The 57671-nt window shown below is 65.7% G+C and carries 52 protein-coding genes (2 of these 52 only partly in view); 9 read left to right on the forward strand and 43 right to left on the reverse strand.

From position 1 onward, the window contains the following. Positions 1–354 carry the 5' portion of a transcription/translation regulatory transformer protein RfaH gene (rfaH, locus tag GFD32_RS10680; protein WP_163576517.1) on the reverse strand. 177 nt of this gene lie to the left of the window's left edge, so 354 of the gene's 531 nt are visible here — the first part of the coding sequence; its start codon is at positions 352–354; its stop codon lies off the left edge, out of view. Between the two features lie 168 nt (positions 355–522). Between rfaH and GFD32_RS10685 the strand changes: the two genes are divergently transcribed. Next, positions 523–1890 (forward strand): AmpG family muropeptide MFS transporter, encoded by a 1368-nt coding sequence (locus GFD32_RS10685; RefSeq protein ID WP_163576518.1) that lies wholly within the window; start codon positions 523–525, stop codon positions 1888–1890. A 5-nt stretch (positions 1891–1895) separates the two neighbouring features. On the opposite strand, the gene GFD32_RS10690 is transcribed toward GFD32_RS10685, so the two are convergent. Then, positions 1896–3713, reverse strand: coding sequence for an SEC-C domain-containing protein (locus GFD32_RS10690; protein ID WP_163576519.1), 1818 nt, complete (start codon positions 3711–3713; stop codon positions 1896–1898). Between the two features lie 60 nt (positions 3714–3773). Further along, positions 3774–5030 (reverse strand): ABC1 kinase family protein, encoded by a 1257-nt coding sequence (locus GFD32_RS10695; protein WP_163576520.1) that lies wholly within the window; start codon positions 5028–5030, stop codon positions 3774–3776. 113 nt (positions 5031–5143) lie between these two features. Here GFD32_RS10695 and GFD32_RS10700 point away from each other — a divergent pair, with 113 nt between their 5' ends. The 3 genes from GFD32_RS10700 to GFD32_RS10710 all read left to right on the forward strand — a co-directional run bounded on the left by GFD32_RS10700 (position 5144) and on the right by GFD32_RS10710 (position 8732). After that, a complete protein-coding gene (locus tag GFD32_RS10700) occupies positions 5144–7075 on the forward strand; it encodes a DNA topoisomerase III (RefSeq protein ID WP_163576521.1) in 1932 nt (643 codons plus the stop codon). Next, positions 7072–7998, forward strand: a complete 927-nt coding sequence (locus GFD32_RS10705; protein ID WP_163576522.1) for a ketopantoate reductase family protein — start codon at positions 7072–7074, stop codon at positions 7996–7998. The genes GFD32_RS10700 and GFD32_RS10705 overlap by 4 nt, the downstream gene beginning before the upstream one ends. A 182-nt stretch (positions 7999–8180) precedes the next feature. Further along, the gene (locus GFD32_RS10710) at positions 8181–8732 is read left to right on the forward strand and encodes a hypothetical protein (protein WP_163576523.1); all 552 of its coding nucleotides are present in this window, start codon (positions 8181–8183) and stop codon (positions 8730–8732) included. A 76-nt stretch (positions 8733–8808) separates the two neighbouring features. On the opposite strand, the gene ppc is transcribed toward GFD32_RS10710, so the two are convergent. The 5 genes from ppc to cysM are packed head-to-tail and all read right to left on the reverse strand — an operon-like array spanning position 8809 to position 16944. Next, positions 8809–11457 carry a phosphoenolpyruvate carboxylase gene (gene ppc / locus GFD32_RS10715; RefSeq protein WP_163576524.1) on the reverse strand — a complete coding sequence of 883 codons (2649 nt, stop codon included), beginning with the start codon at positions 11455–11457 and terminating at the stop codon, positions 8809–8811. Beyond that, positions 11454–12350 carry a nucleoside triphosphate pyrophosphohydrolase gene (gene mazG, locus GFD32_RS10720; RefSeq protein WP_163576525.1) on the reverse strand — a complete coding sequence of 299 codons (897 nt, stop codon included), beginning with the start codon at positions 12348–12350 and terminating at the stop codon, positions 11454–11456. The genes ppc and mazG overlap by 4 nt, the downstream gene beginning before the upstream one ends. Beyond that, complete coding sequence (gene relA, locus GFD32_RS10725) at positions 12347–14623, reverse strand: GTP diphosphokinase (RefSeq protein ID WP_163576526.1); 2277 nt, start codon at positions 14621–14623, stop codon at positions 12347–12349. Before relA ends, mazG begins: the two co-directional genes overlap by 4 nt. A gap of 4 nt (positions 14624–14627) precedes the next feature. Then, complete coding sequence (locus GFD32_RS10730) at positions 14628–16046, reverse strand: TRAM domain-containing protein (RefSeq protein ID WP_163576527.1); 1419 nt, start codon at positions 16044–16046, stop codon at positions 14628–14630. A 1-nt stretch (position 16047) separates the two neighbouring features. After that, positions 16048–16944: a cysteine synthase CysM gene (gene cysM / locus GFD32_RS10735; protein ID WP_163576528.1), complete on the reverse strand. Its 897-nt coding sequence runs from the start codon at positions 16942–16944 to the stop codon at positions 16048–16050. A 123-nt stretch (positions 16945–17067) separates the two neighbouring features. Here cysM and GFD32_RS10740 point away from each other — a divergent pair, with 123 nt between their 5' ends. Then, entirely contained in the window at positions 17068–19800 is a 2733-nt protein-coding gene (locus GFD32_RS10740) for an ATP-binding protein (protein ID WP_163576529.1), read from the forward strand. On the opposite strand, the gene GFD32_RS10745 is transcribed toward GFD32_RS10740, so the two are convergent. The 11 genes from GFD32_RS10745 to rpoE all read right to left on the reverse strand — a co-directional run bounded on the left by GFD32_RS10745 (position 19740) and on the right by rpoE (position 30482). Further along, positions 19740–20117, reverse strand: coding sequence for a holo-ACP synthase (locus GFD32_RS10745; protein ID WP_163576530.1), 378 nt, complete (start codon positions 20115–20117; stop codon positions 19740–19742). The genes GFD32_RS10740 and GFD32_RS10745 overlap by 61 nt on opposite strands. A 2-nt stretch (positions 20118–20119) precedes the next feature. Beyond that, positions 20120–20902 (reverse strand): pyridoxine 5'-phosphate synthase, encoded by a 783-nt coding sequence (pdxJ, locus tag GFD32_RS10750; protein ID WP_163576531.1) that lies wholly within the window; start codon positions 20900–20902, stop codon positions 20120–20122. Positions 20903–21085: 183 nt separating this feature from the next. Then, a complete protein-coding gene (gene recO, locus GFD32_RS10755; RefSeq protein ID WP_163576532.1) occupies positions 21086–21790 on the reverse strand; it encodes a DNA repair protein RecO in 705 nt (234 codons plus the stop codon). A 40-nt stretch (positions 21791–21830) separates the two neighbouring features. Continuing rightward, a complete protein-coding gene (era, locus tag GFD32_RS10760) occupies positions 21831–22730 on the reverse strand; it encodes a GTPase Era (RefSeq protein WP_163576533.1) in 900 nt (299 codons plus the stop codon). Continuing rightward, positions 22727–23419, reverse strand: a complete 693-nt coding sequence (gene rnc / locus GFD32_RS10765; protein WP_163576534.1) for a ribonuclease III — start codon at positions 23417–23419, stop codon at positions 22727–22729. Before rnc ends, era begins: the two co-directional genes overlap by 4 nt. Positions 23420–23485: 66 nt before the next feature. Further along, complete coding sequence (gene lepB / locus GFD32_RS10770; RefSeq protein ID WP_163576535.1) at positions 23486–24289, reverse strand: signal peptidase I; 804 nt, start codon at positions 24287–24289, stop codon at positions 23486–23488. A gap of 13 nt (positions 24290–24302) precedes the next feature. Further along, positions 24303–26120: a translation elongation factor 4 gene (gene lepA / locus GFD32_RS10775; protein WP_163576536.1), complete on the reverse strand. Its 1818-nt coding sequence runs from the start codon at positions 26118–26120 to the stop codon at positions 24303–24305. Between the two features lie 200 nt (positions 26121–26320). Then, positions 26321–27745, reverse strand: a complete 1425-nt coding sequence (locus tag GFD32_RS10780; protein ID WP_163576537.1) for a DegQ family serine endoprotease — start codon at positions 27743–27745, stop codon at positions 26321–26323. A gap of 236 nt (positions 27746–27981) precedes the next feature. After that, a complete protein-coding gene (locus tag GFD32_RS10785; RefSeq protein ID WP_163576538.1) occupies positions 27982–28965 on the reverse strand; it encodes a MucB/RseB C-terminal domain-containing protein in 984 nt (327 codons plus the stop codon). Continuing rightward, complete coding sequence (locus tag GFD32_RS10790; protein ID WP_163576539.1) at positions 28965–29684, reverse strand: sigma-E factor negative regulatory protein; 720 nt, start codon at positions 29682–29684, stop codon at positions 28965–28967. Before GFD32_RS10790 ends, GFD32_RS10785 begins: the two co-directional genes overlap by 1 nt. A 192-nt stretch (positions 29685–29876) precedes the next feature. Next, entirely contained in the window at positions 29877–30482 is a 606-nt protein-coding gene (gene rpoE, locus GFD32_RS10795; protein ID WP_163576540.1) for an RNA polymerase sigma factor RpoE, read from the reverse strand. Between the two features lie 315 nt (positions 30483–30797). Between rpoE and GFD32_RS10800 the strand changes: the two genes are divergently transcribed. Further along, positions 30798–31877, forward strand: coding sequence for a 3-deoxy-7-phosphoheptulonate synthase (locus GFD32_RS10800; protein WP_163576541.1), 1080 nt, complete (start codon positions 30798–30800; stop codon positions 31875–31877). Between the two features lie 51 nt (positions 31878–31928). On the opposite strand, the gene dinG is transcribed toward GFD32_RS10800, so the two are convergent. Both dinG and rhlB read right to left on the reverse strand, forming a co-directional pair. Further along, a complete protein-coding gene (dinG, locus tag GFD32_RS10805) occupies positions 31929–34076 on the reverse strand; it encodes an ATP-dependent DNA helicase DinG (RefSeq protein WP_163576542.1) in 2148 nt (715 codons plus the stop codon). A 153-nt stretch (positions 34077–34229) separates the two neighbouring features. Then, on the reverse strand, positions 34230–35504 hold the full coding sequence (rhlB, locus tag GFD32_RS10810) for an ATP-dependent RNA helicase RhlB (protein ID WP_163576543.1): 1275 nt from the start codon (positions 35502–35504) through the stop codon (positions 34230–34232). A gap of 145 nt (positions 35505–35649) precedes the next feature. Between rhlB and GFD32_RS10815 the strand changes: the two genes are divergently transcribed. Both GFD32_RS10815 and xthA read left to right on the forward strand, forming a co-directional pair. After that, complete coding sequence (locus GFD32_RS10815; protein ID WP_163576544.1) at positions 35650–35886, forward strand: hypothetical protein; 237 nt, start codon at positions 35650–35652, stop codon at positions 35884–35886. Further along, positions 35886–36713: an exodeoxyribonuclease III gene (gene xthA, locus GFD32_RS10820; protein WP_163576545.1), complete on the forward strand. Its 828-nt coding sequence runs from the start codon at positions 35886–35888 to the stop codon at positions 36711–36713. The genes GFD32_RS10815 and xthA overlap by 1 nt, the downstream gene beginning before the upstream one ends. Positions 36714–36776: 63 nt before the next feature. Here xthA and GFD32_RS10825 read toward each other — a convergent pair whose 3' ends face one another. The 10 genes from GFD32_RS10825 to GFD32_RS10870 form a co-directional block, all read right to left on the reverse strand. Then, the gene (locus GFD32_RS10825; RefSeq protein WP_163576546.1) at positions 36777–37157 is read right to left on the reverse strand and encodes a DUF6746 family protein; all 381 of its coding nucleotides are present in this window, start codon (positions 37155–37157) and stop codon (positions 36777–36779) included. 126 nt (positions 37158–37283) lie between these two features. Beyond that, positions 37284–38423: a hypothetical protein gene (locus tag GFD32_RS10830; RefSeq protein ID WP_205599101.1), complete on the reverse strand. Its 1140-nt coding sequence runs from the start codon at positions 38421–38423 to the stop codon at positions 37284–37286. 4 nt (positions 38424–38427) lie between these two features. Further along, a complete protein-coding gene (locus GFD32_RS10835) occupies positions 38428–39177 on the reverse strand; it encodes an energy transducer TonB (protein ID WP_163576547.1) in 750 nt (249 codons plus the stop codon). Next, on the reverse strand, positions 39174–39581 hold the full coding sequence (locus tag GFD32_RS10840; protein ID WP_163576548.1) for an ExbD/TolR family protein: 408 nt from the start codon (positions 39579–39581) through the stop codon (positions 39174–39176). The genes GFD32_RS10835 and GFD32_RS10840 overlap by 4 nt, the downstream gene beginning before the upstream one ends. Continuing rightward, positions 39574–40041 (reverse strand): MotA/TolQ/ExbB proton channel family protein, encoded by a 468-nt coding sequence (locus GFD32_RS10845; protein ID WP_163576773.1) that lies wholly within the window; start codon positions 40039–40041, stop codon positions 39574–39576. The genes GFD32_RS10840 and GFD32_RS10845 overlap by 8 nt, the downstream gene beginning before the upstream one ends. Before the next feature lie 49 nt (positions 40042–40090). Further along, positions 40091–41467 (reverse strand): MotA/TolQ/ExbB proton channel family protein, encoded by a 1377-nt coding sequence (locus GFD32_RS10850; RefSeq protein ID WP_240455606.1) that lies wholly within the window; start codon positions 41465–41467, stop codon positions 40091–40093. Further along, positions 41464–42279: a DUF3450 domain-containing protein gene (locus tag GFD32_RS10855; RefSeq protein ID WP_240455607.1), complete on the reverse strand. Its 816-nt coding sequence runs from the start codon at positions 42277–42279 to the stop codon at positions 41464–41466. The genes GFD32_RS10850 and GFD32_RS10855 overlap by 4 nt, the downstream gene beginning before the upstream one ends. A 236-nt stretch (positions 42280–42515) precedes the next feature. Next, on the reverse strand, positions 42516–43127 hold the full coding sequence (locus GFD32_RS10860; protein ID WP_163576549.1) for a superoxide dismutase: 612 nt from the start codon (positions 43125–43127) through the stop codon (positions 42516–42518). 209 nt (positions 43128–43336) lie between these two features. Continuing rightward, entirely contained in the window at positions 43337–44263 is a 927-nt protein-coding gene (locus GFD32_RS10865) for an electron transfer flavoprotein subunit alpha/FixB family protein (protein WP_163576550.1), read from the reverse strand. After that, the gene (locus tag GFD32_RS10870; RefSeq protein ID WP_163576551.1) at positions 44260–45012 is read right to left on the reverse strand and encodes an electron transfer flavoprotein subunit beta/FixA family protein; all 753 of its coding nucleotides are present in this window, start codon (positions 45010–45012) and stop codon (positions 44260–44262) included. The genes GFD32_RS10865 and GFD32_RS10870 overlap by 4 nt, the downstream gene beginning before the upstream one ends. A 442-nt stretch (positions 45013–45454) precedes the next feature. Between GFD32_RS10870 and GFD32_RS10875 the strand changes: the two genes are divergently transcribed. Beyond that, a complete protein-coding gene (locus tag GFD32_RS10875; RefSeq protein ID WP_163576776.1) occupies positions 45455–47119 on the forward strand; it encodes an electron transfer flavoprotein-ubiquinone oxidoreductase in 1665 nt (554 codons plus the stop codon). Between the two features lie 111 nt (positions 47120–47230). Here GFD32_RS10875 and GFD32_RS10880 read toward each other — a convergent pair whose 3' ends face one another. From GFD32_RS10880 to fabG, 12 genes are all read right to left on the reverse strand, one after another. Further along, the gene (locus tag GFD32_RS10880; protein WP_163576552.1) at positions 47231–48055 is read right to left on the reverse strand and encodes a sulfurtransferase; all 825 of its coding nucleotides are present in this window, start codon (positions 48053–48055) and stop codon (positions 47231–47233) included. 31 nt (positions 48056–48086) lie between these two features. Next, on the reverse strand, positions 48087–50285 hold the full coding sequence (locus GFD32_RS10885; RefSeq protein ID WP_163576553.1) for an ATP-dependent helicase: 2199 nt from the start codon (positions 50283–50285) through the stop codon (positions 48087–48089). Further along, a complete protein-coding gene (locus GFD32_RS10890) occupies positions 50282–50833 on the reverse strand; it encodes a DUF1285 domain-containing protein (RefSeq protein WP_163576554.1) in 552 nt (183 codons plus the stop codon). Before GFD32_RS10890 ends, GFD32_RS10885 begins: the two co-directional genes overlap by 4 nt. A 27-nt stretch (positions 50834–50860) precedes the next feature. Next, positions 50861–51706: a TatD family hydrolase gene (locus GFD32_RS10895; RefSeq protein WP_163576555.1), complete on the reverse strand. Its 846-nt coding sequence runs from the start codon at positions 51704–51706 to the stop codon at positions 50861–50863. Between the two features lie 55 nt (positions 51707–51761). Beyond that, positions 51762–52097: a PilZ domain-containing protein gene (locus GFD32_RS10900; RefSeq protein ID WP_163576556.1), complete on the reverse strand. Its 336-nt coding sequence runs from the start codon at positions 52095–52097 to the stop codon at positions 51762–51764. A gap of 23 nt (positions 52098–52120) precedes the next feature. Further along, complete coding sequence (locus GFD32_RS10905) at positions 52121–53134, reverse strand: DNA polymerase III subunit delta' (RefSeq protein ID WP_240455608.1); 1014 nt, start codon at positions 53132–53134, stop codon at positions 52121–52123. Continuing rightward, a complete protein-coding gene (gene tmk, locus GFD32_RS10910; RefSeq protein ID WP_163576557.1) occupies positions 53119–53778 on the reverse strand; it encodes a dTMP kinase in 660 nt (219 codons plus the stop codon). Before tmk ends, GFD32_RS10905 begins: the two co-directional genes overlap by 16 nt. A 41-nt stretch (positions 53779–53819) precedes the next feature. Beyond that, on the reverse strand, positions 53820–54824 hold the full coding sequence (mltG, locus tag GFD32_RS10915) for an endolytic transglycosylase MltG (protein WP_163576558.1): 1005 nt from the start codon (positions 54822–54824) through the stop codon (positions 53820–53822). A gap of 17 nt (positions 54825–54841) precedes the next feature. Beyond that, entirely contained in the window at positions 54842–55642 is an 801-nt protein-coding gene (gene pabC, locus GFD32_RS10920) for an aminodeoxychorismate lyase (protein WP_163576559.1), read from the reverse strand. Continuing rightward, positions 55642–56877, reverse strand: a complete 1236-nt coding sequence (gene fabF / locus GFD32_RS10925; RefSeq protein ID WP_163576560.1) for a beta-ketoacyl-ACP synthase II — start codon at positions 56875–56877, stop codon at positions 55642–55644. Before fabF ends, pabC begins: the two co-directional genes overlap by 1 nt. A 205-nt stretch (positions 56878–57082) precedes the next feature. After that, entirely contained in the window at positions 57083–57316 is a 234-nt protein-coding gene (gene acpP / locus GFD32_RS10930) for an acyl carrier protein (RefSeq protein WP_016854353.1), read from the reverse strand. A gap of 124 nt (positions 57317–57440) precedes the next feature. Then, positions 57441–57671: the 3' end of a 3-oxoacyl-ACP reductase FabG gene (gene fabG, locus GFD32_RS10935; protein ID WP_163576561.1), read on the reverse strand. Its footprint extends 513 nt past the window's final position; 231 of the gene's 744 nt are visible here — the last part of the coding sequence; its start codon lies off the right edge, out of view; the stop codon is at positions 57441–57443.

The raw sequence follows: 57671 nt of genomic DNA on the forward strand, positions 1-57671 counted from the left end.
CGAAGCGTCCTGGGCCGCGCTGGCATGATCGCGCAATATCTCGACCAGCGCCTCGTCCACCGGCAGCGGCTGGTTGCCGAAGCTGACGATCTTGAGCACCCCACGCGTGGAACGAATCGGCCGCCAGTTGCTGGCCACCCGATCGAGCCGAATGAAGAGATAGTAGGGAAACAGCGGCTCGCATACCCACTGGAGCTTGCCGCGTCGCTTCTTCTGAACTTCGAGCACCGGATGAAAGATCTCGAAGCCCTGATTGACCAGATGCTCGCTGGCACGGAAGGACTCTCCGCCCTTGCACTGAACCGCATACCAGTGCGGCACGGCCGCGGCGTGTGAGTGGTCCGGGTCGCTCATGGCTCTCCTTTCGGCTGGTATCGCTCGCGGTGCTCTGCAACAATCCGTCGCTGCAGTTCTCTGCCGCGCGCGATGGATGTCGGTTCCAGGCGCGGCGACAGTCTACCATCGATGATAGGCAGCGGGTGGCTGCTGTCGCCACCGAGCTGCCGGGAGCCTTGCCCCGACATGACCTCTCCCATCGCCCAGCGCAGCTGGCGAGCCGCTCTGGCCATCTACCTGCGTGCCCCTGTCATTACCATGCTGTTCCTGGGCTTTTCGGCAGGTCTGCCCTTCCTACTGGTGTTTTCGACCCTTTCCGCCTGGCTACGCAGCGATGGGGTGGAAGTGGCCGCCATCGGTTTCTTCTCGTGGATTGGCATTCTCTACTCGATCAAGTTCTTCTGGGCCCCCGTGGTGGACCGCCTGGCATTGCCGTTGCTCACTCGCGCCCTGGGCCAACGACGCGGCTGGATGCTGCTGGCCCAGGTGATGATCGCCGCCGGTCTGGTGGGACTGGCGAGCATCGATCCCACTGGCCACCTACCGCTGGTCGCTCTGTGCGCTCTGCTGGTGGCTTTCGGCTCGGCGACCCAGGACATCGCCATCGACGCCTTTCGCATCGAGTCGGCGCCGGATGATGTCCAGGCGGCGATGGCCTCGACCTATATCATCGGCTACCGGGGCGGGCTGCTGGCCGCCGGCGCGGGGGCGCTCTACGTGGCCTCGTGGCTCTCCTGGGAAGCGGCCTACCTGACCATGGCCGCCCTGGTTGGAGTGGGCATGATCACGGCACTGGTCCGCCCCGAGCCTTCGCGGCTGTCGCTGACCACTCAGTTGATCCATGAGCCGCGCGTGCGCGCCTTCGTGCGGAAAAGCCGCGGCCGGCCCAAGCCAATGCGCCGACTGGGAGCCTGGCTGATCGGCGCGGTGGTGTGCCCCTTCACCGACTTCTTCACCCGTCACCGCCAGAAGGCACTGTGGCTGCTGCTGTTCATCGCGGTATTTCGCATCAGCGACCTGGCCATGGCCTCCATGGCCAACCCGCTCTACATCGATCTGGGTTTTTCACTGGCTACCATTGCCAACGTCACCAACGTGTTCGGCATCGCCATGAGCATCGGCGGCGGCATCCTCGGCGGGCTGCTGGTGGCACGCTACGGCATCGGGCCCATCCTGGTGCTGGGCGCCATCGCGGCCACGCTCACCAACTTGCTGTTCACCGCTCTGGCGCTGGCCGGCGAGAGTCTGCCCTTCCTGGTGGCGACGATCATCGGGGACAACTTGGCTAACGGCCTGGCCAGCGCCGTGTTCATCGCTTTCCTGTCGAGCCTCACCTCGCGGGCCTACACCGCCACTCAATACGCGCTCTTCTCGTCGTTGATGACCCTGCCGGGCAAATTCCTGAGCGGCTTCGGCGGCCTGGTGGTGGCGGCAGAGGGGTATGCGCTGTTCTTCCTGGTCGCCTCCGCCCTGGGAATCCCCGCCATCTTGCTGGCAATCTGGGTCAGCCGTGACCCCGCGCTGGTACCGCGCCCCACGCCGCAAACGGCCTGAACCGCTCAGCGATCGAGGTGATCGCGCAGCCAGGCCAGCGCCTCCGGCGTGGTGCGCCACTGGTCGCGCATCAGGGTGCGGTACTGCCAAGCCTCGGCACGACTGCCGGGCTCGGCAGCCCCATCCGGGCCGGCGGCCACCGGTCGGGGCTTGTCGGCACACAGCATTCCCAAGGCATGGGCGTTGTGGCGTTCCACCTCGGCCAGCGCTTCGGCCGCCTCGTCGCGGCGCCCGAGGCGAAACAGCGCCAACACGCGCCCCATGAGCAGGCCGAGTACCGGGGCCGAATCGCGATAGCGCTCGGTCATGGCCAGCGCCTCCCGATCACGCCCTTCGCGCAACAACTGGTCGAGCACCAGCTCCTGCAACCCCAGGCTATCCTGGTCATCCAACGCCAACAGCTGTTCGGCCAGCTGGCGGGAACGCTCGCGGGCACCGCGCTCCATCCCCACCACCAGCGCCAGGCCGGTGCGCAGCAGCACGGCATTGTCGGTACGCTCCCACAGGAAGGGACCATCGCCGGCCTCACGGGCCTGAGCCAGCCAGTGCTCCAGACGATCGGCCAGCGGTTCGAACAGGCTCGGAGACATCCACGGCAGGCTGCCGAAACGGCTGGTCAGCGCCAGCGCCAGGGACTGCACCACACGCGGGGCGTCCAGCCACTCGGGGTGGGCACACAGCTCGAGCAGCCAGTCGCCGGCCTGGGGCCAGGGGTCGGCTTCGAAGCCCATGGCGCTCTCCTCATCCACGGCCACCATGAAATGCGCCTGCCAGGCAGCGAATAGGGTGTCCTCTCGAGCGCTGGTGTGGTACTCGAGTTCGCCCTCGCCATTGACGCGCACATCGAGCCCCGGTGCTGGCGGCAACTCGCCGAGCACTCCCTGCAATGCCGCTAGCGGCTCGGCAAGATCTTCCTCGGCATTGAGCAACTGATCGGCGAGCGTTGCACCGGGGTTGTCGGCCAGATCGGAAAGAAACTGCATCTGATCCGGATCGAGGTCGCCCTGACGTGCCAGGCGACGGAACCAGAAGCGCGCCCGTTCGCTGGCCTCTTTTTCATGTCCTTCGTGAAGCAGCAGCATCGCTTCGATGTAGGCCAGGGTCGGCGAATCGGGCAGCGCCTGCTGAGCACGCACGAAGGCGGCGCGAGCGCTGTCCAGGTCATCATCGTCCAGATGCATCAGACACAGCCGCTCCAACGCCACCCCGCGCAGAAACAGTGGCCCGCGATCGAGCACCTCATCGAGCAGCGCCTCGCGCTTGCGGGTGAATCCTCGCTCCTGATAGAGGTCGATGAGCAGCTCGAAGGCCGGCTCGGCCTGCTCGGGCAGTCGCGACCAATCGGCACGCTGAAAGAGGGCTTCGAGAATCTGCTGGGCGCGGCCACGCTGGCCGGTTTCGGCAGCGATCAGCCCGGCTTCGAGTAACGCCTGGGCCGGCGCACGCCCGCTAGCCAGCCCCGCCTTGAGCGTGGGGCCGGTCCAATCGCGCAGGGAAAGCATCCACATCAGTTGCTCGGGCACCTCACCGGGCAGGGTCACCGCGCCACAGCAGTTCTTGGTCTTGCGCCCGGAATCGCACCAGCAGGGCTCATTGGCTTCCGGGCGGGCCAGCGGCTCACAGGCGAATCCCAAGCGTTCGAGAGGCGTCTGGGACCACAGTTCCGGCGCCAGTGCCTGAGCCAGGGGCAGATCACCGCCCAACTGGGCAGCCCCCTGGCGGCGCGCCCAGGCCATCAGCGTCGGGTAGTGCTCATTCTCGCGAATCGCCGTCAGGGCACCCGTGGCAAAGCCCAGCAGCTGTTCCACCCATACCGCCAGCATCGCACTCTCCGCCATCCAAAAACGCCACAGTCTAACAGCCCGGCGCGATGCTGGGCAGGTTCAAGCATTCTGCTGGCGCCGTGCCCAGCCCAACAAGGGGCGACTGCGCGCGTGCATGTCGAGGCGGGCACCGAGACGCACCAGATTCCAGTAGTGGCCGTTGAGGGTACGCGACAGCAGCAGCGTGTCGGCTGGCGGTTGCAGGCGGTCCATGGCAGCCCATACCTTGGGGCTCAGTTCACGCAGGCGACGATGCACTCGCACGTCGCCGAAATCCTGCTCACCGGGAGCAAACAGCGGTGCCACGGCATCGGCGGCCTCACGGTAGAGTGCCAGCGGTGCCCCTTGACCCTGCCGCCCTCCCAGGCGGAGCAGAGCACTGTCCATGGCCATGGGGTCGCCATCCAGGGTGGTTTCGAGCAGGTGTAGCATGGCGACCAGACGAGCCTCGGGGACGGCAATCACCGCTCCCAGGTCGTAGATCACCAGGCGTCCCCGATCGTCGGCGGCGAAATTGCCGGCATGCGGGTCGGCGTGCAATTCGCCGTGGGTGAAGAGCTCCTCGGTGAGCCAGTCGGCGAGCGTCGCGGCCAATCGCTGACGCAAGGCATCGTCGGCCGTTTCCAGTTCGCGCAGTGGCGTCCCCGCCACGTAGCGCATGGCGAGTACCCGCTCCGTGCAGTACTCGAGTAGCGGCTCGGGAATCACCAGATTCTCGAAGTGAGCGTAGCGCTGGCGATAACGCGCCAGGGCCTGCGCTTCGGCACGGTAGTCGAGCTCGCCACGCAGGCTCGTCGCCAACTCCTCGAAGAGCGCATCGAGGCGTGCCTGGGGTACCTTGAACCAGCGCCCCAGACGCATCAGCCGACGCACCTGAACCAGGTCGCTCTCGAGCACCTCGGCCAGGCCCGGGTACTGCACCTTGAGCACCAGCGTTTCGCCGTCACGGGTCACCGCGCGGTGCACCTGACCCATGGAAGCGCTGGCGAAGGGGCGCTCCTCGATCTCGCGGAAACGCGCATCGAGATCGCCGTAGGCCTCGACCAGGGTACGTCGGATCCCCGACCAGGGCATCGGTTCGGCCTGTCGCTGCAGGCGCGACAACTCATCGGCCAGGTCCGCTGGCAGCAAGTCGTCCCACTGCGCCATGATCTGGGCGAGTTTCATGGCCGGCCCCTTGAGCTCGGAGAGCCCCTCGAACAGCGCCTCCCCGAGAGTGCGCCAGTCGGCCTCTCCGCCCAGTCGCGTCCGCACCAGGGCACCGCCGGTACGGGCACCGAGACCTAACAGCCGTCGGGTCCTGCCACGCTCACGCATTGCACTCCTCGTCATTAATGATACAAGAATTGTACATAACATAGAAAAGCATACACCTGGCAGCGGACTCGGAATACTGGAAGAATGTCCATGTCACCGTCGAAGAATTCGCCATGCGCCTGATCATCGCCGAGAAGCCCAGCCTGGCCCGTGCCATCGCCGCCGCGCTCCCCGACTCGCCCCGCCAACAGGAGGGGGCGCTGGCCGTGGGCGACACCACCGTGACCTGGTGCCTGGGCCATCTGCTGGAACAGGCTCCCCCGGACAGTTACGACCCGGCGTTCAAGCAGTGGCGGCTCGACACACTGCCCATCCTGCCCGACCGCTGGCGCCTCGTGCCGCGCCCCAAGGCACGCGGCCAGTTGGCGGTGATCCGCCGCTTGCTCAAGACGGCCCGCGAAGTGGTTCATGCTGGCGACCCGGATCGCGAAGGCCAGTTGCTGGTGCAGGAGGTGATCGAATATCTCGGCTGGAAGGGCCCCGTGGCGCGCCTGCTGATCAGCGACCTAAACCGCCCGGCAGTGCAGCGCTCACTCGCCCGGCTCGAGGACAATGCCCACTATCAGCCGCTCTACCGCGCCGCCGAAGCGCGCGCGCGGGCCGACTGGCTCTACGGCATCAACCTGACCCGGGCCTGGACGCTCACCGGCCGCCAGGCCGGCCACGACGGCGTGCTCTCGGTGGGCCGCGTTCAGACGCCCGTGCTGGGGCTGGTGGTACGCCGCGATGCCGAGATCCGTGACTTCGACCCCTACCCCTTCTACACGCTGTGGGTGGACCTCAGCGTGGCGAACGGCGAGTTGCGCGCCTGGTGGCAGCCGGGTGAGCCCCACCCGCTGGACGAACAGGGCCGCCTGCTGGTGCGCGAGCCAGCTGCCGCTCTGGCCGAGCGACTGCCTGGCGCTGCGGGTCGCCTGACCTCGCTCGAGTCCCGCGAGCGGCGCCAGGCCGCTCCGCTGCCCTACTCGCTCTCGGCGCTGCAGGTCGATGCCGCCCGACGCTTCGGGCTCTCCGCCCAGGCCGTGCTCGACATCTGCCAGCGTCTCTACGAGCGCCACCAGTTGATCACCTACCCACGCTCGGACTGCTGCTATCTGCCCGAGGAGCACTTCGCCAGCGCCAGCACCACGCTGGCAGGTGCCTGCCGCCATGACGATACCCTCCGCCGATGGTTGGCCGGCGCCGATTTCACGCGGCGCTCCAAGGCTTGGAACGACAAGCAGGTGGGTGCCCACCACGCCCTGGCCCCCACCGGCAAACCGGCCGACACCGCACGCCTCGCCAAGGCCGAAGCCGACGTCTTCCGCTTGATCGCGCGCAACGTGCTCGCCCAGTTCTATCCGGCGCTCGCCGTGCGCGAGGTGAAGGCCGAGTTCACCGTCCTGGGAGAACGCTTCCGTGCCAAGGGGCAGGAGATACTCGACCCCGGCTGGAAGCCGCTGTTCACCACTCGCGACGAAGCTCCGCCCCTGCCAGCGCTGACCGAGGGCGAGGCGTGCCGAGTCAGCCAAGCGGGCGTGGAGGATCGCGAGACTCGACCGCCGGAACCCTTCACCGACGCCAGCCTGATCAAGGCGATGATGAACATCGCCCGCTACGTGGAAGACCCGGCAGTGAAGCGCACCCTGCGCGAGCACGACGGTCTTGGCACCGAAGCGACCCGCGCCGGCATCATCGAGACCCTGGTGGCCCGCGGTTATCTGGTGCGTCGCGGCAAGGCACTGCGCGCCACGCGGCTCGGCAGCGCGCTGATCGCCTCCTTGCCCGACGCCGTGGGACGGCCCGAGCGCACGGCGCTGTGGGAACAGCGCCTCGTTGCCATCGTCGAGCAGGAGGCCGATCCGGCCCCCTTCCTCACCGCCCTGGTCGAGGATCTGCGTGCCCTGCTGGCCGCCGCCGACGCCGGTCGTCTGCACCGGGCGCTGCACAGCGCAAGCGGCGAGGCCGTTCCCCAGGGGGCGGCGCCACGTCATCGCCGAGGCTCGCCTTCACGGCGCGCTGGCAAGGGTGGTACCCGCCGGTCGAACCGCCGGAGCAAGCCATGAGGGAACCGGATCACCACTGGAGTGCCAGCCACTGGAATGCCAGCCACTGGATCGTCGGCCCCGGCGCTTTGGGGCGACTGATCGGACTGCGGTTGGCCGCAACGACGCCGGTGATCCTGATCGGTCGACGCCCCCTGCCCGACCGCCAGACCCTGATCACGCCGGAAGACGATACCCTGACGAGCCAGTTGGCCACCGCCTGCCTCGATGCCCTGCCTGAGGCCGCCCCCGCCGTCATCCACCTGACCACCAAGGCCTACGCCGCCGAGGCGGCCCATGCCGCCCTGGCGCCGTACCTGCCGACCGGCACCCCTCTGGTGCTGTGGCAGAACGGTTTCGCCTGCCAGCCGCGGCTCAGCGAGCGCCATGCCGGCCCGGTGCTGTGCGCCACCACCACCGAAGGCGCCTATGTGCAGAGTGACGAGCAGGTGACTCATGCCGGCCACGGTCACACCTTCCTCGGCGCCCTCGACGGCCGCCACGGAAAACTGGCCGATGCACTGGCGTGCCGCCTCGATGCCGCCGGCCTGCCGGCCAAGGCGGTGGACGACATCCGCATACGGCTATGGCACAAGCTCGCCGTGAACGCGGCCATCAATCCCCTGGTGGCTCGCTTTCGCATCCGCAACGGCCAACTGCGCGACCGCCCCTTCCGCCCGCAGGTGGACTCCGTGATCGCGGAAATCAACGCGGTCATGGCCGCCGAGCGAATTCCTTCACCGCCCGAAGGCTGGCGAGAGCTGGTGTGGCGGGTCGTCTCAGCCACGGCCCGCAATCGCGCCTCCATGCTTCAGGACGTGCTGGCCGGCCGCCCCATCGAGCGCGCAGCGATACTCGGCCCATTGCTCGATGCCGCGCGCCGCCATGGTATCTCGATCCCCCATCTCGTCGAACTCGATGCGGCGCTGAGCCGCCTCGGCTGATCGGCCGCTTCATTGACCGCGGAACTGGCGAGGCCAATATCGGCTTGCTAAGCTGTACGAGATAATGACGAAAACGCAACGGGCAGGCGGCGGCAAGGCTAATCCGCCTGTTCGAGGTCAGGGATATGAAAACGGGTTGTTCTGCCGCCACCTTAGCGCTGGCACTTGTCTTGCTATCGCCAATGGCTGCTGCCGGTGATGCATCGACTGCGTTGTCGTTGACGCCCACCGTCAAGGAGCCTGTCTATGCCAGCGAGGACATGGCGCGTCTCGCACAACTCGGCAATGGCGTCGTCGTACAGGGTACGGACCTGAACACCGCTGATGGTTACACGTCGGGATTTCGGCTCACCGCCGGCTACTCATCCTACCGCCTGCCGCACTTCGACCTGGGCGCAGAGCTGACCTATCGCGCCAGCGACGAGGTCCCCCTCGCCATGGCAGGAGAAAATCTGCTGATGAACACCACCAGCGTGGGCGGCAGCCTGGTGGCCGGCGTGCGTCTCGGCCACCTCGGCCTCTACGCCAAGACCGGCTTCGCCGAATGGGACGGCGACCCACTCGAGCGCGGCGAGTCAGCGGGCCTGGCCACTGCCGGCACCTCGCGCGTGCACGGTTTCGGCGCCCGCCTCGATTTCGCCAGCATCAGCGGCCGGGTGGAGTTCGAGGAGATCGAGGCGCAGAGCATGGAGCATTTGAACCAGTTGACTGCCTCGCTGCACATCCCTTTCTAGAGACCCTTTCAAGAAGGAAGAGAGGTCTCTTCCTTCTTGGTTCTTCCTTCTTACCTCTTGCGGCTTCCTTGCTGGCTCAACCGGTATTGCGCAGACCCGCAGCGATCCCTGCCATGGTCACCATCAAGGCACGCGTGAGCTCGCCACTGATCGCGCCATCGGCATCGCGGTTACGTTGCAACAGTTCAGCCTGCAGGCCGTGCAACGGATCGATGTAGGGGTTGCGCACCTCGATGGCCTGACGAATCAGCGGGGTCTGCTCGAGCAGCACTTCCTGGTCGAGAATGTCCAGCACCACCCCCTCCAGACGCGTGAATCGCTCGCGCAGCGCCTCTCCCAGCGCCTTCAGGGCCGGCTCGTCGACCAGACGCCGCTCGTAATAGGCGGCGATGCTCACGTCGGCCTTGGCCAGCAGCATCTCGAGCATGTCCAGATAGGTGCCGAAGAAAGGCCAGCGGTCGCGCATCTCGCGCAGCACCTCGAGCCCACCTTCTTCGGCGACGCGTGTGGTGAATGCCTCGCCGCTACCCAGCCAGGCCGGTAGCATCAGGCGAATCTGCGTCCAGGCAAAGATCCAGGGAATGGCACGCAGCGTTTCCACGCCGCCGTCCTGGCGCCGTTTGGTGGGCCGCGACCCCAGCGGCAGCCGCCCCAGTGCCCCTTCCGGCGTAACGGCGCGGAAATAGGGCACGAAGTCCGGATCCTCGCGCACCACGCCCACGTAGGCGCGATGGGCGATCTCGGCCAGGCGATCCATCTCCTCACGCCAGTGCGGTTCGGGGGCCGGCGGCGGCAAGAGCGTCGCCTCCAGCACCGCACAGGCATAGATCTCCATGGAGCGCAGAGCGATGTCGGGCTGGCCGAATTTGAAGCGGATCATCTCGCCCTGCTCGGTGACCCGCAGGCTGCCATTCACCGAGCCCGGCGGCTGGGAGAGAATCGCCGCATGGGCCGGGCCACCGCCACGGCCCACGGCTCCGCCGCGGCCGTGGAACAGCGTCAGCCCCACCCCGTGCTGGTGGCATACGTCGACCAGCCGTTCCTGGGCGCGATATTGTGCCCAGGCGGCAGCCAGTTGGCCGGCATCCTTGGCCGAATCCGAGTAGCCGATCATCACCTCCTGGCGATCGCCGGCCAGGGTTCGATAGCCGGGCAGCGCCAGCAGGCGGTCAATGACGTCGGCGGCTCGGTTGAGATCGTCGAGGGTTTCGAAGAGCGGCGCGATGGGCAACGTCGCCCCGCCACCCACTTCCTTCATCAGCAGCGCCACGGCGAGCACGTCCGAGGGCTGGGCGGCCATGGAGATCACATAGGTGCCCAGCGCCTCGCGGTGCTCACCGGCGATGACACGGAAAGTGTCGAGCACCTCGCGCGTTTCCGCCGAGCATTCCCAGCGCCGCGGAATCAGTGGGCGGCGCGACTCCAACTCGGCGAGCAGGAAAGCCTGACGCTGCTCCTCGCTCCAGTCGCAGTAGCGCCCGAGATCCAGGGCATCGGTGAGCTCGTCCATCACCTGGGCATGACGACTCGCTTCCTGACGAATATCGAGCTTGGTCAGGCTCACTCCGAATACCGCCACGCGACGCAGGGTGTCGAGCAGCACGCCGTTGGCGATGGTATCCAGACCCACGTCGCACAGCGACCGGTAGCAGGCCAGCAGTGGCGCATACAGTTGATCGCGGGTCTCGATGATCGGGCCACCTTCGAAGGTGTTGCCGTCGAGCTCGGCCTTGGCCCAGTCGCGGGTCGCCTCGACACGACTCAGCAAGCGCTTGAGCAGCTCGCGATAGGGCTCGGCAACGTCGCCCGCCTCTGCCTTGAGTGCACTGTTGGCCTTCCACATGGAGAGTTCGGCCTTGAGTTGCTCGAGGTCGCGCAGGTAGAGATCGGCCGCCATCCAGCGCCCCAGCAGCAGCACTTCCCGAGTGACCTTGGCGGTGACGTTGGGATTGCCGTCGCGATCGCCGCCCATCCAGGACGCGAAGACGATCGGCGAAGCATCCAGCGGCAGGCGTTCGCCGGCCATCTCCAGCAGCAGGTTGTCGAGATCGCGATGAAAGGCCGGCACCGCTTGCCACAGGGAGTTCTCGATCACCGCGAAGCCCCACTTGGCCTCGTCCACCGGCGTGGGACGCTCGTGGCGGATTTCGTCGGTGTGCCAGGCTTGGCTGATCAGCTCTTCGAGACGCCCGCGAGCACGGCTGGCGCGCTCCGGATAGTCGGCGGAGGACTCGATGATCGACAGGCACTCGTCGATGGCATCGTATTTCTGAATCAGAGTGCGCCGGATGACCTCGGTGGGATGAGCGGTGAGCACCAGCTCGACGCGCATGGTGGCCAGCGTCTCCACCAGCTTGCGCGGAGGGTGACCTTCCCGGCGTACGCGCTCGAGCAGCTCGCCGAGTACCGGCTGGCTGCCGGGCCGGTAATCCTCTACGCGACGAAAGCGTGCCCGGTAGTGCTGCTCGGCGATATTGGCCAGGTTGAGAAACTGGTTGAAGGCACGGGTTACCGGCAACAGGTCGCGGTCGGGCAGCTTGCGCAGGTAGTCGATCAGCTCACGGCTACTCTGCGCATCGCTCTGACGGCCCTGCTTGGCCAGCCCACGAATGGTCTCGATACGGTCGACGAAGCCGGAACCCAGGTCGTCGGCAATGGTGCGCCCCAGGCTGTCGCCCAGGATGCGCACGTTGTCGCGCAGCGATTCGTGCAGATCGTCGCTCATGGCCGTTCTCCTCGCGAGGGTGTCGCAGTCGGGGTGTCGTATTGCTTGGCCTGCTGCCAATACCTTTCCATGGTGTCCAGGTCGACGTCCTGGAGTCGCACGCCGCATTCACCGAGAGCGGTCTCCACGTAGCGGAAGCGGCGCTCGAACTTGGCGTTGGTGGCACGCAAACGTTGTTCGGGGTCGGCCTCGAGAGATCGCGCCAGGTTGGTCACGGCAAACAGCAAGTCGCCCACCTCTTCGGCGGCGTGGTCGGCATCGCCATCGACGAGGGCCTCCTCCACCTCGTCCAGCTCCTCACGGATCTTGGCGATCACCCCGCGGGCATCGGGCCAGTCGAACCCGACCCGGGCGGCGCGCTTGGAGAGCTTGGCGGCCCGCGACAGCGCCGGCAGGGTGGTCGGCACATCATCCAGCACCGACGCTGCGGGAACGTCATGCCGTGAACCATCGGCGGCATCGACGGTACGCTCGGCACGCTCGGCGGCCTTGAGCGCCTCCCAGTGCGAATGCACCTGACGGGTCTCGACCTGCTCGGCGCTCACGCCAGGCGGACGACGCGAGGCCAGGGTGCCGTCGGGAAAGACGTGGGGGTGGCGACGCAACATCTTGGCAGTCAGCGTGTGCACCACGTCATGGAAGTCGAAACGCTCCTCTTCGGCGGCGAACTGACTGTAGTAGACCACCTGGAAGAGCAGGTCGCCAAGCTCGCCGGGCAACTCGTCGAAGGCGCGCCGTTCGATGGCATCGGCCACCTCGTAGGCCTCTTCGAGGGTATGCGGCACGATGGAGTCCCAATCCTGAGCCAGATCCCAGGGGCACCCCTGCTCGGCGTCGCGCAGTACCGCCATCAGGCTCAGCAGGCTCTGCAGGTCGTGGCGCGTCTCGCTCATGCCTTCTTCCTTTTGCGCTTACCGCCCTTGGCGCCACTTCTCAGGCGCTTGACGTCGATGACATTGGGTAACTGCTGGATGCGCGAGAACAGACGACCAAGGGTTTCCAGGCCGTCGACCTCCACGGTGATGCGCATCCTGGCAATGCCGTCGCGGGTATCGGTGAGCGTATTCACCGACAGGACGTTGACCCGATCGTGGCTGAGCACGCCGGTAACGTCGCGCAACAGGCCGGAGCGATCCCAAGCCTGAATCTCGACGTCCACCGGGTACTGGGTCAGGGCACGCTCGCCCCATTCCACCTCGATGATGCGCTGCGGCTCGTCGACGCGCAGCTGCAGGATATTGGGACAGTCCTGACGATGCACGGTCACCCCGCGCCCCTGGGTGATGAAGCCGACGATGGGATCCCCGGGCACCGGATGGCAGCAGTTGGCCATGCTAGTCTTGAGATTGCCCACGCCCAGCACCGTGATATCGCTGGCCTTGGCCTTGCCGCCATCCCGACGGGGCTTGGCCAGCAGGCGATCGAGCTGCTCCTGGTCGTCGCTCTCGCCGAACAGCTGCTGGGCCTGGTGCAGCACCTGGCCAATGCGTAGATCGCCGGCTCCCAAGGCCGCATACATGTCGTCGGCGGAAGCATGGTTGACCTTGCGCGCCAGCGTTTCGAGGTCCATGTCCTCGACATCGAGGCGCTTCATTTCGCGCTCGAAGAGTGCCTTGCCCTCTTCCAGATTCTGCTCACGCGCCTGGTGCTTGAACCAGGCCTGAATCTTGGCCCGTGCCCGCGAGGTACGCACATAGCCGAGGTTGGGGTTGAGCCAATCCCGACTGGGGCCGCCCTTGGTGGCCGTGAGGATCTCCACCTGCTGGCCGGTCTTGAGACGGTAGGTGAGCGGCACGATGCGGCCGTTGACCTTGGCGCCACGGCAACGATGCCCTACCTCGGTATGCACGCGGTAGGCGAAATCGATGGGCGTGGCGATGCGCGGCATGTCGATGACGTGGCCGTCCGGGGTGAAAACGTAGATGCGATCCGGTGCCACGTCGCTGGAGAGCCCTTCGCGCAGGTCGCCGAAGTCTCCCACCTCCTCCTGCCATTCGAGCACCTGGCGCAACCAGGCGATCTTCTCCTCGTAGCTGGAGCTCTTGGCCTTGGTGTCGTGCCCCTTGTAGCGCCAGTGGGCGCACACGCCCAGCTCGGCCTCCTCGTGCATGGCGAAGGTACGGATCTGAATTTCCAGTACCTTGTTCTCGGGGCCGAGCACCGCCGTGTGCAACGACTGATAGCCGTTCTTCTTGGGGTTGGCGATGTAGTCGTCGAACTCGTTGGGCACGTGATGCCAGCGCGAGTGTACGAGCCCCAGCACGGTATAGCAGTCGGCCACCTCGGGCACCAGGATGCGCACCGCCCGCACGTCATTGACCTGGGAGAAGTCGATACGCTTGCGCTTCATCTTGCGCCAGATCGAATAGATGTGCTTGGCGCGGCCATTGACGTCGAAGCGCGGTATGCCCTGGGCACCCAGCATCCCCTGAAGGGTCTCGACCACGTCGTGGATGTAGCGGTCGCGGTCGACGCGTTTCTCGGCCAACTGCCGGGCGATGGTCTTGTACTCCTCCTCGTGGAGATAGCGGAAGGAGAGATCCTCGAGTTCCCACTTGAGCTGGCCGATTCCCAGACGATGCGCCAGGGGGGCGTAGATGTCGAACACTTCGCGAGCAACGTGTTGCTGCTTCTCTCGCGGAGCGTCCTTCACCTGGCGCAAGGCACAGGTACGTTCGGCGATCTTGATCAGCGCCACCCGTACGTCATCGACCATGTTGACCAGCATCTTGCGCAGGTTGTCCTGCTGATCGTGCTGCACCAGGCCCTGGCTGGGCGTCTGGGCGTTGCTGATGGCAGCCATCTGCAGCACGCCGTCGATCAGGCCGGCCACCTCGCGTCCGAAACGCTTGGTCACCGCCTCTAGCGACAGCAGCCCCTCCCTCACCGCACGGTATAGCACCGCGGCTTCCAGCGCCGGTTGATCGAGCTTGAGTTCACCGAGAATGTCGGCCATCTCCAACCCCATGCGATAGCTGGTCTCGGCGGGTAGCCACGGCTTGTGGGGCTTCTCGGCCTCACGGGCGAGACGCAGGGCCAGCTCACAGGCTTGGCGCAGCTCCTCGCGGTCCCGCAATTTGACGTCTTCCTCCAAGCGGGCGAGCCAGTGGTCGATGTCGACCTCACCGCTTGACGTAAGCGGCTGATCGTCGCGCACTTTGACCATGTCGTCAGGTTCCTTGCGATGGCGGCTGCCGCTCGGGGTGCTCGAACAGCAGCACGGATTCCAGGTGCGACGTGTGCACGAACATGTCGGCGACCGCCGCACGTACGATACGGTATCCACCATGCACGAGACGTGCCGCATCGCGTGCCAGCGTGGCCGGATCGCAGGCGATATAGACCACGCATGGTACCGGATGTGCCGTCAGCGCCTGACAGACTGCCTCGGCACCCTCGCGCGGCGGATCGAGCAACACGGCCCGGGGAGCGTGCGCGTCGAGCAGCGCCGAAACCGCGGCGACCTCGCCCAGGTCGGCCTGCTCGGCGGCCAGCGTCAGGCCGTTGTCGCGGGCATTGTCGGCCAGGCGGCTCACCATCGTCGGGTGCCCTTCGATGGCCGTGACTCGGCCACCGTCGGCCGCCAACGGCAGACTGAAGTTGCCAATGCCGGCATAGAGATCGAGCACGAACTGCCCGGCGTACGGTGCCAGCCAGTCGCGCACCGTGGCCACCAGGTGTCGGTTCACGGCGGCGTTGACCTGGACGAAATCTCCGGGTGCGAAGCCTAGCCGCAATGGTGCATCGCTCGAGCCTCCGGGCAGCGCATAGTGCAACGACGGCGACGGCGTCAGCCAGGCGAACGTCGGGCTCTCGCGCCCCAGCCAGTGACCGACGGCAACGCCATGGGCTTCGCCGAAGGCCTGCCAGCGTTCGCGATCCGTCACCGACTCGCGCAGTTGGCGGACCACCACTGCCGCACCGCCGTCACTGTCGATCAACTCCACATGGCCGACGCGTCGCGGCACTTCGAGGCTCTCCAGCAGCGCGCGCAGCGGGCCAAGTAGCGCGTCGAGTCGCGGCACCAGAACGGGGCAGGTAGCGATATCCACCAGGCGGCTGGAATGACGTTCGCGAAAGCCCAAGCGAAGCCGGCCTTCGCCGTCCACCTTGACCCCCAGCCGGGCCCGCCGACGATAGGCAGTGACCGGCTCGGCCAGCAGCGCTGGCGCCTCATCCAGAGGCACGCCCTCGCGTGCCAGCAGCTCGCCGAGCACCGCCTGCTTGTGCGCACGCTGCCCTTCCACCGAGAGATGCTGAAGATCGCAGCCACCGCAGTGTGCGTAATGAGGGCAGGGAGGCGCGGCGCGCTGAGCCGAGGCTTCGAGCAACGTTCGGACGTGCCCCTCGTCGTAGCGCTTGCGAGCACGATGCACGGCCACTTCGACCCGCTCGCCGGGCAAGGCTCCCGCCACGAACAATGCCTTGCCATCGGCGGCATGAGCCAGCCCGCGTCCATCATGGGCCAGGCGTTCGATGACCACCGCGGCGCCGTCCTCACCGCCCGCAGGCGGTGACGTCGCTTGACGTTGCAGGCCGGAAACGCCGCTGCGCCGCCGATTCGGGCGGCGCTTGCCGAGCATGGCCACCTCAGGCCTCCGGGGCGAACAGGCCGGTGGAGAGGTAACGGTCGCCGCGATCGCAGACGATGAACACGATGACTGCATTCTCGACCGCCTCGGCGACGCGCAGCGCGCCGGCGAGAGCGCCACCGGAGGAAACGCCGGCCAGAATGCCCTCCTCCCGGGCCAGCCGACGCATGTGCTCTTCGGCCTCTCGCTGGCCGATGTCGAGCACCCGATCGACCCGCGGCGGCTCGTAGATACGCGGCATATACGCCTCTGGCCAACGCCGAATGCCGGCGATGCTGGCACCGTCTTCCGGCTGCAGACCGACGACCTCCACGGCGGGATTGCGCTCCTTGAGGTAGCGCGACACGCCCATGATGGTACCCGTGGTGCCCATCGAGCTGACGAAATGCGTAATTCGCCCAGCGGTCTGTTCCCATATCTCCGGCCCGGTACCCTGGTAGTGGGCCAGCGGATTGTCGGGGTTGGCGAACTGGTCGAGCCGCTTGCCATCGCCGCGCGCGATCATCGCCTCGGCCAGGTCGCGCGCTTCCTCCATGCCCCCCGCCTTGCTGACGCTGACCAGCTGGGCCCCGAAGGCCGCCATGGCCTGCTTGCGCTCGCTCGAGGCGCTCTCGGGCATGATCAGCACCATGCGATACCCCTTGATCGCGGCGGCCATGGCAAGCGCAATGCCGGTATTGCCGGAGGTCGCCTCGACCAGAGTATCGCCTGGTGCGATGTCGCCGCGCGCTTCGGCCTGCTCGAGCATGGAGAGCGCCGGCCGATCTTTCACCGACCCGGCGGGATTGTTGCCCTCGAGTTTGGCCAGCAGGGTATTGCCGCGCCCGGCCGAGATGCGCTTGAGCCGTACCAGCGGCGTATGGCCGATGACTGTCTCGATGGTGGGGAAAGACATGCAACCGTCCTTAGGAAAAGGTCATCTCTTCATTATATCCGGGGGACCAGCCACTGGACAGGCTAGCCGCTTGGCTGTGGCATACTGAGACGAATCACCCACGTCCCGACCGAGGAAGCTGCGATGTCGCTCGGCAACCGTCTCGCCCTGTGGATTCTCTGCCTACCCCTGGCGGTATTGACGCTGGCAGCGGTACTGGCCCTGCATCAGGATACCCAGTGGCGCAAATCGGCCCTGCAAGAGCGACTCACCACGGCAGCCGAACTGCAGGCACCGCGCTTCGGCGAGGCCCTGAAAGCGGACGACGATGTGCGTCTGGAGAGGCTTGGCCATCAGTTGCTGGAGCTCGAAGAGACCCGGCATATCGGCATCCACGATCCCACGGGCGCTCCCGTGATGACGCTGGGTTCGCGGGGCGAGCCGTTCACCCCACCGCCATCGATGCAACGCCAGCTTGACGGCGAGGATGACATCTGGCGCCTCGTCCTGCCACTCGTCGGCACTTCCGACCGGAGCGGCGCCAGCCCGGTCGGCTGGCTGACACTGGACATCGACACGCAACGCCTGACCCTCGCCTTCTATCGTCACCTGGCCAGTGCCGGGCTGGGCCTGTTGGTGATCGGTCTGCTGCTGTTCGTGCTCGGCGCCACTCTGGGGCGACGTCTCGATGGCCGCCTACAGGACGCCAGCGAAGCGCTGCATCGGCTCGCCAAGGGCAGCCACCACCCCCGCCTCGACACCGACCAGGGGCCTCCCGAGCTGGACCGCCTGGCCCGGCGCATCAACGCCCTGGGCACGACCCTGGAGCAGTCCCGCGATGACATGCAACGCCAGATCGAGCAGACCACCTCCGAACTACAAGAGTCGATGGAAACCATCGAGGTCAAGAACATCGAGCTCGACCTGGCGCACCGCCAGGCCCTGGAGGCAAGCCGCGTCAAGTCGGAGTTTCTGGCCAGCATGAGCCACGAGATCCGCACGCCACTCAACGGCATCGTCGGTTTCTGTCGCCTGCTGGGTCGCTCACGTCTGGATCCCCGCCAGCGGGAATGGCTCGACCAAGTGCAAGTGGCCTGCGACAACCTGCTCGCCCTGGTCAACGACGTACTGGACTTCTCGCGCCTCGAGTCGGGGCAATTGGAGCTGGAGCGTGCCGACATCGACATGGTGACGCTGGTCGACGAGGTGCTGGGACTGCAGGCACCGCTCGCTCACCAGAAACATCTGGAACTGCTCGGGCTGGTCTACGATGACGTGCCCCGCTCGCTGCGCGGTGACCCGCTGCGCATTCGCCAAGTGCTCACCAACCTGGTGCACAACGCCCTGAAGTTCACCGAACGCGGCGAGGTCATCGTGCGAGTGATGGTCGAGGCGCAAACGCCCAACGACCAGACCACGCTACATATCAGCGTCAGCGACACCGGCATCGGCCTGGCGCGCAACCAGCAACGCGAACTCTTCCAGGCTTTTCGTCAGGCGACCCCTGGGCATACCCGGCAATATGGCGGTTCGGGGCTGGGCCTGGCCATCAGCCGCCAGCTTGTCGAGCAGATGGGCGGCGAGATGCAGGTAGAGAGCGAACCCGAGCAAGGCAGCACGTTCAGCTTCACGCTGCCACTGGAAAGCCTGGGCGATGACGCTCCGGCACCCGAACGGCTGTTCAACGGGGAGCGCATTGCCCTACTCGAGCCCCATGCACCGACTCGCTTTGCCCTGCACCATTTACTGAGCGCTTGGGGCGCCCAGGTCGTCGAGACATCCCACCTTGGCAACGACGAGCCTCCGCCGGCCCTGGCGGTCGCCGCGCTGCCGTCACCGTTGACGCCAACGACCCAGCGGCAGTGGCAAACTCAGTTGGCGGCCTGTCGCCATCCGGTGCTGCTGCTGGTCAATGCCAGTCCCCTGGAGCTCCCCGAGCTCAACCTTCCCGAACGCAGCGAAATGCTATGCAAGCCGCTGGCTCGGCACCACCTCGCCGCAGCCCTCAGACGCCTGGTCGAAGACACCGTACCCACGGCCCAGGTCGGACAGTCTCCGCGCCTGCTGGTGGTTGACGACAACGCCAGCAACCGCCGCCTGCTGCGCGAGATGCTGGCTCGCCCCGGCCTGATCGTGGAAGAAGCCGCCAGTGGCGAGGAGGCCCAGGCCCTGGCGGAGAGCGAGCGCTTCGACCTGGTGCTGATGGATATTCGCATGCCGGGAATGGACGGTATCGAAACCACCCAGGCTCTGCGGCGCCTGGGCGGCGGCTGGTCGCAATGCCCCGTGATCGCCGTCACCGCCCATGCTCTCGAACCGGACCGCCAACGCCTGCGTGACGCCGGCCTGCAGGACGTGCTCATCAAACCGGTAGACAACTTCCAGCTGGAAACGCTGTTGCGCCGCCACTTATCGGCATTGCCACCAAGCGAAAACCCGGAAAGCGACAGCGTGCCAGCCGAAGCCCCCGCCAGCGAATCGCTCGACGTGGTGGACCTGGCACTCGGCACACGGCTCGCCAACGGCAGCGAAAGCCTGGCCCGCGAACTGTTGAACGAGCTGGTCCACTCACTACCGGAAAGCAAACGGGCAATCAGCGACGCCCTGGCCAGTGGCGACGAGGAAGCCTTGCTCGATACGGTGCACGCCCTCAACGGTGCTTGCCGCTACTGCGGTGCGCCCGAACTGGCACTGATCGCCGAGACCCTGGAAACGCGCTTGCGCTCGCGGGGAATGGCCGCCATCGATGGCCTGGTCACGTCACTGTTCGACGCCATGGGGCGCCTGCTCGACTGGCATGCTGCCGAACGCGGCGCTCAGCCCTCGAGCACCACCATGGCCAGCGCCAGCTCGGCCTCGTCGGAGAGCGACAGATGAATCGTCGTGATTCCGGCTGCCTGGGCGAGCTCGTGGGCCTTGCCGGAGAGCACCAGTGAGGGTCGACCCAAGGCATCGTTGACCACCTGGAGTTCGCTCCAGCGCATGCCGCGACGCATCCCCGTACCCAGCGCCTTGACGAAGGCCTCCTTGGCGGCAAAGCGCTTGGCCAGATAGCCGGCGGCCTGAGGGTGACCGTTGTAACGGTCGAACTCGGCCTCGCTGAGCAACCGCCGCGCAAAGCGCGGGCCATGGCGTACCATGCCCGCCTGGAAGCGTGCCACTCGGGCGATGTCGGTACCGATACCGATGATCATGGTCAGTGGTCGTGCTCGTCATCATGGGCTTCGATGGCAGCCACCAGTCCCGCTTCCTGGCCGGCAACGATCAGCCGTTTCATCTCTGCCACCGCTTCCTTGAGACCTACGAACAGCGCTCGGGCGATGATCGCGTGCCCGATGTTGAGTTCGTTGATGCCGGGAACGGCAGCCACGGCCTCGACGTTATGATAGTGCAAACCATGCCCGGCGTTGACGATAAGGCCCAGCGTCAGCGCTCGTTCGGCGGCGCGACACAGCCGCGCGTATTCGTGCCGCGCCGTCTCGCCCGTCGCCTCGGCATAGGCGCCGGTATGCAGCTCGATCGCCGGCGCCCCCGCCTTCACCGCCGCCTCGATCTGTGCCGGCACCGGGTCGATGAACAGCGACACCTCGCAACCCGCAGCAGCCAGCCGCCGACAGGCATCGGACACAACACCGAGACCGCCGGCGACGTCGAGCCCCCCTTCGGTAGTCAGCTCCTCACGCTTCTCGGGCACCAGGCAAACATGTGCCGGGCGAACCTGCTCGGCCAGCGCGACCATCTCTTCGGTGACCGCCATTTCCAGATTCATGCGAGTATTCAGCGTCTCCGCCAGCAAGCGCACGTCGCGCTCTTGAATATGGCGACGATCCTCACGCAGATGAAGGGTGATGCCATCGGCGCCGGCTTCCTCGGCCAGCAGCGCGCCCTGGATCGGATCGGGATAGCGCGTGCCACGGGCCTGGCGCAGCGTGGCGATATGATCGATATTGACGCCGAGCAGAATGCGAGGGGGATGCATGGAGGTCTCCAGAATACGAAGGGCAAGGGATCGAGGGACAAGGGTAAAGCGATAAGCTGGAAGCTGGAAAGGCAGCCTGTTGCCAGCCCCCCGTATCAAGGTCTTTCTTCTCGCTTCGAGCTCGAGGCTTACAGCTACCGACGAGGCCGGATCGTTTTTCCTTTCAGCTTCAGTTTTATGGCTTCAAACTCCCGACCGGCGAGTCCGGGAGGCCGCGAGACGCTGCATCAGCTCACGGGAGCGCAACGGTCGGGCACCGAGCAGCGGAGCAAGCGCTGCCCGCGTCACTGCCTTGGCCGGGCCGGCAAGCCCTGGCTCATCCCAGCCGCCGCTAGCCAGCAAGCGTAGGGTCCGGCCGTCGAGTCCCGGTTGGCCAGCCACGAAAGTACGGGTGGTGGCATCGAAACGATAGCAGCCCTGCAAATCGAGCTCGCCGCCCTGCGGATCGGTGAAATGCGGTGCGGCATCCAGCGCTTCGAGAAGCGCCACTTCCAGACGGCGCAGCCCCGGCGCCCGAGCCTCGGGCCGGGGCAACGCTTCCAGCAATGCCGTGTAATGGGCGAAGACCTCGGCCACCGGCAACTCCAGAGGCAATGCCCGGGTCAGTAGCTCATTGGCATAGAGCCCGCAAAGCAGGCCTTCGCCGGCCAGCATCGCCGCCGCCCCACCGCTCTCCATCAACCGCAGCCGCTTGAGCTCGCCCTCGCCCACCCAGGTGACGTGCAGCGGAGCGAACGGCTGCAGCCGGCCTCGGGAGCGACTCCCCGGGCGCTGCACGCCCTGGGCCACGGCCCGTACACGGCCATGGTTCAGCGTGATCAGATCCACCAGGGCGCTGGTTTCGCGATAGGGACGCTTGTGCAGCAGAAAGGCGGGTTCGGGCGTCATCAGGAGCCGTCCATTGCGACGAGGGCGAAGCTCGAAGTCGCTAGTCTAGGTCATACCCCAGACTCTTCAACGCCCGCTCATTGTCCGACCAACCACGCTTCACCTTGACCCACAGGTTGAGCATCACCTTGGCACCGAGCAGGCGCTCCATCTCGAGGCGGGCCTCGCGACCGATGCTCTTGATGCGCTCGCCGCTATCACCGATGAGGATCTTCTTCTGGCCGGCACGCTCGACCAGGATCAGGGCGCTGATGTGCACGACCTTCCCCTCGTCGCGAAACTCCTCGATCTCGACCGTCATCTGGTAAGGCAGCTCGTCGCCGAGCTGGCGCATGATCTTCTCGCGCACCAGTTCGGCGGCCAGGAAGCGCTGGCTCTTGTCGGTGATCTGGTCGTCCGGGAAGTGGTGCGGGCTCTCGGGCAGGCATTTCGCCACCTCTGCCTCGAGTTCGGGCACGTTGGTACCGTGCTTGGCCGAAATGGGAACGATGGCGGCAAAGTCGCGCCGCGCGCCCACGCTGTCGAGCCAGGGCAGCAGAGCGCGCTTGTCCTGCAGGCGATCGACCTTGTTGACGGCCAGGATCACCGGCGCCTCGACGTGCTCGAGACGCTCGAGCACCACCTGGTCCTCGTCGCTCCAGCGAGTGCGGTCGACGATGAACACCACGCAGTCGACGTCACGCAGCGCCTGGCTCGCCGCCTGGTTCATGAAGCGATTGATCGCCTTGTTGCGATCGCGGGTCTGAATGTGGATACCCGGGGTATCGACGTAGACGAACTGTGCCTCACCCTCGGTCTTGATGCCCATGACCTGGTGGCGCGTGGTCTGGGGCCGGCGCGAGGTGATCGACACCTTCTGGCCGAGGATGCGATTCATCAGGGTCGACTTGCCCACGTTGGGCCGGCCAACGATGGCCACGAAACCGCAGGTCTGACTCATGAAAGCCGCCCTCCGCGGGGGTCGAGACTCGCCAGCGCCTTGCCGGCAGCCTGCTGTTCGGCGTGTCGCCGGCTGGGCCCGGTCCCCAGGGTGCAGTCCTGGAGCAGCTCCACCTGACACTCGACGGTAAAGGTCTGATCGTGCGCCTCTCCTTCGACGGACACCACCTCGTAGCGCGGCAGAGCTGCCTGACGTGACTGCAGGAACTCCTGCAACCGGGTCTTGGGATCCTTCTGAGTGTCCTGAAGATCGATGGACTCCAGCCGCTCGGCGTACCAGGCCAGCACTCGGGCCCGGGCGGTGTCCATGCCGGCATCCAGGTAGATGGCACCGATCACGCCCTCGACGGCATCCGCGAGGATGGAGTCGCGACGGTGGCCACCGCTCTTCATCTCGCCGGAGCCGAGACGCAGGCACTCGCCGAAGGCCATCTCTCGCGCCAGTTCGGCCAGCGTCTGGCCGCGCACCAGGCGCGCGCGAAGACGCGACAGCTGGCCTTCCCGTGCCTGGGGAAAACGCTGATAGAGGGCCTCGGCAATGACGAAGTTGACGATGGAATCACCCAGAAACTCGAGTCGTTCATTGTTCTGGCCACCGAAACTGCGATGGGTCAGGGCCAGCTCCAGCAGTGAGATGTCGCTGAAGTCATGGCCGATCCGTCGGCTGAAGGGAATGAGAGAGTGGCTCACGAAGCTCCTGCTGTCTGCTGTTGATACGGCGTAATGCCATGTTGCCGATGCCGCACTGGCCCGAGGTCAATGAATCCGCCGTATGCTGGTGAAGCTGGGGAGCCCACCGTCCCAGTGCATCCACACGGCAAAGGCACGTCCCACGATGTTCTCTTCAGGCACGAATCCCCAGTAACGACTGTCGTTGGAATGATCGCGATTGTCGCCCATGGTGAAGTAGTGTCCCTCGGGCACCTCCACTTCGCGCACCCGCGGGCCGGGGGCTCGTGGATTATTGTAGATACGGTGACTGACCTCGCCCAGTTGCTCTTCCAGCAGCCACTCATCGGGCTCCCCCGCCGGCGCCGCATCCAGCATCTCCTTCGGCACCGGCTCGCCGTTGATGAAGAGCTGCTTGTCCTCATAGCGCACCACGTCACCGGGCAGACCCACCACGCGCTTGATGAAATTGACGGACGGCTCCTCGGGGAAGCGGAACACCATGACATCGCCCCGCTCGGGCTCGCCAACCTCGAGAAAGCGGGTATTGGTCACCGGCAGGCGCAGCCCGTAGGCATACTTGTTGACTAGGATGAAGTCGCCCACTTCCAGCGTGGGCCGCATCGAACCGGAGGGAATCTGGAACGGTTCGACGAGAAAGCTTCTCAGCAGAAGCACCACCAGCAGCACCGGAAAGAAGGAGCGAGCATAATCCACCGGCCAGGGCTCTTTGAGGGCCTTGGCACGGGCCGCCTCGCTGAGGCCCTCGGTGGCGCCGGCCTCGGCGGACTCCAGCCGACGCTGCCGAGCCGGGCGCCACCATACCCGGTCGAGCCCCCAGATCACCCCGGTGACGACGACCGCTACCACCAGCAGAAGAGAAAAATCCATGTTGCGTCAGTTCCTAGTCATTGACCTTGAGCACGGCGAGGAAGGCGTCCTGGGGGATCTCTACCCGGCCGACCTGCTTCATGCGCTTCTTGCCTGCCTTCTGCTTCTCGAGCAGCTTCTTCTTGCGCGTTACGTCACCGCCGTAGCACTTGGCCGTGACGTTCTTGCGCAGCGCCTTGACCGTGGAGCGCGCCACCACCTGACCGCCGATGGCCGCCTGGATCGCCACATCGAACATCTGACGCGGAATCAGCTCTTTCATCTTGTCGACCAGAGCGCGCCCGCGGAAGTGGGCGTGATCACGATGAATGATCACCGCCAGGGCATCGACGCGATCGCCGTTGATCAGCACGTCGAGGCGCACCAGCTTGGCGGCCTGAAAGCGCTCGAAGTTGTACTCCAACGACGCGTACCCCTTGGAGATCGACTTGAGACGATCGAAGAAGTCCATCACCACCTCGGACATCGGCAGCTCATAGGTAAGCTGGATCTGGCTGCCCAGGAACAGCATGTCGAGCTGGGTGCCGCGCCGCTGCTCGCACTCGGTGATGACGTTGCCGACGAACTCCTGGGGAACCAGGATGCTGGCCCGCACGACGGGCTCCCGCATCTCCTCCACGTCGGCCATGTCGGGCAGCTTGGAAGGATTGGCGACGTAGATGACCTCGCCGTTGTTCATCGCCAGTTCGTAAACCACGGTGGGCGCGGTGGTCAGCAGGTCCAGGTCGTACTCGCGCTCGAGCCGCTCCTGGATGATCTCCATGTGTAGCGTACCGAGGAAGCCGACGCGAAAACCGAAGCCCAGCGCATCGGAATTTTCCGGCTCGTAGTCGAGGGAGGCATCGTTGAGCGCCAGCTTCTCCAGGGCGTCGCGGAAGTCCTCGTAGTCGTCGGCACTGACCGGAAACATCCCGGCATAGACTTGCGGCTTGACCTTCTGGAAACCGGGCAGGCGCGGCACGTCCGGCGTCTTGGCATGGGTGATGGTATCCCCCACCGGCGCCCCGTGGATGTCCTTGATACCGGCCACCACGAAGCCCACTTCCCCGGCGCGCAGGATGCCGGTTTCACGCCGCAGCGGCGTGAAGATGCCCACCTCGTTGGCCTGCCAGTCGCCGCCGGTGGACTTGATGCGGATCTTGTCGCCTTTCTTCAGCGTGCCGTCGAACAACCGCACCAGCGAGACCACGCCCAGGTAGTTGTCGAACCAGGAATCGATGATCAGCGCCTGCAGTGGCGAGGCGGGGTCGCCCTTGGGCGGCGGGATATCGCGCACCAGGCGCTCGAGCAAGGCGTCGATGCCCATGCCGCTCTTGGCCGACACCTGGCAGGCGTCGGTGGCGTCCAGACCGATGATCTCCTCGATCTCGTGCGAGACCTTGTCGGGGTCGGCCTGAGGCAGATCCATCTTGTTGAGCACCGGCAGCACCTCGAGCCCCTGCTCGATCGCCGTGTAGCAGTTGGCCACCGACTGCGCCTCGACCCCCTGGCCGGCGTCGACCACCAGCAGCGCTCCCTCGCAGGCGTAGAGCGACCGCGAGACCTCGTAGGAGAAGTCGACGTGTCCGGGGGTATCGATGAAGTTGAGCTGGTAGACGTTGCCGTCCTGCGCGTGATAGTCGAGCGTGACCGACTGCGCCTTGATGGTGATGCCGCGCTCGCGCTCGAGATCCATCGAATCGAGCACCTGCTCCTTGAGCTCGCGCTCGGTCAACCCGCCGCAGGTCTGAATCAGGCGATCGGCCAGGGTGGACTTGCCATGGTCGATGTGGGCGATGATCGAGAAATTCCGTATGTGCTTCAGCTTGTCGTGGGTCTTTTCGTTGCTCATCTAGCCCGGTCCGATGTTCGGTACGCGCGCGTCATCGGCGGCCTGTCCACCACCGTACGCGTATCATGAGTTCGATGGCCGGTATTGTACCGGCATGGCACCGGGTTGGACAGCGCAGCCGGCCGATGCACACAGAGCAACGCCTCGCCGACTAAGCGGCGAGGCGTTGCTGGAACGCGGTTGCGATCGTAGGGATCAGTTCATTCCTGCCCCACCCGCAAGGCGACGAACATCGAGCGCCCGTCGCGGTAGAGGCGTACCGGCACGGCCCGGTCCGAGGGCAGCGAACTCACCATCTCGGCCAGTTGCTCGGGCCCTTCCACCCTACGGTGGTCGAGACCGACGATGACGTCTCCCGGGCGGATTCCAGCGGCTGCGGCGGCGCCACGCGGATCGACGTCGCTTACCAGAACGCCGGCTTCGACACCCAGTTGCTCGCGCTCGTCATCGCTCAGTGCGTCCACGGCGATACCCAAACGCGCCTGAGCGCTGGGTTCGCTGCGGCTGCCGGACGCCGTGGTTTCGTTTTCGGGCCAGTCACCGATGGTGATCCGCTCGGTGATCTCGCGGCCGTCGCGCATCACGGTCAGCTCCACCTCTTCGCCCGGGTCGATGCGACCGATCAAGCGCGGCAGGGTGCTCGAGCGATCGACTTCCTCGCCGTCCACTTCGAGGATGACATCGCCAGCCTCAAGGCCATCCCGCGCCGCCGGGCCTTCCGGGTCGAGATCGGCGATCAGCGCCCCGCTGGCGCTCTCCATGCCGAAGGACTCGGCCAGATCGCGCGACACCGGCTGAATCATCACCCCCAGCCAGCCGCGGCTGACTCGCCCGTCGTCACGCAGTTGATCGGCCACGTCCATGGCCACGTTGATGGGAATGGCGAAGGAAAGCCCCATGAACCCGCCGCTGCGGGTGAATATCTGCGAATTGATGCCAACCACTTCGCCATCGAGGTTGAACAACGGCCCGCCCGAATTGCCGGGATTGATCGCCACGTCGGTCTGGATGAAGGGGACGTAGGCATCGCGCGGCAGCGTGCGGTTGATGGCGCTGATGATGCCCGCCGTGACCGAGTGGTCGAAACCGAACGGCGAACCGATGGCGGCCACCCATTGGCCGACCTCGAGTTGCTCGGAGTCGCCGGTACGCAACGTCGGCAGGTCCGACGCATCGACCTTGAGCACCGCCACGTCCGTTCGCTCGTCGGCACCGACCAGCTCGGCCTCCAGTTCGCGGCGGTCGTTGAGGCGTACCAGGATCTCGTCGGCGTCCTTGACCACATGGGCATTGGTCATGATGTAGCCGTCGTCACTGATGATGAAGCCCGAACCGAGCGACTGGCGCTCCTCTCTGTGGCCAGGGCCGCTACCGCCCGGCGGCATGGGAAAACGGTCGCCGAAGAAGTGGCGGAAGATCTCGGGAATCTCCTGCCCACCAAAACCCTGGAAGGGGTCGCGGCGCTCGATGGTCCGCGAGGTGGATATGTTGACCACCCCCGGGGCGGCCTCTTCCACCAGTTCAGTGAAATCCGGCAATCCCTCGCGTGCCATGGCCGACTGCCAACCCAGCAGCAGCGTGGCCAGCAAGAACCACAGGGAAAGGTGTCGCGTCATAGGCTTCATGAAAAGCTCCTGCGTCAGCTCGTTCTATTGGCAAGCAGGCCAGTGATGGTAAACCGGCCTTGTCAGCCCATCGGTTTTAACGCCAATCCACTTTCTCGCAACGATCCGTCGAATCCGACAGGTTGCTCGACAGAAATAACCATCTGCATCGAAAAAGGTTCACGCCACGGCCAACAATGCCGGCCAGCAGTGACGAACCTGTTCTTCTCGACTCGCTGCCCCCCTTCGCGGTTCCTTCATTCGGCGTTTTCGATCTCTTCCCAGGTCAGGTTCTCGGCCACGCGAATCAGCACCCGAACCGGCAGCTCTCCCATCACCACCACCTGCAGGGGTTGCCCCGCCCGCTCCAGGTGGCGCACCACGGCCATCGAGACTCCAAGGCGGTGCAGGCCGGGCATCAGCCGCTTGCCCGTCTCACCGAGGGGCTCGACGAACAGGCTAAGAGTCGATAATCCATCGCTGTAGATACGGTGCCCGACCCGTGCTCCATGACGCTGGCTGAGCGTATCGACCGGCTGGGCGATGAACCCCTGCGGAAGCCAGCCTGGATGCCACTCCAGGGTCGGAGAGGGCCGCCGACGATCCATGATCACGTTGCCGTCATGGAGCTTTGGCCGCTGAAGTTCGGTGAACTGGAAGGTCTCGACCACCCGCCCCTGTTCATCGAGCAGTTGCTGCTTGAGCGGCAAGGCGGTGTCACGATCGAGCCAAACCCGATGACCATAGCGGTAATCGTCCAACGGCTCGATGTCGAGTCGCACCACGCGGCGATTGGCAATGCGCTCTTCGTCGCCGAGGCTGAGTCGGTAGAAGCGTTCCAGGTGACGGGCAATGCCGGTGGGTGACGCCGGCACCTCGGCCCCATCTTCGGTCCAGGTGAGTCGGCCGATGCGCCCACGCCGCTCGAAGATCATCGGTGGGCCATCCAGGAAACGGGCCACCTCACGCTCCACGCCATCCTGTACGTCATGGGAAAGCGCCACGGTACGCACGCCGTCGACGCTGATGCGCACGGCCCGCGCCTGGAACACGTAGCAATGGTTGGCCCATAGACTGCGCTCGAACCACTCCATGGGCGACTCGGGAGCGTCCCACTCGGCCACTGCCGCGCAGTCGAAGGTGTCAGCTTCGGTCTCTTCCTCGCTCGCCATCGCTCCCAGGGAGACCAGTGCCAGGCTCCCGAGCAGCGCCAGGCGCCACGCCGTGCGCCCGGCCCGCATCAGCGGGTACCCAGTGTCTCGCTACCGGATGCACGCAACAACGGCATCCAGGCATCGCCACTGCGATACGCGGCGCCTTCCGAATGACGGTCGAGGTAGGTTTGGAGCAAGCGCGCCTGCTCCAGATCGCCACTCGCCGACTGGCGCAGGCTAGGAGACGTGTCCAGCGGACGGTCGAAGCCAACGTCTGCCTGAGACAGGAACGAGGAGGCATTGCCGCTGGAGGGAGCGTTGCCGAAGAGCGACATGCCCACCTGCTCCGCCTGGCCGGACAGGGCGGGGAGAGAAAAGCTGCGCTCCCCGGACACCGTTTCGACCGAAGCCGGCGCTTCGGAAGCGGTATCGGCCAGGTCGTCGGCCTGCCCGCCACCGAAGCCGCTGCCGTTATAGAACTGTACGCCGCTGATGACCATCAAGGTCACCGCCGCGGCGACGCCAGCGCCGCGTGCCAGCGGTATCGAGCGACGCGGCGATGCAGCATGAGCCTGTCGCGCGGGAACCGGCTCCTCCTCGAGACGAGCAAGAATGCCCGCCGAGAGATCCGTGCTGACGTCGATGTCATGATCCCGTCGCAGCAGGCTACGCATCAAGTGATAGCGTCGCCAGGCTTCCGCTGCATCCGGCTCGTCCTCCAGGGATTTCAGTGCCCGGCGCAGCTCGAGATCATCACCTTCGCTGTCCATCAGGGCAGAAAGCGATTCCCGTGCATTCTGACTCATTCTTCACATCCTCACATCACAAGGCCGCTGCCTTGGCTTCGATGAATTCCCCGCTTTCCCTGCGCAGCGGGCATGTCACCACTCAAGGAAAGGAATAGCGGAAAACCGACCCGCTTCTCCTACCGATCACAGCTTCTGACGTCAAAGGCACGCAACAGTTCAGCAACCGTGCAAAAACATTGCACTGGATCATCAATCGGCCACCGACTCGCGAGTCCGCGACGTGGTGACCAACGGCTGAATGTGCTGATCCACCGCCTCACGGGCGCGAAAGATGCGCGAGCGAACCGTACCCACCGGGCACTGCATGATATTGGCGATGTCCTCATAGGAGAGACCATCCAGCTCCCGCAGGGTGATGGCCGTGCGCAAATCGTCGGGCAACTTCTCGATCGCCTCGAACACCGCCGCCTCGAGCTGGTCGCGGGCGATGGCGGCTTCCGGCGTCTCGATATCGGCCAGGCGTCCGCTATGGTCAACGATTTCGGCATCCGCGATGTCCATGTCACTGCCCGGCGGGCGGCGCCCCTTGGAGACGAGATGATTCTTGGCCGTATTGATGGCAATACGGTACATCCAGGTATAGAAGGCGCTCTCGGCACGGAATTTGCCAAGCGCCCGGTACGCCTTGATGAAGGCTTCCTGGGCCACGTCCTGAACTTCGGCATGGTCCTGCACGTAACGGCCGATCAGGCCAATGATCTTGTGCTGATATTTTTTCACCAGCAGATCGAAGGCACGGGTATCGCCCTGCTGAGCACGCTCCACGAGCTGCTGGTCGGTCTCACGATTTCCCATTCACACCCTCCCCAACCGGGAGAGATCCTGGCGCGGCGTAAAGGCGCAGCGGGGCGTCGCAACGAAATCTGCATGCATGGTCTCAACCTGGTGCCTGGCGGCAGCTCATGTCCCTGAATGTCACCGTTCGTCGAAACGGCAAGTGTTCCTGTTTCTCGCTCGCGCATCAAGCCGACTTGCCTTCGTCAGTACCGGCGCTGTGACCGGGCGCGACGCCTCACGGTTCCCCATCCGATTGATTTTTGCCTCTTCGGCAGGCGATAGTAGGTGAATGACAGGCCATCAACGCATCATGACACGATACAGGTAGCACTCATGTCCGATCAGCAGGTCAACAACCTCAATGTTCTTTCCCAGGACGTTCTGGTCACCCCCGAGGCTCTCAAGCAGGAGATCCCCTTGAGCGAGACCGCCGAGCGGACGGTCATCGAAGGGCGCCAGACCATCCAGAACATTCTCAACGGCTCCGACCCGCGCCTGCTGGTGGTGATCGGCCCCTGCTCCATCCATGACGTGGATGCCGCTCTGGATTATGCCCGCCGCCTGCGCCGGCTGGCCGATGAGGTCAAGGATAGCTTGTATGTCGTGATGCGGGTCTACTTCGAGAAGCCCCGCACCACCGTGGGCTGGAAGGGGCTGATCAACGATCCGCACATCAACGGCTCCTTCGAGATCGAGGAAGGCCTGCACATCGCCCGCCGACTGCTGGTCGAACTCTCCGAGCTGGGCCTGCCGCTCGCCACCGAGGCCCTGGACCCCATCTCGCCGCAGTATCTGCAGGATTGCATCGGCTGGTCGGCCATCGGCGCCCGCACCACCGAATCGCAGACCCATCGTGAGATGTCCTCCGGCCTCTCCAGCCCGGTCGGCTTCAAGAACGGCACCGACGGCAGCCTCGACGTCGCCGTCAACGCCCTGCAGTCGGTGGCCCACCCCCACAATTTCCTGGGTATCGACCAGGCCGGCCAGGTGGCGATCATTCGCACTCGCGGCAACGCCTACGCCCATGTGGTGCTGCGCGGCGGCAACGGCAAGCCCAACTACGATAGCGTCAGCGTGGCACTGGCCGAGCAGGAGCTGCGCAAGGCGAGCGTGAAGCCCAATATCATGATCGACTGCTCCCATGCCAATTCCAACAAGGATCCGGCCCTGCAGCCTCTGGTGATGGAGAACGTCACCAACCAGATCCTCGAAGGCAACCGCTCCATCATGGGCCTGATGGTGGAATCGAACATCGGCTGGGGCAACCAGAAAATTCCCGGCAACCTCGCCGACCTGCAGTACGGCGTTTCCATCACCGATGCCTGCATCGACTGGGACACCACCGAACAGGCCATGACGCGCATGGCCGAGAAGCTGGCTCCGGTACTGGCCGAGCGACGCAGCGACGCCTGAGCCCCCCCCTGAATCCCCCGAACGGCCCGCCTCCCGGCGGGCCGTGGCGCATCAAGGCAGCTGACGCACCCCGTCGATCTCGCGCTCGAAGGGCGGCAGGGCATCGAGCAGCGCCCGACCGTAGCGCCGTGTCAATACGCGACGGTCGAGCAAAGTGATGCGCCCGCGGTCGGACTCCTTGCGAATCAACCGCCCGCTGGCCTGAACCAGCTTGATGGAGGCGTCCGGCACGCTGATGCGCATGAAGGGATTGCCGCCACGGCTCTCGATCCACTCGGCCAGCGTCGCCCCTACCGGGTCGTCGGGCACCGCAAAAGGCAACCGGGTGATCACCACGTGGGTGAGGTAATCGCCCGGCAGGTCGATGCCTTCGGCAAAACTCGCCAGGCCAAAAATGATGCTGCCTTCCCCCGCATCGACTCGCGCGCGGTGGCGAGCGATGAGTTCGCGCTTGGGCAGCCGATCCTGGGCCAGCACCCGCTCGGCGAGCGCTCGTGGCAGAGCCTTCTCCACGGCACGCAGTTGGGCCCGTGACGAGAACAGCATGAGCACCGCTTCATCCTCGGCCAGGCTTTCGACGAAATCGACGATGGCACGCTCATGGGCCTCGCGATCGGCGGGATCCACCGCCTCGCGCGGCACGCTGAGCACTGCCTGGGAATAGTCGAAGGGGCTCGGCAGGCGCTGGTAACGGTAGCGATTGGCGAGACCGGCGCGCTCCTGCAGGCGCTCGAAGCGCCCCAGGGCGGTGAGCGTCGCCGAGGTCACCACGGCACCGAAACAGCTGCCCCACAGGGTCCGCGCCAAGGTCGGCGCTGCGGTGACGGGGCTGGCCGAGAAGGTCAGCTCGCCGTCACCACCCAGACGCTCCAACACCAGCCAGCGCGCCCGCGGCGCCTCGCCTTCTTCGTCGCTCTCGGCATAGGCCTGCCACAGCGCATGGGCTTCCAGAGCGCGACCGTGCAGCAAGGCGACCAGCGGCAACCAGGCCTCGGCCGGCTCGCGAGGCAAGCCGGTGTGCTTGTCGGGGTCGTGACTCTCGCGCAAGATGTCGCTCATCGTCTCGAGGCTGCGCGACAGTTCGGCGAACGCCGTGACCAGCGAACCTGCCTGGTCGCGCAGAGCATCGGGCACCCGGCCCATGGGCAAACGATGAATCAGACTCTCTTCACCGTCGCCCAACCCCTGCGGCCGGCCGGCCAGTTGGTGGCCGAGGGAGAAGGCTTCACCGAGGCGCGGCTCCAGAGCGCCGATCAGCTCGGGCAGGCCGGCCAACAGGCGCGCCAGAGTGGGTTGCACGGCCAGCGCCGCGTTGAGCTCGGTGAGTGACTTCTTGAGAGTGCCTAGCCAGCGCAGCGCGCTGCCCACGCCCACGCGATGCGTGAAGTGCTGCAGCGCCTTGTCGGGCAGATGGTGCCCCTCGTCGAAGACGTAGATGCAGTCGCCCGGAGGCGGGAGCACCACGCCGCCCCCCAACGACAGATCGGCGAGCACCAGGTCGTGATTGGCGACGATGACGTCGGCGCTGTCGAGGTCGCGGCGGGCGCGAAAGAACGCACAGGCGCCGAAATGGCCGCAACGGCGATTGGTGCACTGGCGGTGATCGATGGTCAGGCGGCGCCAGTCGGCTTCCGGAATGGCATCCGGCCAGCTGTCGCGATCGCCGGGCCAGCGTCCGCTGCCGTAGGCATCGGCCATCTCCTGCACCAGCGCCTGGAAGTCGTCCCCCCCTTGCCCGGCAAGACTCTGTTCGAACAGCGATAGAGTGGGGTTGTCCGCCACGCCGTCCAGCGCCTGCTCGAGACGCGCCACGCAGAGATAGCGTCCGCGCCCCTTGGCCAGAGCAAAGTCGAAGTCGAAGCCGCTGTGGGCCTTGAGCGCCGGCAGATCCTGGTGCAGCACCTGCTCCTGCAGCGCCACAGTGGCGGTGGCGATCACCAGCCGCTTGCCCTGGGCGCGCGCCACCGGCAGCGCGGCCAACAGGTAGGCGAGCGTCTTGCCGGTCCCGGTGCCCGCCTCAAGCACGCAGACGTGCTCGTCGCTGGTGCGCCGCCCGGCATCGTCGGCGGTGATGCCGCCCAGGGTGCGCGCTATCTCGGCGATCATCAGCCGCTGCCCGTAGCGCGGAGTGAGATCCAGCGCCTCCAGCACGCGCCGATAGGCGGCCTGGATCTCGCCCTTCAGGGCTTCATCCAGCATGTCGACTCTCTCTTACGGACACACGCGCATGGCCAGCTTGAGGGGAGCCGGGGACAGGTCGTAGAGGAGGTCTTTTGCCATGGATGGCAAAAGTAGCGCCCATGGATGGGTTCACAGCGCCTCCTTGAAGACCTGTCGACGGCCGCCAGCCGACTAGAGCAGCCCCTCGGGGGGATGCTCGCAGGGCAGCTTGTCGCCGATATAGCGCTCGATCTCGGGCAGCGAGAAGGCGTCCTCCTCGCCCACGAAACTGATCGACACGCCCTTGGCCCCGGCACGCCCGGTGCGGCCGATGCGATGCACGTAGTCTTCCGGGTCTTCCGGCAGGGTGTAGTTGATGACGTGACTGACGTCCTCGATATGGATGCCACGCCCCGCCACGTCGGTGGCCACCAGTACCTTGATATCGCCCTCGCGGAAACTCTCGAGGGTCTTGATCCGCTGATTCTGCGGGACGTCACCGGAGAGCATGGCGACATTGATGCCGGCCTTGCGCAACAGTTCATCGAGCTTGCGCACCAGATCCCGGCGGTTGCCGAACACCATCACGCGATCGAAGGACTCCTGCTGGAGCAACTGGACCAGCAGCTTCTGCTTGTCGTCGTCGCTGACCAGATAGACGCGCTGATCGATGTCCGCCTGGTTTTCCACGGTGACCTCGATCTCCACGTACTCCGCCTGATGCGTCCACTGGTTGGCCAGATTGAGGATGTCCTGGGAGAAAGTCGCCGAGAACAGAAAGGTCTGTCGCTCTTCCTTCTTGGGCGTATGGCGGATGATGCGCTTGACGTCGGGGATGAAGCCCATGGAGAGCATGCGGTCCGCTTCGTCGAGCACCAGCACCTCCACCTGGGTGAGATCGACGTCACGCTTCTCGTGGAAGTCGAGCAGCCGCCCGGGCGTGGCCACCAGGATATCGACGTTCTTGCCCAGATTATCGCGCTGCTTCTGGTAGTCCATGCCTCCCACCACGCTGGCTACGTTGAGCGAGGTGAAGCGCGCCAGCGCTTTGGCATCCTTCTCGATCTGCAACGCCAGTTCGCGCGTCGGCGCCACGATCAACGCACGCGGGGCTCCCGGCTTCTGGCCGTCGGGCGCCTCCTCCTCGAGAAAGTAGGCGAGGATCGAGATCAGGAAGGCGGCCGTCTTGCCGGTGCCGGTCTGGGCCTTGCCGACCACGTCGCCACCCAACAAGGTGTGTCGCAGCGCCTCCGCCTGGATCGGCGTGCAGTATTCGAAACCCAGCGCATGGATGGCGCGCATCAGCGGCAACGGTAAATCGAAGTCGTGAAAGCGCCACTTGCCCGCCACGGCAGGCACCTGAAACTGGCGCAGATCCCAGTTCGACTGGCGGCGGCGCGGCTTGCGGCGCCGACGCTTCGGCTTGCGATTCTCGGCCGGGGCTGTGGTCTGTTCCGACTCGCTCATAGGCTGTGTGTCTTGTCCGTAACAGTGGATGGAAAGCCTCGTTCGCCGGGCATTGTACCAGCCTCGCGCGACGAGGGCGCGCCTGCGGGTCGAGACTGATAGAATGCCTACCGCTTGGCATTCGACACGCTCAGGAGTCCGGCCGATGACCCGCCGCAAGAAGACCCGCTCGCTGGCCGACAAGGTGACCATCCGTACCGGCCGGCGCAAGGACTACCGCCAGTGGCGTCACGAGAACCCCAACGAGGTGGCCCCGTCGCGCCGTTTCACTCAGAAGAAGCGCCAGCAGCGCAAGTTGCAGGCGGCGCGCAAGCAAGCGCGCCAGCAGGACGGACAGGAGATCGCCATCCATCCGCCTCATGACGACAAGGAGTCCGACTGATGCGTTTGGTATCCTTCAACATCAACGGCATACGCGCCCGCCTCCATCAGCTCTCGGCGCTGGTTGATAGCCACCGCCCGGCGGTGATCGGCCTGCAGGAAACCAAGGTGCAGGACAGCGAGTTTCCCCGTGCAGCGGTGGAGGCACTGGGCTATCGAGTCGTGTTCCACGGTCAGAAGGGGCACTACGGCGTCGCCTTGATGATCGACCCTGCCCAATGCGGAGAGCCGGACGCCGTGCACTACGGCCTGCCCGAGGACGGCGAGGACGCCCAGCGGCGCCTGATCGGCGTGCGTCTACGCTCGACGTCGGGCGAGCCGTTCACGCTATACAACGGCTACTTTCCCCAGGGCGAGAACGTCGAGCACCCGGTGAAGTTCCCCCACAAGCGGGCCTTTTACGCCCAGCTCGCCGAACGGCTCGAGTCGCACCACAGCCCCGACGAGCGTCTCGCGGTGATGGGCGACTTCAACGTCTCGCCGAAGGACATCGACATCGGCATCGGAGAGGCCAACCGCAAGCGCTGGCTGCGCGAGGGCAAGACCAGCTTCCAGCCCGAGGAGCGCGAATGGCTCGCCCGCCTCGAGACTTGGGGGCTCACCGACAGCTACCGCCTGCGCCACCCCGAGATCGACGACCGCTTCAGCTGGTTCGACTACCGCTCCCGTGGCTTCGAGCGCGACCCCAAACGCGGCCTGCGCATCGACACCATCCTGGTCACTCAGGCACTGGCCGAAGCGGTCACCGACGCCGGCATCGACTACACCTTGCGCGGCATGGAGAAGCCCTCTGATCACGCCCCGGTATGGACCGACCTCGCCCTGTGACTCACCGAAACGCCGACGGCCGCCCATTGGGCGGCCGTCGACGACTGACTCTAGCGATGGCAATCAGCGAACGACCGTCCAGGCCGTCTTCAGATAGGCGTCGCCGTTGGCCTTGACGCCTTCGTAGTCACCCGTCTCGGAGCCGATATGCACCTCTTCCAGGGTGGCGGCCACGTTCTCCAGATCCGTATGGATCTTGGCCAACGCCTCTTCGATGGTGTAGCTCAACTGGTGAATGTTCCCCATGTCCTCATCGCTGAGCTCGTCCTTTTCGAGGATGGCGGCCAGTTTCTCGTTGTATTCGGTGAAATTGGCCACGGCCTCCACCAGCGTTTCCGAGGACTTGGCCTCGAAGTGATCGACACGCTCCTGCTCATCGGCAACGGCCAGTGAAGCGGTGGTCATCAGGCCTGCCAGGGCCAGTGCGATCAGCGGCTGTTTCATGGTGCATCCCCTTCCATTCGTTGACGGATAGCGTGATTGAAAGTCGGCAGACTCGACCTGCCGTAGCCATTCGACTCTATCACTCAATATCGTGAATGAAAACGATTGACATTATGTTTGGTGTTGTCAATGGACCTGGGTCAAGTCCTGGCCCGTTGCATCGCGCCCCAGCGAGCGCTCGTCAGCCGCCGTCTCCAATACTGCCAGCCAGGATTCGACCTTCTCCGCTCCTCTTGCGTCGGCTTCGCTCAAGGCCTGTCGCGCCAGCTCGTCGCGTCCCCAGCCCAGTGCCAACTGGCCCAGGCGCAACCAGTCATCACCGGCATCGCTGCGTTCGGCCACGTCTTGCCATGCCTCTAGCGCCCGTTCGCGGTGGCGCGCACGCTCCCAAGCACTGGCCAGAAGGCGTCGGTGCTCCACGGTGTCGGGCAGTGCCTCTTCGTCGAGCGCCGTCGACAAGTGCTCGGCGGCTCGCGCCGGAGTGCCGCCGGCCAGGTGCAGTTTGACCAGCATCAGGCGGTCATCGCGACCGTCCAACACGCCGAGACGCCAGCCGGCCTCCCATAGTGCAGCTGCCTGCCCATGGGCGTCGATCTGCTGGGCGAGTCCCGCTGCCTGGCGCCACTCGGAAGCGTCGCTATCGGCATCCAAGTCTTCGGCCAACACGTCCAGGGCTCGCTCGCCATGTCCGGCGCGCTGATAGACGACAACGGCCAGCCGTCGCAGGGCATCGTCCGGTGATTCGTCCACTTCGAGAGCGCGCTCCACCCAATCGGCCGCCGCCGACCACCGCTCCAGTTCGGCCAGGCCACGTGCCATCTGCCAACGATCGTCGGCATTGCCAGCATGACGCTCGAACCAGTCGCCGAGCAGCTCGACGCCTGCCTCGGCTTCGTCGGCGGCCAGGCGCAGGTTAGCTTCCTGACGCAGCCAGCGGTCGGCCTGCTGTGCTTCGACCACATCGCTGGCGCGTGCCTCGCGCAGCAGCTCCGCCGCCGTATTGGGGCGGCCGGCGCGAGCCTCGGCACTCGCCGCAAGCTGCAGGTAAAGCGCGCGCGCCCAACGGTCGGCGGCATTGCCGCCGGCAAGCCGCCCGGCCTGGCTTCGAGCGCGCTCGCTGACCGTCTCGACATCCCCCTCATCGAGCCGGTGTTCTAGTGCCTGGAGGTCGGCGATGATGTCGCCAGGCAGGGCAGGCGCCGCCCACGACGGCATGCCAATGACCATGCCCAGCAACAGAGTGGCAACCAGTCGACACACAGTCATGGCATCACCTCAACTGAAATTCCAGACGCTGGCGCGCACGCCGTAGCCCTTGACCGGATTCGAACTGCCAACGTGCCACGGCCTGCCGCGCGGCCTTGTCGAACACGTTGCCCGGCTGCGCTTCCACCACCTGGATGGAACTGGGATCGACACTGCCATCGGGCCGAATCACGAAGGTCAATTCGACGTGCCCTTCCATTCCCCGACGCTGGGCACGTGCAGGATAGTCCGGCGGCACGCGACTGGTGGGCGTGGGCGACCCCACATCCACCGGTTCCCGGGACGTCTCGGAGGCGTCGGCGGCCCGTTCGGCGACGGCCGTCTCGTCCGTCGTCGCTTCCACCGCCTCGCTGGCGGGCGCGGGCTGCGGTGCCGGTTCGGGCTGCGGTTCCGGTTCGGGCTCGGGCCGTGGTTCGGGGCGCTGCTCGACGAGTTCGGGTAGGGAGTCATCGAGCTCCATGGGCGGCATCTCGGGCGTTGGCAGCTCGGGCTCGGGCAAGGTGATGCGGCTTTCGCTCAGCGGCGCCGGCTCCGGCACGGGGGGAGGCTCCACCGGCGCCGCGGGGGCGGGTGGTGGCGGCGCTGCCTCGGTTGGAACCTGCTCCGCCGGCGCCTCGGCTTCGACGAGGTTCAGCGTGGTCGGCTCGAGCACATCGATATCGGCCTGTGGCGGCGCCACCAGCAACGCCAACAGCCAGAACAGACCCAGCGCCAGAACCACGCCGCCGACCAACGCCACGGGAGGTCGGATCATGAGGTACCCCGATTCGCCGCCACGGCGACCTGCTCCACGCCCGCCTCACGAATGCGATCCATCACTTCGATCAACAAGCCGGTGGTCGCCTCCCGATCGGCCTGGATGACCACCCCGCCATCGCCGCTGACCAGTCCGGCCACCCGATCTCCCACGCGATGGGCATCCACGGCCTCGCCATCGACCCACACAGCGCCTTCTGGGGTAATGGCAACCATCACTTGGGCATCGGGACGCGGACTCGCGGCATTGGACTCGGGACGATCGATCTCCACGCCGCTCTCCTTGATGAAGCTCGTGGTCACGATGAAAAAGATCAGCATGATGAAGACCACGTCGAGCATCGGCGTCAGATTGACTTCGCTAGACTCGTCGCTACTGGCCCCCAGACGGCGTCTACGCATTGGTGTCCTCCAGGGCACGAGCCAGACGGTCATGAAGCCGCTGGTTCTCGCGCCGGATGATGTGCTCCAGGCGGCTGGTGAAAAGCAAGCCCACCACCGCGACCGCCATACCGCTCAGAGTCGGCAGCGTCGCACGTGCCACGCCATCGGCCATGGCTCGCGCCTGGTTCGTCTCGCTCATCGACAGGCTGTCGAAGACGCTGATCATGCCGGTAACGGTACCGAGCAGGCCGAGCAGCGGGCACAGCGCCACCAGTAGCCGCAGCCAGGGCAAGGGGCGCCGCAGCCGCGCGATCAGTTGGCGCGTCCACACCTCGCGCAGAGTACGGGCACTCCAGCTCAGATGATCGCTGCGCTCCACCCAGCGCTGGACCAGACGACGCCGCGCCCGCCGATAGGTGATGCGCACGTACCACAACCTCTCCAGGGCGAGGCCGAACAGCACCGTCGCCACCGCCATGATGACCAGCAGGATGATCCCGCCGGCCTCGACCAGCCTTTCGAGGGGCTCAAGCCAGGGCAGAATCACGGGACCGGCTCTCCGTCAGGGGCGAATCATCCGCCTGCCGGCCTTCCAGGTGCTCGGCAAGGGCCGCACTGGCTTCACCCTCGACGATCCCCGACAGGGAACGGCTACGGGCGGCCAGCGCGGTATGGGCGAACAGCAACGGCACGGCAGTGATTAGCCCCAGCACGGTAGTGACCAGCGCCTGGCTGATACCGCCGGCCATGAGCTGCGGATCGCCGGTCCCGAACACCGTGATGGCCTGGAAGGTGACGATCATCCCGGTGACGGTACCCAGCAAGCCCAACAGTGGCGCTACCGCAGCAAGCAGCTTGACCAGCGGCTGCCCGCGCTCGAGGCGCGGCAGTTCGGCAAGTACCGCTTCGTCGAGGCGCGCTTCGAGCGCCTCGGGCAACTGGTCCGTCCTGAGGGCCCGAAAGCGCTGAAGAACCCGCCCCAAGGGGTTGTCACCGCGCAGTTGGCCGAGGTCGCGACGCTGGTGACGCACGGTCAGGCTGACCCGCAGCAGGTAGAGATACTGCGCCAGCGCCACCAGCAGACCGATACCGCCCAGCCCCACGACGACGTAGCCGACAGCCCCACCCTGGTGGAAACGTTCGACCAGCGTGGGCTGCTGGGCCAGGGCGTTCACCACCTCACCGCCCGTGGGATCGAGTGCCAGGTGGCGAGACTCGCCGGCGTGGAAGGCCGCCAGAGTCTCTGCCACGGCCGCCGGCGTACGCGGCACTACGGAAAGCACAGTGTCGTCGTCTCCACGGCGCAGCAGATCGCTCTCGGTGAAGGCAGCAACGTCACCCAGGCGCACGACCGGACGGGATTCGACCGCGCCATCATGCCCCGCCACCGGAGCGGAGATGCGCGTTACCCGTCCGGTTTCGGCCGTCAGCAGCATCAGGCTGTCGGCCAGGCCTTCCAGATGCTCGAGTTCAAGCACCTCGGCGTCGTCCAGCCGCGGCGGCAGCGCGACATCGCCAACGCTGATCCAGCTTTCGCCCAGAGCGTCGCGCAACTCACCGCTGTGCCTGGCTACGGTGGAAAGCAGTGCGGCCAGTTCCTCACCCTGCTCGGCCTGGCGCGCCTCGAGTTCGTCTTGCCAGTCCGCTTGTTCGGCCTGACGTTCGGCCAGGCTGGCGTTGCGTGCCTCGGCTTCGGCGTGGGACTCGCGCGCCTCGGCAAGCGCCGCTTCGAGCGCTTCCTGATCCTCCAACAGCTCGGCCAGACGTTCCCGGTCACGCTGCTCGGCCGCTTCGCGTTCGGCCTGAAACGTGGTGAACGCCTCGGACTGCGCCTGTAACGGCAGGGCAGCGGCCCCCAGTGCCGTCAGCAGCAACGCCTGCATCAATCGTCGAAACGGGGTCATGACTGCCCCTCCTGGTCGTGACGCGATTCCAGCGGCTGGGAGATCGGCAGTGTCAGGAGCTCCGGCGCGCGCTGGTCACGAGCGATACGCAAGCCGGTGCGTACCTCGCGCCGCGCCGCCTCGTCGAGCGGTGCCCAGCGCCCCTCGTCCGACTGCCACACGCCACCTTCTTGGCCGTCGGGCGTCAGGTAGTAGAACCCCACCCGCGCCAAGCGCAGAAAGTCGACTTCGCGGCGGGGTGCCTGTGTACCGTCATCGCCATCATCGCTGGCGAGGTAACCGCGCCAGACATCGAATTCGCGGCCGTAGCGGAGCTCGGCACGCCAAGCCTCCAGAATCCGGTCGAGCTGGTCAGCCTCGGAGAGATCGGGTTCGCTCAGGCTGGCCTCCAGACTGGCCACTCGCGCCCGGCGCTCCTCGAGCAGGAACGGCAGGTCGCCCTCGACCCAGTCTTCCAGCCGCGCCACCAGGCTGCGCTTGAGCGCCGGCAGCGCCTCGCGCGTGGTTTCGAGGGTATCCAGTGCGGCCTCGCGCCGCTCCAGGCTTTCGGCTCGACGCTCCAGGCGTGGAGCGAGCTCCTCGTTTTGCGCCGTCAAACGGCGCGTCTCGCGCCCCAGCTCACGCAGTTCGCGCAGCTGCTCGCGAGTGCTTTCGTCAGCGGCATCGATACGCTCCTGAAGCGCGGCCTGCTGGTTCTGCGCCTCCAGGGCAGCTTCAGGCAGCGGGCTCTCACCCGCCGCCGGCATCGTCAACAGCACCATGCCCAGTAGCAGCACACGCCCCGAGGCGACGAACGGCTGAGTAACGCTCACACGGTTCTCCAGTGACCGACGCTCGAACTACCGCTCGAGCGCAATGAAAGTGATTGGTATTTGCGTACGGTGTCGTAGCCTACCACGCTGCGACAGCATGGCAAGGGAAAACTCCGTACCGGTCAGCGGGGAGTCGGGATCCGTCGCCTAGACGGGCATTGGTCGTAAACCCAAAGAAACAGCCCCGAAGCATTGGCTTCGGGGCTGACGGCGAGACGCGAGAAAGGAAAAGGGAATCAGGCTGTGGCGGCTTGATAGCGGCGCTCGACCTCATCCCAGTCGATCACGTTGAAGAACTCGGCGACGTAATCGGGGCGCTTGTTCTGATATTTCAGATAATAGGCGTGTTCCCAAACGTCCAGCCCCAGGACCGGCGTGTTGCCGTGGGACAGCGGGCTATCCTGGTTGAGCGAGTTCTCCACGACCAGCGTCTTCTCGGGGGTTACCGAGAGCCACGCCCAACCGCTGCCAAAACGGCCCAGCGCCGCCTTGGTGAAGGCATCCTTGAAGGCCTCGAAACCACCCAGTTCGCTGTCGATCGCCTCGGCGACCTTGCCCTTGGGCTGACCGCCACCGTTGGGTGACATCATCTGCCAGAACATGGTGTGGTTGGAGTGGCCGCCACCGTTGTTGATGACCGCCTGACGCTTGGCCTCGGGTACCCGGTCGAGGTTGGCGAGCAGCTCGTCCACGGCCACGTCTTCGAGGCCGGTCCCTTCGAGGGCAGCATTGAGATTGTTGACATAGGTCTGGTGGTGCTTGGAGTGGTGGATCTCCATGGTCATGGCGTCGATGTGCGGTTCCAGCGCATCGTAGGCATACGGCAGGTCAGGGAGTGTATGTGCCATGTTGATCATCTCCTTTGGTGGCTTTGTTTGCGCTTCACTGGTGAGAAGTGCGGTCGTCGCCGGGCGATTTCAACCGCCCCCGTCACCCCTATCGTGAATATTCCATGCGAAGCGAGGGCTACACTACTCCAGTGAACAATAGCCCGTCCACTCGACGAGAAGCCGGCTCCTGGAGGAGCCGGCTTCTCGACGCGGGCGCCATGTTGCCGTCAGAGCTTCTGCTCGAGCGCCGGCAATGCCTCGAACAGGTCGGCGACGAGGCCGTAATCGGCGACTTGGAAGATCGGCGCCTCCTCGTCCTTGTTGATGGCCACGATCACCTTGGAATCCTTCATCCCCGCCAGGTGCTGGATGGCCCCCGAGATGCCCACGGCGATGTAGAGCTCCGGGGCGACGATCTTGCCGGTCTGGCCGACCTGCATGTCGTTGGGCACGAAGCCCGCGTCCACCGCCGCACGAGAAGCGCCGATGGCCGCCCCGAGCTTGTCGGCGATCCCTTCGAGCAGTTTGAAGTTGTCTCCATTGCCCATGCCGCGGCCGCCGGAGATCACCACCTTGGCCGCCCCCAGTTCGGGGCGATCGCTCTGAGCCAACTCCTCCTTGACGAAGGTGGACTGGTCGTTGTCGGCCACGAATTCCACCGCTTCGCTGGCGGCATCGCCGCTCTCGCCAACGGCATCGAACGCCGTGGCACGCACGGTGATCACCTTGAGCGGGTCACCGCTCTGCACGGTGGCAATGGCATTGCCGGCATAGATCGGCCGCTGGAAGGTGTCGGCGCTCTCCACGGCGATGATTTCGGAGATCTGGCTGACGTCCTTGAGCGCGGCGAGACGCGGCAGCACGTTCTTGCCATTGGTGGAGGCGGCCGCCAGCACGTGAGTGTAGTCGCCGGCCAGCTCGACGAGCAGCGCGCTCAGCGGCTCGGCGAGTTGATGCGCGTAGGCAGCGTTGTCGGCCACGCGCACCTTGCTCACCCCCTCCAGCTTGGCCGCGGCCTCGGCGATGGCAGCAACGTTCTCGCCAGCCACCAAGACATCGATATCGCCACCGATGGCTTGGGCCGCTGCAACGACGTGGGCGGTGGCACCGGCCAGGGCACCGTCGTGATGTTCGGCCAGAACCAGAATGCTCATGAGATCACCTTCGCTTCGTTCTTCAGCTTGTCGACCAGCTCGTCCACCGAGCCCACCTTGATACCGCCCTGCCGCTCCGGCGGCGGCGCGACCTTGAGCAGCGAAACGTTGGAGGCCACTTCGACGCCGAGGTCGGACGGCGACTTGACGTCCAGCGGCTTCTTCTTGGCCTTCATGATGTCGGGCAGCTTGGCGTAGCGCGGCTCGTTCAGGCGCAGATCGGTCGTCACCACCGCCGGCAGGCTCAGCTCGACGGTCTGCAGGCCGCCGTCGATCTCGCGGGTCACCTGGACCTTGTCACCGTCCACGACCACGTCGGAGGCGAAAGTGCCCTGCGGCAACCCGGCCAGGGCAGCGAGCATCTGACCGGTCTGGTTGTTGTCGGTATCGATGGCCTGTTTGCCGAGGATGACCAGGCCGGGCCGCTCCTCGTCGACGACCTTGGCCAGCAGCTTGGCCGCGGCCAGCGACTCGACACGCTCCTCGGTCTCGACGTGCACGGCGCGGTCGGCGCCCAGCGCCAGAGCGGTGCGCAGCTGCTCCTGCGCGGCCTTGGGTCCGATGGTCACGGCGACGATTTCGGTGGCCACGCCCTTTTCCTTCAGCCGCACCGCCTCTTCCACGGCGATCTCGCAGAAGGGATTCATGGCCATCTTGACGTTGGTAAGATCGACGTCACTTTGGTCCGGCTTGACCCGAATCTTCACGTTGTAGTCGATGACGCGTTTGACCGCGACGAGTACTTTCATGGTGTCCTCGCTTGGTTCACTCTACGAACCGTCTGGTTTGGCACATGCCACAGGCCTACTTGGCCGCAGGCGAGGCATGGCCGTCATGAGCCGGCGCCGTGACACACGGCAGCGATCAGCTTGCGTTCCGCGTTTCATGCAAGCGTTTGATAGGCGCCGTACCGAAAAAACGGTTTCAATGTGCCACAACCGCACCTGCGGCAACAATCCCTGCGGGCTCGGCGCCAGGGCTAGCGCAGTCAACCATGCCAGAGCCTGCCCTAGCTGCCGTGGCACGATGACGGACATTGCCCATCGTCGGGGGTGACCTGATTCGTCTATTATGACTATCATGGAGAATATCGAGAAGCAAACGACCGTTTAAATGTCTATAGACGTTGGTGGCATGACCGTGGCGCCACGTCGCCGGTGAGGGAGGAGTGTGCTGGTGGATAACGAACAAGTGGAAGCCATCGAACGCGACACCATGGATTTCGATGTGGTCATCGTCGGGGCCGGGCCCTCGGGGCTGGCTGCGGCCTGCCGCCTGATGCAGCAGGCCGGGGAAGCCGGGCAGGAGCTCTCGGTGTGCGTGGTGGAAAAAGGCTCGGAGGTGGGCGCCCACATTCTCTCTGGTGCCGTCTTCGAGCCGCGCGCCCTGGACGAACTCTTCCCCGACTGGGCCGAACGTGGCGCCCCCCTCAAGACTCCCGCGGCCCGTGATGAGGTCCATCTTCTCAAGACTGCGGAAACGTCGCAGAAGCTCCCCAATGCCCTGGTACCCAAGAGCATGCACAATACCGGCGGCGACATCACCCGCTACGTGATCAGCGCCGGCAACCTGTGCCGCTGGCTGGCCGAACAGGCCGAAGCGCTCGGTGTGGAGGTCTTTCCCGGCTTCGCCGCCCAGGAAGTCATCGTCGAAGATGACGTGGTCAAGGGCATCCTCATCGGCGACATGGGCGTCGGCGCCGATGGCCAGCCCAAGGATGGCCACATGCCGGGCATGGAACTGCGCGCCAAGTACACTCTGTTCGCCGAAGGCTCCCGCGGTCACCTTGGCAAGCGGCTGATTCAGCGCTTCCAGCTCGACGACGGATGCGACCCGCAGCACTACGGCATCGGCCTCAAGGAGCTGTGGGACATTCCCGCCGACAAGTACGAACCGGGGCTGGTATTGCACGGCTCCGGCTGGCCGCTGGACAAGCACACCCACGGCGGCTGGTTCCTCTATCATGGCGACGACCAGCAGGCCGTGGTGGGCCTGATCATGGACCTTTCCTACCAGAATCCATGGCTGTCGCCCTTCGACGAATTCCAGCGCATGAAGCACCATCCAGTGCTCAAGCAGCATCTCGAGGGGGGCTCCCGGGTCGCCTACGGCGCCCGCGCCATCACCAAGGGCGGGCTTAACTGCCTGCCGAAGATGACCTTCCCCGGCGGCCTGCTGATCGGCTGTGACGCCGGCACCCTGAACTTCGCCAAGATCAAGGGGCTGCACACCGCCATGAAGTCGGGCCTGGTGGCCGCCGAGACAGTGTTCGAGGCACTCAAGTCCGGTGACGAAGGCGGCCAGGAGCTGACCGCCTTCACCGAGCGGTGGCAGACGAGCTGGGCCTACGAGGAACTCCAGGAAACCGCCAGCTTCGGACCCGCGCTTCACAAGTACGGCACCCTGCTCGGCGGCGCCTACAATTTCGCCAATCAGCTGCTTGGCGGCAAGCTGCCCAATCTTCACGACACCACGCCGGACCATGCCACGCTCAGGCCAGCCGACGAGTGCACGAAGATCGATTACCCCAAGCCGGACGGCAAACTCTCTTTCGACAAGCCTTCCTCGGTGTTCCTGTCCAACACCAATCATGAAGAGAACCAGCCCTGCCACCTGAAGCTGGCGGATGCCGACTTGCCGATCCGCGACAACCTGCCGACCTACGCCGAACCCGCCCAGCGCTATTGCCCCGCCGGCGTCTACGAGGTCGTGGAGGGAGACGACGGCAAGCCGCAATTCCAGATCAACTTCCAGAACTGCGTGCATTGCAAGACCTGTGACATCAAGGACCCCGCCCAGAACATCACCTGGGTGGCTCCGGAGGGCGGCGGCGGGCCGAACTACCCGAACATGTAAGCGGAAAGCTGGAAGGCAGCATGACCTCGCCCACTCTCGGGTCAAGGGTTTTCTTCCAGCTTCCAGGCGCGCAGCGCCGCTCTTCGAGCTTCTAGCTCCGGCGAAGCCGGTTCAGTCGCCGGTAGCAATGGGCCGCTCGGGATCGCGAATCCAGTCGCTCCAGGAGCCGGCATACAGCCTTGGCAGGGGGAGGCCCGCGGCGGCATAGGCGAGAATGGCATGGCAGGCAGTCACGCCGGAGCCGCAGTAGGCGATCGTCGCTCCTGCCCCTGGCAGCTCGGCGGCCAGTTCCTCGGGCCTCTTGAAACGTCCCGCCTCAGTCAGATTGTCGGCACTCGGCCAACACACCGCACCGGGAATGTGGCCGGCCACCGCATCGATGGGCTCGGCTTCGCCGCGAAAACGCTCGCGGGAGCGCGCATCCACCTTTTGCTCACGGCCGGAGAAGACACGGTCGGCGTCCACCCAGGCATCGTGATCGAAGCGCGGCTGCCAGTCGCTAGGCACCGGGGACGCCTCGCGGCCCACCGGCAGCTCTCCTCCCGCCTCCTGCCAGGCGCGCATGCCGCCGTCGAGCACGCGCACGTCGGGATGCCCCGCCCAGATGGCCAGCATCCACCAGGCCCGCGCCGCGGCGAGCTGGCCTCCCATGTCGTCGTAGACCACCACCGGCCGTTCGGGGCTCAGCCCCAGGCGCTGCACGGCGGTAGTGAACGCCTCGGGTTCCGGCAGCGGATGACGCCCTCCCTCCCCAGGCGGTGCGGCCAGGTCGCGGTCGAGATCGAAGTGATGGCTGCCGGGTAGATGGCCTTCACGCCATAGCCGTTCACCGACCGTCGGGTCGCCGAGCCGGGCACGGCAGTCCAGCACTCGCGGGGGGATCGCGGAAGCCAGCGCCGCGCGCAGCGCTTCGGCAGCAATCAATGGTTGAGACATGGTCGATGTCCTCCGAGTCGTGGCCGGCGGCTCAGCCAGGCTGTGCCGCCAGAAGTTCGATGGGCGCACGGCGCGCGATGAGGCGACGCCGTCCCGCCTGGCGAAAACGCACCTCGATCACCGGGTTGGCAGGATCGCCCTCCACCACGGCGATCTCGCCTTCCCCGAAGACGGCATGGCGCAGCCATTGGCCAACGCTGAACGCCTGGCTCCCCGGTGGCTCGATGCAGCCGACGTCCGGACTTCGGATGGGTTCCAGCGGCAGCGAGCGCCCCAGCGCCGAGAGATAGCGGCCCACCAGCGCCGGGTCGGAAACCGCCAGCGGCGACCCAGCCGCATCGTTCAACAGTCGCTCGTTGACCTGCCGACACTCCTGCCAGGCGCTCTCGGCGATGAAGCGGCTGGGACGATGATCGCCGCCGTCGTGCAGTATCAGCAACCGCTCGCGGGCACGGGTAATGGCCACGTAGAAGAGCCGTCGCTCCTCTTCCAATCGCTCGGCGGTCAGTGGATTGTCGCGCCCATAGTGGGGAAAGTCGCCCTCGTTGACACTGCCGAGCACCACCAGCGGCCACTCCAGGCCCTTGGCACCATGCACGGTGGTGATCAGCATGCCGTCCGCATGGTTCTCGACGGGACGTTCCAGCAGCTCGATGAAGGCGTCGAGGTCACGCACTTCTCCGGCCTGCTCGATGAGCACGTCGAGCAGGCGCACGTCCTCCTCGCCCTTGTCGCGGCTTGCCGCCGCTCGCTTGAGAACCTTTTCGGCCTCGAGCCGCTCCACCACGTGGGCGAGAAGTCGCGCCGGCGGCCAGTTGGTCAGGCGCGGCAACTCGCAGAGCAGTGCCCAACGACGCTTGAGATTGCGCCGTTGCAGCGGCTTGAGGCTGGCGAGCAGCGGATCGTGACGCTCGGGAAACGTCTGCGTCTCGGTGAGGCGATGCGCCAGAGCCGCCAGCCGTTCGCGGGCCACGAAGGGTGTCGGCTGTTCCAGCAGGCGCTGCACCAGGGCTGGATCGCCGAGCAGACGGGCATCGCGCGAAAGACGCAGATAGCCGGACAGCGCCTGGACCAGCGGCAGGCGGAAGACGAAACGGTCCTCACGGGCGAGGCGAAACGGAACCCCCGCCTGCAGCAGGGCAAGCTGGGCCGGCACCGACAGTGCCCAGCTGCGCACGAGCAGGCAAGCCTCGTCGAGACGCCGCCCGCGGCGCTGCCAGTCGTTGAGGGTCTCGAGCAGTGGCGCTCGCCCCGAGGCGACCGCAAGACGGGTGTCGGGGGTGCCGGCTGCTGCCAGACACAGCTGATCGGGACGCCGGCGGTTGGCGGCAATGGCGTGATTGGCCGCCAGCGCCAGGGCATGGCCATGACGGAAGGTGGTGGAGAGCGGATAATCGGCGGCCATGCCGAAAGTGGCGGCGAAATGTTCGCGCATGGTGTCGGGGTGGGCCCCGCGCCATTCGTAGATGCACTGGTTGGCATCGCCCACTGCCATCACCGCGGCCTCGCGCCCTGCCAGGGTGGCCAGCAGGCGCAGTTGCGCCTGGTTGATGTCCTGATACTCATCGATGATGACGTGGTCGAGAAACCCCTGCACCCGCGCAACCAACTCAGCATCGGCCTCAAGGGCGCGCAGAGGACGGTAGAGCAGGTCCGAATAGGTCATCAGAGCGTGCTCGGCCAGTATCTCCTCGAGATGCTCGAAGGCACTGACGAAGTGGCGGCTCTCCTCGCCCAGGTCGAGTCGGGCGTAGAGCGTGGCCGGGGCGACCATCTCGGCCTTCACCAGGCCGCAAAAGTGCGCCAGCGCCTCGAGGGTGTCGGCCTCCAGGGCCACTTCGCGGCGTTCCGGGTCGTCGGCCAGTGCTGCCAGCGTGGCCTGACGCAGCAGCCGTTCCACCTGCCAGTCGGCGGCCAGCAACTGGCGCGGCGCCAACACCCCCCAGCGGGTCAGGCTGGCAGTCAGACGGTGGCCCAGGGAATGGAAGGTGCGCACATCGGGCAGACGCTGTCCCGGCGGCGCCAGGGCGGCCAGCCGCGCCTGGAAGTCCTGGCGGGCAGAGCGATTGAACATCAGCACCAGCAGCCGCGCTGGGGGAACGCCGCGCTCCAGTAGGTGCAGCACCCGGGCGATCAGAGTGGTGGTCTTGCCGGAGCCGGCCACCGCCGCCACCCGGGCATGGCCGGCAACGTGCTCGACAACGGCGTGCTGTTCGCTGGTGAGCTTCATGCGTCCCCGGCGGCAAGCCGGCCCAGCGGCTGCCAGATGCCGTCGCTGACCAGTCCCAGTGCCACGCTGTCGTCGTCATCGGGACGTGCCTCGGCGGTATCCACCAGACGATAGTAGAGGTTGCGACCGAGCCGCGCATTCAGGCCGAAACGCACCGCCACCTCGGGCACCTCGGCACCCTCGGGTGTCGCGCTGACGGTGAAGCGGTGCTCGGCACCGAGACGCAAGCGGTCGCCGACGTTGGTGACCAACCACCAACCGTCGGGATCGGGATCGGCATCGACGATCACGAAGGGGCGATCGACTACTCGAATGCGCTGTTTCTCCACCGGCGTGACCAGATAGTAGTCGCCATCCGCCTCCCGGCGCAGGATGGTGGAGAGCAGCCTCACCAACCGCGGCCGGGAGATCTCCGCGCCCTCATGAATCCAGCGACCATCCGCGACGATCACCAGGTCCATCTCGCCCACCGCCTCGGGGTGCCAGCGATCTACCGGCGGCACGTCACCCCACGCCTCGATACGGGCCAGCAGCGGTTCCAGATTCATGGCGCTCTCCGCAATGACGTCATCGACTTACACCAAGCCGGCGCCGGCCAGGATCTGGCGCATCTCGGCAGGCGCCTCCGGGGCAGCGCCGCGGAACAGGCGATAGAAGTTGGCGGTGGTCTGCATCGCCACCTCATCGACACTGACGCCCCGCTCGGCGGCGATGCATTCGGCCACCTCCACTACCCAGGCCGGCTCGTTGGGTTTGCCGCGGTGCGGGACCGGCGCCAGGTAGGGGCTGTCGGTCTCGATCAACAGGCGATCCAGCGGCACCCGCCGGGCCACTTCGCGCAGCGCCTTGGCGTTGCGAAAGGTCACGATGCCGGAGAGGGAGATGTAGAATCCATGTCGCACCGCCTCGCGGGCCATGTCGAGATCTTCGGTGAAGCAATGCAGCACCCCGCCGACCGCCGGGTCGATGTGCTCGCGGATCAGATCGAGCGTCTCGTCCCGCGCCTCCCGGGTATGGACGATCACCGGCAGCTCGAGCTCGCGGGCGGCGATCAGCTGACGGCGGAACCGCTCGTGCTGAACCTCGCGCGAAGGCACCGCGTGGGGCGCCTTTTCCAGATAATGGTAGTCCAGCCCGCATTCGCCGATGGCGACGGCACCATAGCGCTCGGCGGTCTCCTGAATCGCGGCGATGCTCGGCTCTTCGTCCGCTCGATACAGCGGATGAAGGCCCGCGGAGATCGACACGTCCGCATGCTCGCGGGCAATGGCGGCCACCCCGGGCACCTCCTCCAGGGTCACGCCGATGGCCAGGAACTGACGCACGCCGCGCGACCGGGCAGCATCGAGGGCGGCGGCGAGATCCCCGTCATGGGTCGCGGGATCGAGACGATCGAGATGGCAGTGGGAATCGACGAACATCGGCAAGTTTCAATCAATGGATAGATGGATTTCGGAATTTGAAGCTCGAAGCTAATCAGAGCGTATAAGTCGGAGAACCCTTGTCGAGATGCCCCGCGAGCAAGGCCTCGATGCGGTCCCGAACCGCCTGGTCGTCGGGACTGAAGTGGATACCGATGCCCGGCACGCGGCGACCGGCAACGCCATCCGGCGATACCCACACCACTTGCCCGGTCACCGGCACTCGCTCGTTGTCACCTGGCAGCGTGAGCAGCAGATAGACTTCCTGCCCCAGATCATAGCGCTCACGGGTAGGCACGAAGATGCCGCCCCGTTCGAGCAATGGCATGTAGGCAGAGAGCAGCGTCGTCTCGTCCTTGATGGTCAGCGACAGGGCTTTTTGCGCGGCCATGGTGTCTCCTCCCGGGCCCGGCGTCACGAACGCAGCAAGGCCGACCAGCGAACCAGCCAAGCCTCGAGGACCAGCTGGGGGTTGGGGTTGCCGCCCGCGACCAGCAACCGGCGCTGCTCACGGGCATAGTCGAGCAGACGAAACCAGTCGCGCACGCGAGCGTTCTTGACTGCCTGACGATAGAGCGGCAACAGATCGGGGTTGCGGATTCGGGCCGCATCGCCGGAGAGCCCCAGGCGAACCAGATCCTCGAGCCAGGCGATACCGTACCACAGGATGGCCTCCACGGACTGGCGATCGAGGCGAGCCACCTCGGCTACGGGTTCGGCACCGCGAACCAAGGCGTCGAAAGTTTCATGAAGCTGCTGTCGCAGGGCGCGGGCGGACGGCATGGCCAGCTCCTCGGCAAGCAGCGGCAACCCGCCCGAAACCTGCCACCAGAAGCGAGCTTCCTCCTCGCTGCCCAGCCGTTCGGCCAGCCAGGGGAGGCTGCTGTCCGCTTCGGGTTGAGGCAAGGTCCAATGCTGACAGCGCGAGCGAATGGTAGCGACCAGTCGCGAGGGCACATCGGCCAGCAGCACGAACTGAGTGTCGCCTCCCGGCTCTTCGAGACTTTTCAGCAACGCATTGGCGGCGGCCACGTTCATTGCCTCGGCCGGGGCCAGACTGACGACACGATGACCGCCCTGCTGAGCCGTTTGCGCCACGAAAGCGTTAACGTCGCGGATGGGGTCGATGCGAATCTGCCGCTTGCCCTCATCGGGGGCCACCCGGCGCAGGTCGGGATGATAACCAGCCGCGAACATTCGACACGCATGACACCGGCCACAAGCGGCTTCGCCCGGGGAGGCACACAGCAGATGAGCGATCATGGCCTCGGCGAACTGCTGCTTGCCCACGCCATGCGGCCCCGACACCAGCAGCGCGTGGGGCAAGCGTCCGGAACGACGCTGGTCGAGATAGCGCTGCCACAGCGGCCACTGCCACGGCAGCGGCCCCGGCACCTGACCCACCTCGGCGGTCATCTCGGCAGCCATGGCGACACCCGTTCATGGAGAATCTCGCCGAGACCTGCCTGGACCCGTTCCAGGGGAGCATCAGCATCGATCACCGCAAAACGCTGCGGCGCTGCTGCAGCACGCGCCAGATAGGCGTTGCGCACTGCCTCGAAGAAAGCACTCTGCTCCTGCTCGAAACGATCCCGGCCAGTACCGCCTGCCGCCAAGCGCGCCTGCAAGCGCCGCTGGGCAGCGGCCACGGGCATATCGAGGAGCAGCGTCAGGTCCGGTTCGAGTCCCTGCTGCACGAAGGCTTCCAACTCGGCGATACGCGCCGCGTCGATGCCGCGCCCGCCTCCCTGATAGGCAAAGGTTGCATCGGTGAAACGATCGCACAGTACCCAGGCACCCCGCGCCAGAGCCGGGCGAATGCAGCGGGCCAGGTGCTGGGCGCGAGCGGCGAACACCAACAGCAGTTCGGCATCGTCGTCCAAGGGCTCGTCACCGACCGGGTCGAGCAGCAGCTGGCGAATCGCCTCGGCGCGGGGCGTGCCTCCCGGTTCGCGGGTTCTCACCACCTCGACGCCACGCGACGTCAGCCAAGTTTCCACCCAGCTCAGGTTGGTGGTCTTGCCGACGCCCTCGCCGCCTTCCAGGGTGATGAATCGTCCTCGCTGGGCCATCGTGACTCCTTGCCGACCGCAGCCGCGACATCGACAACCCGTCAGCGGTTGCGAATGTAGCGGTTCACGGCATTGTTGTGTTCGCGCAGCGTACGCGAAAAATGATGCGTGCCGTCGCCGCGCGATACGAAGTAGAGCGTATCGCCGGGTTCGGGATTCACCGCGGCCTCCAGGGCAGCCCGACCAGGCAACGCGATGGGCGTCGGCGGCAGGCCGTCGATCACGTAGGTATTGTAGGGCGTTGCCTCGCGCAGGTCCGCCCGGGTGATATTGCCTTCATAGCGCTCGCCCATGCCATAGATCACCGTGGGATCGGTCTGCAGGCGCATGCCGCGCTCCAGTCGCCGCGTGAAAACGCCGGCGATCTCTCGACGCTCTTCCGGTGCGCCGGTTTCCCGCTCGATCAGCGAAGCCAGGATCAGCGCCTCGTAGGGAGAGTCGATGGGCAAACCCTCCTGGCGCTCGGCCCAGGTTTGGGCGAGGACCTCCTCCATGCGCGCATGTGCCTGACGCAGGATATCCAGGTCGCTCATGCCCTTATGATAGCGGTAGGTGTCGGGGAAGAAGCGTCCTTCCGGATGTTCGCCTTCCTGATCCAGTCGCGCCATGATCTCTTCGTCAGAGAGTTCGCTGGTGCGCTGCTCCAGTTTGTCGGCTCTCTCCAGCTCGTCACGCAACTGAGCGAAGGTCCACCCCTCGGGAATGGTCACCGGGTAGGTGACGACCTCGTTGCTGCCCAGCAGCGCCAGCAGCTCGCGACCGCTCATGCCCGGCTCCAGGGCATACTCCCCAGCTCGCAACGACGGCACGCTACCGGGCTCGAGTCGCACCAGCAAACGAAATGCCCAAGGGTCGCTCAGAATGCCTCGACTGGCCAACTCTCGCACCACCTGGTGGTAACCGGCACCGCTGGGCACTTCGTAGAGCGTGGTCTCCTCCACCGCGATAGGAGCGTCGAGGCGACTCTCCCAGTAGCGATAGCCGGCAACTGCGGCCACCGCGGCCAGCACGGCGAGCACCACCAGACTCGTTACCACGCGGCGCATGGCATTCTCCTCGTTCGTCAATCCATCATCGGATAGCCAAGCAGGCCATGGGCCTCGGCCTGTAGCGCCCGGTGCATCTTGCCGAGGCGCCAGCTCGCCAGCATGTGGCCGTCGCTATCGTCCAGGCGAACCAACGGCCACAGCCCCTGTACGGAATTGCCCACCCAGACCGCCTCGGCGTCGAGCAGCGCCTCCGGCTTCGCGGCGACCTCGTCGATGGCGAGGCGTTCGAGCAGTGCAGCACGTAGCGTGCCAGCCACGCCACAGCGGTCCAGGCGCGGGGTTTCCAAGCGCCCGTTGCGCTGCCAGAAAAGATTCATCGCCGTCGCCTCCACCAGCACGCCGTCACTGTCGCAGACGAGCCCCTCGGCGACTTCCGGATCGCTCCACTCGGCCCGTGCCAGCACGTTCTCGAGACGCCCCAGGTGCTTGATCCCTGCCAGCAGCGGCTGAATACCCAGGCGCAGTCGGCAGTGACGAACCCGCACGCCCTGGCGCCAGGCATCGACAGCGGGCGAAAACGCCGTGACTTGCCAGGCCAGGCGCGGCTCGGGATCGCGTGGCGGGCAATAGCCACGGCCGCCACTGCCGCGGGTGACGACCAGCTTGAGAACGGCCAGTCCCCGTGGCGCCTCGACCAGTGGCGCCGCCAGGTCATGTTCGGCCGGCACGGGAATTCCCAGCGCATGACAGCCCTGTGCCAGGCGAGCCAGATGCTCATCCCACAGCCGGGGCTGGCCATCGTTCAGCAGAACGGTCTCGAAGAGACCGTCACCATAGGCCAGGCCGCGGTCCTCGATCGGCAGCGACGACGTCATCACGCTCGGGTGAAGACCAGCGTTCCGTTGGTGCCGCCAAAGCCGAAGGAATTGGACATGGCCACCTCGACCTGACGTTCGCGGGCGGTGTCGGGGACATAGTCCAGGTCGCAGCCTTCATCGGGGTCATCGAGGTTGATGGTCGGCGGCACCACCTGATCGCGAATCGCCAGCACCGAGAACACCGCCTCGACGGCACCGGCGGCACCCAGCAGATGGCCGATCATGGACTTGGTGGAACTGACCGACACGGACATGGCCGACTCGCCCATCACCTGTTTGATGGCGCGCGTCTCGGCAACGTCGCCGGCCTGAGTCGAGGTCCCATGGGCATTGATGTAGTCCACCGTAGCGGGATCGAGTCGCGCATCGCGGATGGCATTGCGCATGGAAAGCGCCGCACCGCTGCCATCCTCGGGCGGCGCCGTCATGTGATGGGCATCGTCGCTCATGCCGAAACCGGCCAGCTCGGCATAGATGGTCGCTCCGCGCGCCTTGGCGTGTTCGTACTCCTCCAGCACCAGCACCCCGGCTCCGTCGGAAAGCACGAAACCGTCACGGCCGCGATCCCATGGGCGACTGGCCGCCGCCGGGTCTTCGTTGCGCGTGGAAAGCGCACGCGCCGCGGAAAAGCCCCCCAGGCCCAGGGGGGTGGTGGCCATCTCGGCACCACCGCAGATCATCACGTCGGCATCACCGTAGGCGATGGTGCGAGCGCTGTAGCCGATGTTGTGCGTACCGGTGGTACAGGCCGTGGTGATGGCGATGTTGGGGCCGCGAAAGCCGTGCTGAATCGCCAGATTGCCGGAGATCATGTTGATGATCGAACCGGGCACGAAAAACGGCGAGATGCGTCGTGCACCGCCTTTGAGCAGGGCGTTGTGATTGTGCTCGATCATCGGCAATCCGCCGATGCCTGAGCCGACAGCCACGCCGATCCGCTCGGCGTTTTCCGCCGTGCACTCGAGACCGGCATCGCTGATGGCCTGGGCGCCGGCGGCAATCCCATACTGGATGAACAGATCCATCTTGCGTGCATCCTTGGGATTGAGGTAAGGGCTGATATCGAACCCCTTGACCGCCCCCCCGAAGCGCGTATTGAAGCTGCTGGCATCGAAATGCTCGATGGGGGCGATGCCGCTCTTGCCGGCCAGGATGTTCTCCCAGCTTTCCTCGACGGTGTTGCCCACCGGCGTGACCAAACCCAGCCCGGTCACCACTACTCTACGAGCCATCCGCTCTCCTCCAGACAACCTTGATGACGCGACCCGATGGGCCGCCATTGGCACGCATTATACCGAACTCACCCCCACCTAGGGGAGCCGCGCCCACAAAGCGGAAAGCCGCCCTGAGTTCAGGGCGGCTTTCCGTGGGCCTGGCATGCGGCCCCAGCGATTCGCATCGCTCGATTCACCTCAGCAAGCGGTGACGACCAAGCCCTCACTGATGGGCATTGACGTAATCAACGGCTTCCTGAACGGTGGTGATCTTCTCGGCTTCCTCGTCGGGAATCTCGGTGTCGAACTCCTCCTCGAGCGCCATGACCAGCTCGACGGTGTCCAGAGAATCGGCACCGAGATCCTCGGTGAAGGAGGAGCTGTTCTGGATGTCCTCTTCCTTGACGTTCAGGCGCTCGGCCACAACCTTCTTCACGCGCTCTTCGATGGTGCTCATTATGACGTACTCCAGTCGTTCAAGTTAGCCGTTCAGATGACCAGCCGGGTGGTCCGCAACCGCAAAGCTGCGGGGTAGTTTATAGACGGCCCCGGGTCGGCGCAACCGCCGACCCAGAGGCGCTTCAACGCATGTTCATGCCGCCATTGACCTGCAGCGTCTCACCGGTAATGTAGCCGGCACTCTCTCCGGTGAGAAAACCCACCGCTGCGGCGATCTCTTCCGGTTCTCCCAGGCGCGACAGCGGGATCTGTTTCAGCAGCATCTCGTGCTGCTCCTCGGGCAGCGCCTGGGTCATGTCGGTGGCGATGAATCCCGGCGCCACGGCATTGACCGTGATGGCACGCGCAGCCAC

It is taken from the genome of Halomonas faecis (assembly GCF_010993975.1).
GTDB lineage: Bacteria > Pseudomonadota > Gammaproteobacteria > Pseudomonadales > Halomonadaceae > Halomonas > Halomonas faecis.

Coding starts and splice junctions, on each gene's coding strand:
- GFD32_RS10685 (WP_163576518.1), top strand. CDS start 523: ATGACCTCTCCCATCGCCCAGCGCAGCTGGCGAGCCGCTCTGGCCATC.
- GFD32_RS10690 (WP_163576519.1), bottom strand. CDS start 3,713: ATGCTGGCGGTATGGGTGGAACAGCTGCTGGGCTTTGCCACGGGTGCC.
- GFD32_RS10695 (WP_163576520.1), bottom strand. CDS start 5,030: ATGCGTGAGCGTGGCAGGACCCGACGGCTGTTAGGTCTCGGTGCCCGT.
- GFD32_RS10700 (WP_163576521.1), top strand. CDS start 5,144: ATGCGCCTGATCATCGCCGAGAAGCCCAGCCTGGCCCGTGCCATCGCC.
- GFD32_RS10705 (WP_163576522.1), top strand. CDS start 7,072: ATGAGGGAACCGGATCACCACTGGAGTGCCAGCCACTGGAATGCCAGC.
- GFD32_RS10710 (WP_163576523.1), top strand. CDS start 8,181: ATGGCTGCTGCCGGTGATGCATCGACTGCGTTGTCGTTGACGCCCACC.
- ppc (WP_163576524.1), bottom strand. CDS start 11,457: ATGAGCGACGATCTGCACGAATCGCTGCGCGACAACGTGCGCATCCTG.
- mazG (WP_163576525.1), bottom strand. CDS start 12,350: ATGAGCGAGACGCGCCACGACCTGCAGAGCCTGCTGAGCCTGATGGCG.
- relA (WP_163576526.1), bottom strand. CDS start 14,623: ATGGTCAAAGTGCGCGACGATCAGCCGCTTACGTCAAGCGGTGAGGTC.
- cysM (WP_163576528.1), bottom strand. CDS start 16,944: ATGTCTTTCCCCACCATCGAGACAGTCATCGGCCATACGCCGCTGGTA.
- GFD32_RS10740 (WP_163576529.1), top strand. CDS start 17,068: ATGTCGCTCGGCAACCGTCTCGCCCTGTGGATTCTCTGCCTACCCCTG.
- GFD32_RS10745 (WP_163576530.1), bottom strand. CDS start 20,117: ATGATCATCGGTATCGGTACCGACATCGCCCGAGTGGCACGCTTCCAG.
- pdxJ (WP_163576531.1), bottom strand. CDS start 20,902: ATGCATCCCCCTCGCATTCTGCTCGGCGTCAATATCGATCATATCGCC.
- recO (WP_163576532.1), bottom strand. CDS start 21,790: ATGACGCCCGAACCCGCCTTTCTGCTGCACAAGCGTCCCTATCGCGAA.
- era (WP_163576533.1), bottom strand. CDS start 22,730: ATGAGTCAGACCTGCGGTTTCGTGGCCATCGTTGGCCGGCCCAACGTG.
- lepB (WP_163576535.1), bottom strand. CDS start 24,289: ATGGATTTTTCTCTTCTGCTGGTGGTAGCGGTCGTCGTCACCGGGGTG.
- lepA (WP_163576536.1), bottom strand. CDS start 26,120: ATGAGCAACGAAAAGACCCACGACAAGCTGAAGCACATACGGAATTTC.
- GFD32_RS10780 (WP_163576537.1), bottom strand. CDS start 27,745: ATGAAGCCTATGACGCGACACCTTTCCCTGTGGTTCTTGCTGGCCACG.
- GFD32_RS10785 (WP_163576538.1), bottom strand. CDS start 28,965: ATGCGGGCCGGGCGCACGGCGTGGCGCCTGGCGCTGCTCGGGAGCCTG.
- GFD32_RS10790 (WP_163576539.1), bottom strand. CDS start 29,684: ATGAGTCAGAATGCACGGGAATCGCTTTCTGCCCTGATGGACAGCGAA.
- rpoE (WP_163576540.1), bottom strand. CDS start 30,482: ATGGGAAATCGTGAGACCGACCAGCAGCTCGTGGAGCGTGCTCAGCAG.
- GFD32_RS10800 (WP_163576541.1), top strand. CDS start 30,798: ATGTCCGATCAGCAGGTCAACAACCTCAATGTTCTTTCCCAGGACGTT.
- dinG (WP_163576542.1), bottom strand. CDS start 34,076: ATGCTGGATGAAGCCCTGAAGGGCGAGATCCAGGCCGCCTATCGGCGC.
- rhlB (WP_163576543.1), bottom strand. CDS start 35,504: ATGAGCGAGTCGGAACAGACCACAGCCCCGGCCGAGAATCGCAAGCCG.
- GFD32_RS10815 (WP_163576544.1), top strand. CDS start 35,650: ATGACCCGCCGCAAGAAGACCCGCTCGCTGGCCGACAAGGTGACCATC.
- xthA (WP_163576545.1), top strand. CDS start 35,886: ATGCGTTTGGTATCCTTCAACATCAACGGCATACGCGCCCGCCTCCAT.
- GFD32_RS10825 (WP_163576546.1), bottom strand. CDS start 37,157: ATGAAACAGCCGCTGATCGCACTGGCCCTGGCAGGCCTGATGACCACC.
- GFD32_RS10830 (WP_205599101.1), bottom strand. CDS start 38,423: ATGACTGTGTGTCGACTGGTTGCCACTCTGTTGCTGGGCATGGTCATT.
- GFD32_RS10835 (WP_163576547.1), bottom strand. CDS start 39,177: ATGATCCGACCTCCCGTGGCGTTGGTCGGCGGCGTGGTTCTGGCGCTG.
- GFD32_RS10840 (WP_163576548.1), bottom strand. CDS start 39,581: ATGCGTAGACGCCGTCTGGGGGCCAGTAGCGACGAGTCTAGCGAAGTC.
- GFD32_RS10845 (WP_163576773.1), bottom strand. CDS start 40,041: ATGGCGGTGGCGACGGTGCTGTTCGGCCTCGCCCTGGAGAGGTTGTGG.
- GFD32_RS10850 (WP_240455606.1), bottom strand. CDS start 41,467: ATGACCCCGTTTCGACGATTGATGCAGGCGTTGCTGCTGACGGCACTG.
- GFD32_RS10860 (WP_163576549.1), bottom strand. CDS start 43,127: ATGGCACATACACTCCCTGACCTGCCGTATGCCTACGATGCGCTGGAA.
- GFD32_RS10865 (WP_163576550.1), bottom strand. CDS start 44,263: ATGAGCATTCTGGTTCTGGCCGAACATCACGACGGTGCCCTGGCCGGT.
- GFD32_RS10870 (WP_163576551.1), bottom strand. CDS start 45,012: ATGAAAGTACTCGTCGCGGTCAAACGCGTCATCGACTACAACGTGAAG.
- GFD32_RS10880 (WP_163576552.1), bottom strand. CDS start 48,055: ATGTCTCAACCATTGATTGCTGCCGAAGCGCTGCGCGCGGCGCTGGCT.
- GFD32_RS10885 (WP_163576553.1), bottom strand. CDS start 50,285: ATGAAGCTCACCAGCGAACAGCACGCCGTTGTCGAGCACGTTGCCGGC.
- GFD32_RS10890 (WP_163576554.1), bottom strand. CDS start 50,833: ATGAATCTGGAACCGCTGCTGGCCCGTATCGAGGCGTGGGGTGACGTG.
- GFD32_RS10895 (WP_163576555.1), bottom strand. CDS start 51,706: ATGTTCGTCGATTCCCACTGCCATCTCGATCGTCTCGATCCCGCGACC.
- GFD32_RS10900 (WP_163576556.1), bottom strand. CDS start 52,097: ATGGCCGCGCAAAAAGCCCTGTCGCTGACCATCAAGGACGAGACGACG.
- GFD32_RS10905 (WP_240455608.1), bottom strand. CDS start 53,134: ATGGCTGCCGAGATGACCGCCGAGGTGGGTCAGGTGCCGGGGCCGCTG.
- tmk (WP_163576557.1), bottom strand. CDS start 53,778: ATGGCCCAGCGAGGACGATTCATCACCCTGGAAGGCGGCGAGGGCGTC.
- mltG (WP_163576558.1), bottom strand. CDS start 54,824: ATGCGCCGCGTGGTAACGAGTCTGGTGGTGCTCGCCGTGCTGGCCGCG.
- pabC (WP_163576559.1), bottom strand. CDS start 55,642: ATGACGTCGTCGCTGCCGATCGAGGACCGCGGCCTGGCCTATGGTGAC.
- fabF (WP_163576560.1), bottom strand. CDS start 56,877: ATGGCTCGTAGAGTAGTGGTGACCGGGCTGGGTTTGGTCACGCCGGTG.
- acpP (WP_016854353.1), bottom strand. CDS start 57,316: ATGAGCACCATCGAAGAGCGCGTGAAGAAGGTTGTGGCCGAGCGCCTG.